The 57,671-nt window shown below is 54.3% G+C and carries 48 protein-coding genes and 1 pseudogene (1 of these 49 running past the window's edge); 25 read left to right on the top strand and 24 right to left on the bottom strand.

Annotated features, from left to right (window positions below):
- Together ACR0IU_RS18220 and ACR0IU_RS18215 are read right to left on the bottom strand one after the other, a co-directional pair.
- Positions 1 to 201, bottom strand: the start of a protein-coding gene (locus tag ACR0IU_RS18220; protein WP_480717240.1) for a carbon-nitrogen hydrolase family protein. The gene continues 594 nt to the left of window position 1, outside the view; only the first 201 of its 795 coding nucleotides appear in the window; it begins with the start codon at positions 199 to 201; its stop codon lies off the left edge, out of view.
- Positions 202 to 203: 2 nt separating this feature from the next.
- A complete protein-coding gene (locus ACR0IU_RS18215) occupies positions 204 to 1,361 on the bottom strand; it encodes a M24 family metallopeptidase (RefSeq protein ID WP_480717239.1) in 1,158 nt (385 codons plus the stop codon).
- Positions 1,362 to 1,500: 139 nt separating this feature from the next.
- Here ACR0IU_RS18215 and ACR0IU_RS18210 point away from each other — a divergent pair, with 139 nt between their 5' ends.
- Positions 1,501 to 2,184 (top strand): GntR family transcriptional regulator, encoded by a 684-nt coding sequence (locus tag ACR0IU_RS18210; protein WP_480717238.1) that lies wholly within the window; start codon positions 1,501 to 1,503, stop codon positions 2,182 to 2,184.
- A 250-nt stretch (positions 2,185 to 2,434) separates the two neighbouring features.
- Positions 2,435 to 3,916: a DUF1214 domain-containing protein gene (locus ACR0IU_RS18205; RefSeq protein WP_480717237.1), complete on the top strand. Its 1,482-nt coding sequence runs from the start codon at positions 2,435 to 2,437 to the stop codon at positions 3,914 to 3,916.
- A 331-nt stretch (positions 3,917 to 4,247) separates the two neighbouring features.
- Here ACR0IU_RS18205 and ACR0IU_RS18200 read toward each other — a convergent pair whose 3' ends face one another.
- Positions 4,248 to 4,775, bottom strand: coding sequence for a hypothetical protein (locus ACR0IU_RS18200; protein WP_480717236.1), 528 nt, complete (start codon positions 4,773 to 4,775; stop codon positions 4,248 to 4,250).
- A 953-nt stretch (positions 4,776 to 5,728) separates the two neighbouring features.
- Between ACR0IU_RS18200 and ACR0IU_RS18195 the strand changes: the two genes are divergently transcribed.
- The 3 genes from ACR0IU_RS18195 (at position 5,729) to ACR0IU_RS18185 (ending at position 9,066) form a co-directional block, all read left to right on the top strand.
- Positions 5,729 to 5,944, top strand: coding sequence for a hypothetical protein (locus tag ACR0IU_RS18195; protein ID WP_480717235.1), 216 nt, complete (start codon positions 5,729 to 5,731; stop codon positions 5,942 to 5,944).
- Between the two features lie 659 nt (positions 5,945 to 6,603).
- Positions 6,604 to 8,067, top strand: a complete 1,464-nt coding sequence (locus tag ACR0IU_RS18190; RefSeq protein ID WP_480717234.1) for a DUF6351 family protein — start codon at positions 6,604 to 6,606, stop codon at positions 8,065 to 8,067.
- 108 nt (positions 8,068 to 8,175) lie between these two features.
- A complete protein-coding gene (locus tag ACR0IU_RS18185) occupies positions 8,176 to 9,066 on the top strand; it encodes an efflux RND transporter periplasmic adaptor subunit (protein ID WP_480717233.1) in 891 nt (296 codons plus the stop codon).
- A 551-nt stretch (positions 9,067 to 9,617) separates the two neighbouring features.
- Here ACR0IU_RS18185 and ACR0IU_RS18180 read toward each other — a convergent pair.
- Positions 9,618 to 10,520: a LysR family transcriptional regulator gene (locus ACR0IU_RS18180; RefSeq protein WP_480717232.1), complete on the bottom strand. Its 903-nt coding sequence runs from the start codon at positions 10,518 to 10,520 to the stop codon at positions 9,618 to 9,620.
- A 138-nt stretch (positions 10,521 to 10,658) separates the two neighbouring features.
- On the opposite strand from ACR0IU_RS18180, the gene ACR0IU_RS18175 reads away from it, so the two are divergent.
- Together ACR0IU_RS18175 and ACR0IU_RS18170 are read left to right on the top strand one after the other, a co-directional pair.
- Complete coding sequence (locus tag ACR0IU_RS18175; RefSeq protein ID WP_480717231.1) at positions 10,659 to 12,356, top strand: thiamine pyrophosphate-binding protein; 1,698 nt, start codon at positions 10,659 to 10,661, stop codon at positions 12,354 to 12,356.
- Positions 12,357 to 12,825: 469 nt separating this feature from the next.
- On the top strand, positions 12,826 to 13,185 hold the full coding sequence (locus ACR0IU_RS18170; protein WP_480717230.1) for a hypothetical protein: 360 nt from the start codon (positions 12,826 to 12,828) through the stop codon (positions 13,183 to 13,185).
- A gap of 316 nt (positions 13,186 to 13,501) precedes the next feature.
- On the opposite strand, the gene ACR0IU_RS18165 is transcribed toward ACR0IU_RS18170, so the two are convergent.
- Both ACR0IU_RS18165 and ACR0IU_RS18160 read right to left on the bottom strand, forming a co-directional pair.
- A complete protein-coding gene (locus ACR0IU_RS18165) occupies positions 13,502 to 15,997 on the bottom strand; it encodes an arylsulfatase (protein WP_480717229.1) in 2,496 nt (831 codons plus the stop codon).
- 1,169 nt (positions 15,998 to 17,166) lie between these two features.
- On the bottom strand, positions 17,167 to 17,928 hold the full coding sequence (locus tag ACR0IU_RS18160; RefSeq protein WP_480717228.1) for a helix-turn-helix transcriptional regulator: 762 nt from the start codon (positions 17,926 to 17,928) through the stop codon (positions 17,167 to 17,169).
- A 129-nt stretch (positions 17,929 to 18,057) separates the two neighbouring features.
- Between ACR0IU_RS18160 and ACR0IU_RS18155 the strand changes: the two genes are divergently transcribed.
- The 11 genes from ACR0IU_RS18155 to ACR0IU_RS18105 all read left to right on the top strand — a co-directional run bounded on the left by ACR0IU_RS18155 (position 18,058) and on the right by ACR0IU_RS18105 (position 30,055).
- Positions 18,058 to 20,034: a CocE/NonD family hydrolase gene (locus ACR0IU_RS18155; protein WP_480717227.1), complete on the top strand. Its 1,977-nt coding sequence runs from the start codon at positions 18,058 to 18,060 to the stop codon at positions 20,032 to 20,034.
- A gap of 21 nt (positions 20,035 to 20,055) precedes the next feature.
- Positions 20,056 to 21,621, top strand: coding sequence for an ABC transporter substrate-binding protein (locus ACR0IU_RS18150; RefSeq protein WP_480717226.1), 1,566 nt, complete (start codon positions 20,056 to 20,058; stop codon positions 21,619 to 21,621).
- 86 nt (positions 21,622 to 21,707) lie between these two features.
- Positions 21,708 to 22,646, top strand: a complete 939-nt coding sequence (locus ACR0IU_RS18145) for an ABC transporter permease (RefSeq protein WP_480717225.1) — start codon at positions 21,708 to 21,710, stop codon at positions 22,644 to 22,646.
- Positions 22,647 to 22,659: 13 nt separating this feature from the next.
- Positions 22,660 to 23,517 carry an ABC transporter permease gene (locus ACR0IU_RS18140; protein ID WP_170362625.1) on the top strand — a complete coding sequence of 286 codons (858 nt, stop codon included), beginning with the start codon at positions 22,660 to 22,662 and terminating at the stop codon, positions 23,515 to 23,517.
- Complete coding sequence (locus tag ACR0IU_RS18135) at positions 23,514 to 24,494, top strand: ABC transporter ATP-binding protein (RefSeq protein ID WP_480717224.1); 981 nt, start codon at positions 23,514 to 23,516, stop codon at positions 24,492 to 24,494. The genes ACR0IU_RS18140 and ACR0IU_RS18135 overlap by 4 nt, the downstream gene beginning before the upstream one ends.
- A complete protein-coding gene (locus ACR0IU_RS18130; protein ID WP_480717223.1) occupies positions 24,491 to 25,417 on the top strand; it encodes an oligopeptide/dipeptide ABC transporter ATP-binding protein in 927 nt (308 codons plus the stop codon). The genes ACR0IU_RS18135 and ACR0IU_RS18130 overlap by 4 nt, the downstream gene beginning before the upstream one ends.
- Before the next feature lie 8 nt (positions 25,418 to 25,425).
- Positions 25,426 to 27,072, top strand: coding sequence for an amidohydrolase (locus ACR0IU_RS18125; RefSeq protein WP_480717222.1), 1,647 nt, complete (start codon positions 25,426 to 25,428; stop codon positions 27,070 to 27,072).
- Between the two features lie 2 nt (positions 27,073 to 27,074).
- A complete protein-coding gene (locus tag ACR0IU_RS18120) occupies positions 27,075 to 28,577 on the top strand; it encodes a M81 family metallopeptidase (RefSeq protein WP_480717221.1) in 1,503 nt (500 codons plus the stop codon).
- A gap of 218 nt (positions 28,578 to 28,795) precedes the next feature.
- Positions 28,796 to 28,987, top strand: a complete 192-nt coding sequence (locus tag ACR0IU_RS18115) for a hypothetical protein (protein WP_480717220.1) — start codon at positions 28,796 to 28,798, stop codon at positions 28,985 to 28,987.
- Positions 28,988 to 29,334: 347 nt separating this feature from the next.
- The gene (locus ACR0IU_RS18110) at positions 29,335 to 29,532 is read left to right on the top strand and encodes a hypothetical protein (protein WP_480717219.1); all 198 of its coding nucleotides are present in this window, start codon (positions 29,335 to 29,337) and stop codon (positions 29,530 to 29,532) included.
- A 172-nt stretch (positions 29,533 to 29,704) separates the two neighbouring features.
- Positions 29,705 to 30,055, top strand: coding sequence for a hypothetical protein (locus ACR0IU_RS18105; RefSeq protein ID WP_480717218.1), 351 nt, complete (start codon positions 29,705 to 29,707; stop codon positions 30,053 to 30,055).
- A 198-nt stretch (positions 30,056 to 30,253) separates the two neighbouring features.
- Here ACR0IU_RS18105 and ACR0IU_RS18100 read toward each other — a convergent pair whose 3' ends face one another.
- The 7 genes from ACR0IU_RS18100 to ACR0IU_RS18070 form a co-directional block, all read right to left on the bottom strand.
- Positions 30,254 to 31,648: an FGGY-family carbohydrate kinase gene (locus ACR0IU_RS18100; protein WP_480717217.1), complete on the bottom strand. Its 1,395-nt coding sequence runs from the start codon at positions 31,646 to 31,648 to the stop codon at positions 30,254 to 30,256.
- Positions 31,645 to 31,959 carry an L-rhamnose mutarotase gene (gene rhaM, locus ACR0IU_RS18095; protein ID WP_480717216.1) on the bottom strand — a complete coding sequence of 105 codons (315 nt, stop codon included), beginning with the start codon at positions 31,957 to 31,959 and terminating at the stop codon, positions 31,645 to 31,647. The genes ACR0IU_RS18100 and rhaM overlap by 4 nt, the downstream gene beginning before the upstream one ends.
- 1 nt (position 31,960) lies before the next feature.
- Positions 31,961 to 32,944: an ABC transporter permease gene (locus tag ACR0IU_RS18090; RefSeq protein ID WP_480717215.1), complete on the bottom strand. Its 984-nt coding sequence runs from the start codon at positions 32,942 to 32,944 to the stop codon at positions 31,961 to 31,963.
- The gene (locus tag ACR0IU_RS18085) at positions 32,941 to 33,921 is read right to left on the bottom strand and encodes an ABC transporter permease (protein WP_480717214.1); all 981 of its coding nucleotides are present in this window, start codon (positions 33,919 to 33,921) and stop codon (positions 32,941 to 32,943) included. Before ACR0IU_RS18085 ends, ACR0IU_RS18090 begins: the two co-directional genes overlap by 4 nt.
- Positions 33,918 to 35,456 carry a sugar ABC transporter ATP-binding protein gene (locus ACR0IU_RS18080; RefSeq protein WP_480717291.1) on the bottom strand — a complete coding sequence of 513 codons (1,539 nt, stop codon included), beginning with the start codon at positions 35,454 to 35,456 and terminating at the stop codon, positions 33,918 to 33,920. Before ACR0IU_RS18080 ends, ACR0IU_RS18085 begins: the two co-directional genes overlap by 4 nt.
- A 77-nt stretch (positions 35,457 to 35,533) precedes the next feature.
- Positions 35,534 to 36,532, bottom strand: coding sequence for a rhamnose ABC transporter substrate-binding protein (gene rhaS / locus ACR0IU_RS18075; RefSeq protein WP_058272419.1), 999 nt, complete (start codon positions 36,530 to 36,532; stop codon positions 35,534 to 35,536).
- Positions 36,533 to 36,581: 49 nt separating this feature from the next.
- Positions 36,582 to 37,385 carry a DeoR/GlpR family DNA-binding transcription regulator gene (locus tag ACR0IU_RS18070; RefSeq protein ID WP_480717213.1) on the bottom strand — a complete coding sequence of 268 codons (804 nt, stop codon included), beginning with the start codon at positions 37,383 to 37,385 and terminating at the stop codon, positions 36,582 to 36,584.
- Positions 37,386 to 37,531: 146 nt separating this feature from the next.
- Between ACR0IU_RS18070 and ACR0IU_RS18065 the strand changes: the two genes are divergently transcribed.
- From ACR0IU_RS18065 to ACR0IU_RS18040, 6 genes and pseudogenes are all read left to right on the top strand, one after another.
- The gene (locus tag ACR0IU_RS18065) at positions 37,532 to 39,673 is read left to right on the top strand and encodes a bifunctional rhamnulose-1-phosphate aldolase/short-chain dehydrogenase (protein ID WP_480717212.1); all 2,142 of its coding nucleotides are present in this window, start codon (positions 37,532 to 37,534) and stop codon (positions 39,671 to 39,673) included.
- Positions 39,674 to 39,684: 11 nt separating this feature from the next.
- Entirely contained in the window at positions 39,685 to 40,914 is a 1,230-nt protein-coding gene (locus ACR0IU_RS18060) for an L-rhamnose isomerase (protein ID WP_480717211.1), read from the top strand.
- A gap of 466 nt (positions 40,915 to 41,380) precedes the next feature.
- Positions 41,381 to 44,017 (top strand): AsmA family protein, encoded by a 2,637-nt coding sequence (locus tag ACR0IU_RS18055; protein WP_480717210.1) that lies wholly within the window; start codon positions 41,381 to 41,383, stop codon positions 44,015 to 44,017.
- 247 nt (positions 44,018 to 44,264) lie between these two features.
- Positions 44,265 to 45,500 carry a metallophosphoesterase family protein gene (locus tag ACR0IU_RS18050; RefSeq protein ID WP_480717209.1) on the top strand — a complete coding sequence of 412 codons (1,236 nt, stop codon included), beginning with the start codon at positions 44,265 to 44,267 and terminating at the stop codon, positions 45,498 to 45,500.
- A gap of 260 nt (positions 45,501 to 45,760) precedes the next feature.
- Positions 45,761 to 46,162 carry an adenylate/guanylate cyclase domain-containing protein gene (locus ACR0IU_RS18045; RefSeq protein ID WP_480717208.1) on the top strand — a complete coding sequence of 134 codons (402 nt, stop codon included), beginning with the start codon at positions 45,761 to 45,763 and terminating at the stop codon, positions 46,160 to 46,162.
- A gap of 57 nt (positions 46,163 to 46,219) precedes the next feature.
- Positions 46,220 to 46,417, top strand: a pseudogene (locus ACR0IU_RS18040) (transposase); the annotation flags it as partial.
- Between the two features lie 49 nt (positions 46,418 to 46,466).
- On the opposite strand, the gene ACR0IU_RS18035 reads toward ACR0IU_RS18040, so the two are convergent.
- From ACR0IU_RS18035 to ACR0IU_RS17985, 11 genes are all read right to left on the bottom strand, one after another.
- Complete coding sequence (locus ACR0IU_RS18035) at positions 46,467 to 47,408, bottom strand: YHYH protein (RefSeq protein WP_480717207.1); 942 nt, start codon at positions 47,406 to 47,408, stop codon at positions 46,467 to 46,469.
- 77 nt (positions 47,409 to 47,485) lie between these two features.
- The gene (gene kce / locus ACR0IU_RS18030) at positions 47,486 to 48,424 is read right to left on the bottom strand and encodes a 3,5-dioxohexanoate:acetyl-CoA acetone transferase (RefSeq protein WP_480717206.1); all 939 of its coding nucleotides are present in this window, start codon (positions 48,422 to 48,424) and stop codon (positions 47,486 to 47,488) included.
- 4 nt (positions 48,425 to 48,428) lie between these two features.
- Entirely contained in the window at positions 48,429 to 49,457 is a 1,029-nt protein-coding gene (locus ACR0IU_RS18025; RefSeq protein ID WP_480717205.1) for a branched-chain amino acid ABC transporter permease, read from the bottom strand.
- Positions 49,454 to 50,317, bottom strand: coding sequence for a branched-chain amino acid ABC transporter permease (locus ACR0IU_RS18020; protein WP_480717204.1), 864 nt, complete (start codon positions 50,315 to 50,317; stop codon positions 49,454 to 49,456). The genes ACR0IU_RS18025 and ACR0IU_RS18020 overlap by 4 nt, the downstream gene beginning before the upstream one ends.
- Position 50,318: 1 nt before the next feature.
- Positions 50,319 to 51,026, bottom strand: a complete 708-nt coding sequence (locus ACR0IU_RS18015; RefSeq protein ID WP_480717203.1) for an ABC transporter ATP-binding protein — start codon at positions 51,024 to 51,026, stop codon at positions 50,319 to 50,321.
- Complete coding sequence (locus ACR0IU_RS18010; protein ID WP_480717202.1) at positions 51,019 to 51,747, bottom strand: ABC transporter ATP-binding protein; 729 nt, start codon at positions 51,745 to 51,747, stop codon at positions 51,019 to 51,021. The genes ACR0IU_RS18015 and ACR0IU_RS18010 overlap by 8 nt, the downstream gene beginning before the upstream one ends.
- Before the next feature lie 50 nt (positions 51,748 to 51,797).
- A complete protein-coding gene (locus tag ACR0IU_RS18005; protein WP_480717201.1) occupies positions 51,798 to 53,078 on the bottom strand; it encodes an ABC transporter substrate-binding protein in 1,281 nt (426 codons plus the stop codon).
- Positions 53,079 to 53,121: 43 nt separating this feature from the next.
- Positions 53,122 to 54,045, bottom strand: coding sequence for a 3-hydroxyacyl-CoA dehydrogenase family protein (locus tag ACR0IU_RS18000; RefSeq protein WP_480717200.1), 924 nt, complete (start codon positions 54,043 to 54,045; stop codon positions 53,122 to 53,124).
- A gap of 3 nt (positions 54,046 to 54,048) precedes the next feature.
- Complete coding sequence (locus ACR0IU_RS17995; protein WP_480717199.1) at positions 54,049 to 54,834, bottom strand: SDR family NAD(P)-dependent oxidoreductase; 786 nt, start codon at positions 54,832 to 54,834, stop codon at positions 54,049 to 54,051.
- 11 nt (positions 54,835 to 54,845) lie between these two features.
- A complete protein-coding gene (locus ACR0IU_RS17990) occupies positions 54,846 to 55,190 on the bottom strand; it encodes a cupin domain-containing protein (RefSeq protein WP_480717198.1) in 345 nt (114 codons plus the stop codon).
- A gap of 61 nt (positions 55,191 to 55,251) precedes the next feature.
- On the bottom strand, positions 55,252 to 56,088 hold the full coding sequence (locus ACR0IU_RS17985; protein ID WP_155150267.1) for a cyclase family protein: 837 nt from the start codon (positions 56,086 to 56,088) through the stop codon (positions 55,252 to 55,254).
- 215 nt (positions 56,089 to 56,303) lie between these two features.
- Between ACR0IU_RS17985 and ACR0IU_RS17980 the strand changes: the two genes are divergently transcribed.
- Complete coding sequence (locus tag ACR0IU_RS17980) at positions 56,304 to 57,050, top strand: IclR family transcriptional regulator (RefSeq protein WP_480717197.1); 747 nt, start codon at positions 56,304 to 56,306, stop codon at positions 57,048 to 57,050.
- The last annotated feature ends 621 nt before the right edge of the window (positions 57,051 to 57,671 follow it).

The following is a 57,671-nucleotide window of genomic DNA, read 5'->3' as shown; positions in this document are numbered from 1 at the left end:
GGGACCGTTAGCGGGTTCGGCGCGCGCGACTACTTGCTCACCGATGTAGTAGCCACTGGCAAATAGCTCGGGCAGGACCAAAAGGTCGGCATCTTCGGCGGCGACCGCGGGCATCACACCCGACAACCAATCCAGACGATCCTTTACTGTGGCCAATTCTGCTGGCGATTGCCCAACAGCAAGTCGAAACGAGCGGCTCATTTTTAGCTGTCCGTGACCAGCAATGTGCGGGGGTATTCCGTGATGTAGTCAAATCCCGTCTCGGTCACCACGACGGAATCGCCGATGCGCCCGGCAGTCACCCCGTTAATAGAAATACCCCCATCCACCGCAAAGGTCATGCCGGGCTGCAAAATGGTGGTGTCGCCGGTTTTCAACTCTGGTGCCTCAAGATAGGCCACACCAATCGACCGCCCGGTGCGATAGCCGGTTTCATACCCACGTTCGGCGTAAACCTCGTTTGCGGCTGCGGCCACATCCTGTGCTTCGATTCCAGGGCGAATGGCCATGATTGCTGCCTGTTGGGCATCGATGGCGGCTTGTTGCACGCGGGCAGCATCGTCGCGCACTTCACCAATGTGGAACATCCGGTCAAAGCCCAATTTGTATTGCTTGAATTGCGCCATGTTGCAAAAGCAGAAATAAACCGGATCAGCCCGCTGATATTGGCGGACCGAGGCACGGCGGTGCACCATAGATGTATCTTTACCGCTTTGCAGGATTTGCAAGTTGTGAATCATCGGCGAGACGAACCTGTCCCAGCCCTTGTCCGTCAGAAATGTCGCCGCCTTGCGCGACCCTGCCTCGATCACGGCCAGTGCGCTTTCATACTCCTGAGCCCCCTCTTGTAGGCTGCGATGCGCGGCTTTCATCATTGCGCCCGCAATTTGACCTGCCTCTTTCATCACCTGAATTTCAAACGGGGTTTTGATCATCCGCATGACGCCCAGGACCGGCGAGATGTCGTTGACCGGCACACCGGGATAGGTTTCATCCAGGTGGTTGCGCACGATTGCTGGGATGCTGTTACGCTCTACCCAGATCTCTTCCGGCTTGTCGCCCAAAGCACCCGCAAGGGCTCGTCCCCAAGTGCGTTGCCCCATGTCTTCCCATGTGCGTACGTCTTCGACCCAGGTCATCGCAGCGACCATTTCGCTTTCCATCAGAGGCGTGATCACAATGGGCGCCTCATCTGCATTTACGACCAACATGGTTGGGCGGCCAAATTCGATGCCCAAATAACCCCAAAATCCTGAGAGATAAGCGATGGAACTTTCGTCCGTGAAAACCGCGCACTGGATACCCAAGTCCTTCATCTGGGCCTGAAGGGTGAAAGTGCGGGTTTTGGCCTCGTTGAGCATGTGTACTTCCTGGATTGGGGGCTGGAGAAACATCTCAAACGCTTAAGATGTACACAGGTAGTGAGTCAAATCCAATTTTTTACCAATTATTGCCCCTGAATCTGCACTGATGTATGCACCTTAAGTAAAGGAGATCTGCATGCCCCTCTCTCAGAAAGCCACCGCAACAGAAACCAAAAATACGGCCGAAGCCATCCAGACCGAAATCTTGCAGCGGATTTGTTTTCTAGACTACCCCCCAGGCAAACAACTAAAAGAGGCTGAATTGGCTGCCGAATTTGGTGTCAGCAGAACTCCGATACGCGATGCGATCAGCCGGATCAGCCATCTGGGACTGGTGGATACCCGTAATGGTGTGGGCACGGTCGTGGTCGCACTGTCAGCCGCGCAAATCCGTCATGTCTATGACATGCGGCTGGAGCTTGCGCCGCTGATTGGCACCATGTCCCCCCGCAGCATCACCGAGTCTGATTGCGAGATCGGACAGAAATTGCAGCAGGAGGCGAAAGCGTTGTGCAATGCTTTCGATTCCCGGAAATACATCGAGATCAATCATCGCCTGCATGTGCTGATCACCGGCTTGATCGGCAATGGTACATTAAGGTCATTTTGGTGGCAGACCTATTGTCAGGCAGCCAGCACTTGGTACTTAGTCAGCCACCAAAGAGGACCTGAAATGGCGCGGGCACTCGTGTCGGAGCTCAGCGAGATCAACGCCGCATTGTACCTCGGCGACGTCGCTGCCATAGGGTTTATTCAGCGAACCCATATCGGGTACGGTTATCAACGGATCAAAACCCGCCTATTGGTGAACGAAACATAGTGAGCCCCTGCTGCATAGCCGATGTCATGATCCAGCGATCAAAAGATGGTTTGGTCGCTTTCCAGCGCATTGCCGACATGGATCGCCGAGTTGCCCGCCGCTCTTGATTCGATGGATCGAATGACCTTTCTGAGCCCAGAGCTGCCAGGAAGACAACCTTCGAATGGACCGTTAACCTCGTGTTCCAACTTTGTTTCTGGGCAGATCGCATATAGGCTGCCTACGAATGACTAACCGCCGAGGTGTCAAAATGAAGCTTGGAATCAAATCTGTAGCGGTGGCTTCCGCAATCGTATTGGCTGGGCAACAAGCAGTCTCGCAATCTTTCAATGATACGGGCGATATCCTTGCTCGCTCGGCCGAGATCAAAGACATCGAATATACAATGATGGTACAGCGTGCGACGCAGGCTGCGATTTGGGGTATGCCAGCCGCAGGCATGGTCGATTTTCTCAAGGGTATTCGGCGGGATCTCGGAGGCGACTACAACGATATCGTCTACCTAAACAAACCCTTTGACTCGAAGCACGGCTTCCTGACAGCGAACGATGTAACAGCATATGCTTGGTCTTCGATGACGTCCGAACCCGGTCCTTTGGTGATCGAGGTTCCTGCGGCGACCGACAACGTCAGTTACTTCGGAACAATAGTTAACGCCTGGGACGTTCCCATTGTCGACGTTGGACCCGATGGCTTCGACAAGGGCAAAGGTGGCAAGTACCTGATGCTTCCGCCCGGATACGGAGAGCTGTCAGTTGATGACCTGACTGAGGCCGGCTACTTCCCATTCGAGACCGACACCTACGAGTATGGGTTCTCATTCCGCCCAAGGCTCTACAATGATGCGACGGATGCCGACGCGGCAGCATACGCGCAAACCATCAAAATCTATTACTTGACGGAAGCAGACAATCCGCCGCCGAACACATACCACGAAGCATCGGATGCACCTTACGATTCACTGCCCTATTACAATCACACTTATTTTCAGGACTTGAACGATTACGTTCAAAACAACCCGATCCGTCCCCAGGACAAGATCATGGTGAACTTTCTGAAGGATCTCGGCATCGAAAAGGGCAAACCATTCGAGCCAACGGATCGTCAAATCGAAGCCATGAATGAGGGCCTGATTTTGGCCTATGCGGCCATGCAACGATACTTCGTTGAGCCTGGGTTGGCGACCGTGCCGCTTTGGGTTGACGACAGCGGTGAGCTAAAAACCCAATGGCTTGTATGGGATTTTGCTGAAGGGCAAGCCGAGCTTGGCTTCCCGTATGAGACCGACACGGAAGTTCTGTTAGATGATCGGGCGGGCGGCAGCTATTTCTGGATCACTTACCTCCCCAAGAATCTGGGCGGCGGCACATTCTACCTTACAGGATTGCGGGACAGTAACGGTGAGATGTATGACCACACCCAGACCTATAAGCTGAACGTGCCAGCGGACACGCCTGCCGAGGATTTTTGGTCTGTGATCGTATACTCCATGGAGACCAAGAGCTTTATCCGCAACGTGAACCCGGTCGGCCTGTCGTCGCGGGATGCGGATACCATGAAGCCCAATGAAGATGGATCTTATGACATCTACTTTGGTCCCGAAGCGCCCGAAGGTCAGGAAAGCAATTGGATACCCACGACAGAACCCTACTTCTTGCTGTTCCGCCTTTACGGTCCTTCTGAAGGGTGGCTGGGTAGCGGTTGGGTATTGGGCGATCTTGAGAAGCTCTAATCGCTCAAAAGCCGGACGGTTCGTGGATCAATAGCTTAGATGAAGGTGGGTGTAATTCCCGTTATGTCCGCGTTGCTGGCATTTGATGCCGTCTGAACCGACCCGACGACCTATTGAAACCGTCAGATGACCGGTTTGAGCCCAAAGCGGACGTATTTTCGTGTTTCTACAAAGGTTGTTTTGGGAAAAAGGAAAAGCGGTCTAATTTATAAAAGGGTGTTGATCGAAATTGAAGTCTAAGCTCGATTAAGGGCCTCCTCGATACTCAGGCTTAGCGCAGCCACAAACAAAGCCGCCCACAAAGTGAACGGCCTTGAAGTATCAAAACAGATCAGTTGGTTAGAGAAGCATTGCACTCACGCGCTGCTTCAATCGCTTTCTTGGTGCCAGCAAGGCTTATTTCGAAGGCAAAATTAGATTCTGGCATTACAATCATGGTTTCGCGCTCCATCACGTCTGTGACGAAGTCAGGATTGTTGGCAAGGAGATAACCGCCCTTGTACCCGTCTGCCAGGTTGGGCGGCGCTGCTGTTGTATCGCCATAGTACAATTTGTTGTCCATGAGCAGCTCGACTTTATCATCCTTAAACTCGATGTCTGCCTTTGTAAAAACACCCATGTAGCCGAAATCTTTGTCCGGGGTCAGACCCATTTGAACAACGTTGGTATTCTCATCCACCCTTTCGATCAGGCAAGTATTTCGGCTTTTATCCACAAAAATATTCCAGCCGGATTCTTCGCCATAGTTTACGAACTCTGCGTTGTCTTTTGGCAGAATATTATTGTCCTTGGCATGTCCTACAGTTGCTCCGCACGCAAGAACAGCAGCAGCAACGAGGGTCTTAGTTGTCGTTTTCATAGAAACACTCCCATTATAATATTGCAGAATGAAGATATGAGGGTAATCCATTAACCTGAATCTTCAAACGAAAATGTATGGCTGTGTCCTTTCGAATGGTTTGAAAAGTAGGTGGTAAAGAGGCCAACTCATAAACCATCGACCGACCCAAAAGTAGAAGGTCCGGTCGGTCGCTCTGCAAAATGGAAACTCATTATACCCCCATCCCCAAAAAAACCCGCATCGTTCGGAGGGAAACCAAGTGAACAACGCGGGCTGTAGTTTTGGGGTGTTGTTGTTACGGCTCTGATCGAAGTATGGATCAAAGTTCCCCGCGTCACCTCTATCTGGGATGATGGGCAACGCGGGGATTTAGCCTGACAATGGGACTAGCCAGACTAAGTCGGAATGTGCGCTTGGCCGCCGTTAGTCAACCAAGTTGGCATGAGCGCAAATTCTGTTCGCTATAGTCCGAGTTCGTAACCTGCCGTTTGTACAGCACGGCCACATTTTCTGACGCGGACGGGTAAACTGGAATAAACAAGATTTTCTCAAGCACGCGAGAGAAAACTTTTTGGCGCGCGTAAAATTACTTGAAATGTTGTATTTTAGATTCAAGTATTCGAATGCGTGGCAAGTTTGTATTACCTCTGTTGCTCGCGCATTCGCCAGATCTGTCTGGTTAGCCTCCTGGAGACGTAAGTGAGTGGTGTCTCCAGGAGGTCATTATTTTCGGTTTAATGGGTCTAATAGAAAAAGCTCTAAACTCGACCTGCACAGCAAATCTATGACCCCCCCTCGCAAACGACGGTTACGTTCGCAGCACTGCCGTTCCGCCGATTTGAGTGAGTTTCCAGGTCGAAAGCGATCCAAAATCCGTGGAGTTCGTCACAGTGAAATTTTCAAAAATAAATCTATTTTTGTTGCGTCCGTGTGTGCTTTCTTCGCCCGTTAATGAAGTGGGGGATAGATAGATGAGACGAGCACTGAGAACTTTGACGATTTGGTCATTCCTCTGGTTCATTGCATTATTGAGTGTTTTCTTTGCAGGCGCGCAAGAAACTGAGGCCGGCCAAGAGGCGGTTGAAGTCGAGAATGACGATCTTTTAAATTCAGTCCTAGACGAGATGATTGCGGCCGATGACTTCGAGATCCTGCTTGTTCCCTTGACTGCGGAAGAGCTTTCCTAGGTCGCTGGTACTTGGCAGAATTACATCCGCTCACGGTTCGAAGAAGTCGCACAGGTTAACTTGCAGCTTAGATCGGCAAACGGAACTCTGGAAGACAGCCTGCGGTCTTCGTTGTCCTCTTTGAATGACGCTGGATCAGACATTCTCAATAACTATCGCCTAGTACTCGAAGCATGGACCCTGAGGCCCCGGTTCCAAAGGAGCCCAAGGCAGATGTTTCCACCTGACAATTTTGTCCGCGCCTTTGTCACAGTTATTGTCGACTAAGAGAACGCTCTGTGTATTCGCATTTCTACAAACGCAAGAAGCTTGAGACCGACCAAGTTCAGAACTGACCATAAGAATCCGTCTTTCTAAATCGAGTTTGTTCTCTGGAAAACGGTCCCGATAAGATTGTTTGCAATCATTTGTTCAAATGCAGGGACCTCGCTTCGGCGATAAGATTCTCTGGACAGCATGGTTTTCTGGACAGTACGTTCGAACATACTCAAAAAAATGAATACATGGGGGGGACCCGAATGTGCGTTTTTTCAACAATTTTGGAAGGTCTTCAAAGACCTGCCAAGCTGGTAGGCTTTACGATAGCTGCACTCGCAACGGGAGCGACTACTGTAGCCGCCGGCGAATGCAGTTTAAGCGGAGTTCCCAGCGTCCCCGATATGACTGTCTTAACTGTAGAAGCGCTGTCTGAACCGGCACCGCATTGTCGTGTTATCGGTGAAATTGGGACAGAGACCGGATTTGAACTGCTGCTTCCGGACGACTGGAACGGTAAGTTCGTCATGGGCGGTGGCGGAGGGTTCTCCGGCGATTTCAACAATGCCGCTATGGCTTTGGGTAATGTGCTTGCCGACGGATGGGCGACCGTCACGACGGATACAGGACACAAGGGCAACGCTATCGTCGCAACCTGGGCCCTAAACAATCTTGAACGCCAGGTCAGTTTTGGGTTCCAGGCCGTGCACAGAACGGCTGTGTCGTCCCAAGCGATCATAGCCGAGTATTATGGGTCGGAGATACAGCGTAACCTTTTCTATGGCTGCTCCCGTGGCGGTGGTCAGGCTTTGATGGTCGCGCAGCGATCACCGGGCGTTTTCGACGGCATCTATGCCGGGGCACCAGCCTACTCCTGGACAAAGGAGATGGCTGGCCGGTGGACTTATGACGCCATGAACATGTTCCCTGATCCAAACCAGATTTCGACACCAGTCATCGATACCGAGGCGCAAGCCCTTCTCGGGAATGCCATCATGGCACAATGCGACGCGATTGACGGGCTTGAGGACGGCATTCTGAATGATCCGCGCCAGTGCGACTTTGTGGTGTCGAGCCTGCTGTGTGGAGAAGGTGAAACCAATCAGTGCCTGAGCGCAGAACAGGTCCGGGTCGCAGAAGATCTCTATCGCGAGGTGGAATTCGGGGGCATGTCCTGGCCCGGCATACCGATGGGCGTGGAGCTACCAGGCAATCCGCTGGGTTGGTCGATGTGGAATACTGGAGGCTATGTCGAGGGCGCTGAAATCGACTTCCACCCCGGTGACGGCGATGAGGATGCGATGGTGTATGAAGCGCCTCCTATTCCCAATGCAACCTGGGGTTTCTCTACACAATTGATGAAGAACTTCTTCTACGGCGATCCAGACTGGACCTATGAAGATTATGACTTCTCCGACTTCGCCCATCACGCTGCGCGCTTGAGCCCGACGCTTGATGCGGAAAATCCCGACCTATCGGAATTCCGGGCCAATGGCGGCAAGCTTATAATTGACAATGGCTGGATGGATGGGTCGCTGTCTGCACACGGAACTATCACCTATTACGAACGGGTGCTTGAACACGACCCTTCTGCTCGCGATGATGTACGCTTGTTTATTCGCCCCGGCATCACCCACTGCCGGTTTGGACCTGGACCGGACGGCACAAACTATATCGAGGCGCTGGAAGAGTGGTTGGACACAGGGGTGGCACCTGACAAACTCGACGCGCCTTATGTCCATCCGCTGACCCGCGAGCCCACCGGACAAGGCGGGCGGATCATCTGCGCGCATCCGACCATTGTAACTTACGATGGGAGTGGCGATCCGGGTAAACCAGAGAGTTTCAGTTGCGTCGTTCCAAACTAGCGAGCCAGAAGAGTGTTGGGCGTGCTCGTTGAACGTTTCGACATGTTCCGCTTCGAATGTCACGATCTTTGTATGTGATACGCTTTTGTAATAAGGATCAAAAAGAAAATGGATTTCTTTCGCAGCAAGCGCTCCATAAATCGCTGTGAATTCTTCGGCACATTCGTCGTAGCCGTCTCCATGGCATTGCTTAGTTTTTCTCAGGTGATGGCGAGCGAACTTGATGAGCTTGATGAGGTTGTCGAATTCTTGGAACGACAGGTCTTCGAAGGCTTCGTTGAAGCTGGGGAACGCACACAGGTCTCGAACAGCATTAACGGAACGTTGGTTAGTGTGAACTTCATCAACGGGCAACGCGTCGAGAAAGGTGAGGTGCTTTTTGAACTTGCAAAGCAGACCATTGAACTGGACGTCGAACTGGCTGAGAATGAGGTGCGGCGACGAGAAGTGGAACTGGAAATCGCACGCGAAGCGGCAGAGCGTGCGTCCTCCCTGGCGGGCACCGGTGCTGCCACAGCGTTGAGGAAGCTGGAAACCAAACAGGCGCTTGCACTTGCTGAAGTTGCGTTGAGGGAAGCGCAGGCAAAGTTAAAGAAGGCGCAGGTTGTTCTGTCCGCAACCAAAATCAAAGCGCAGGCTTCCGGCTGGATTGTCGCCCCGAAGCATGATCTCGGAGCTTATTTGAAAACGCAGACACGCCGTCCACTTGCAGAGATTTTGGACCTGAACACGGTTCTGGTTTCGTATCTTCAGCCTTATGACACACTCATTGCACTTCAGAACGTCTCACCAGTGCCTATACCTCAGCTACTTAAGAAGCTGGATGTTTACGTGATCCTGCCCAATGGCATAGTATTCGAGGAGTCCGGAGAAATAATCTCGACCGACAATGAGTTGGATGAGCACGGCAATCTGCGCGTCTGGGCAAGGTTTAATAATCCGCAAACACTCCTGATCCCAGGCCTGAAAGTCCAGGCAAAGGTCGAACTCAAGAACTAATACCTCCTTATCTGGATGCCGGTTTTACGCAAAGTGCAATCCATTTCCATTTTGTCCTGTAGAGCACGCCTTAATCCAGGTAGAAAGAGCGACAGCGTTTATCATTTTGCTTCGGGTGCAAAACCTACATCGAATACCTGCCGCGCCCTGTACAGAGCGAATCCTACGCAGGTCTGATCACGCTCACCGGATACCAGCGTTTCCAGAACGTCCGGGACCAGCTGGAAAAAGACGGATTTTCACAGAGCCTTCCAACCGGGAACTGATGCGGACGATTAGGGCATCGCCATGCGATGCCTCGCCAAACCTGTTGAATGAGAAACGGAGTGCAAGTCACTCAACACCTGTTCAGAGATGCTCGCGGTTTGCTCTGGCGAAGCGTTTCAGTCAAGGATTGTGCTGAAAATCAATATTAGGACGATTTAAGTGGTTTACTACTGTCCGCAAAGCGTAATGAAGCAGTTGTTTGAAAGCTTGACTCGGATGGTTTGGAATTAATATGACTACCGTTTTTGATGAACAGTTTAGTCTCGGTTCGCTTTGACCAACGACTAGTGGCGGCGGATCAGAGATTTATTTAACTCGGCACGCAGTACTTTGATAAAGTCTCTTTCAAGACGTGATTGCAAACGATTGTCACGGTAGAGTATGGAAATCGGCATCGGTTGCTCTTGCCAGTCTTGAAGCAACTGGATCAGACAGCCTTTTTCCAGACTTCTGGCGGCAGCAATTGTCGTGGAAACTGCCACTCCGCGGCCAGCTAGGGCTTCGTTCGTGACATCACGAACATCATCAATTGCAAATTGGGGTTTAAACGATTGGGTCCAGTTTCTGCCGTCCCGATGACGCAAATTGAGTGGTACGTGAGGGCCAGGTGAAATCAAGATATGGTCGCGGAGCTGGTTAGGATGCACAATCTCGGGATGTGTCTCCAAATATTCTGGTGAAGCGACAAGAACACGACAGGTTTGTCCTACTCGAGCAGCGATCAGGTCACTGTCCGGTAGTCCACCTATAACCAAGGCCAAATGTGTATCGATGTCCAAACGTTGGATGGGTTGGTTGTTGAGAGCCAAATCAAATCGCGTGCTCGGATGCGCCTCCAAAAAGGCACTGATTGTTTGACGTACACCCATTTGCAGCAGGCTGGCGGGTACGTGCATTGTCAGGTGCCCTACGTAGTCTGAATGCCAGTCGTCAAGTTCACTCAAGGCCTGCACAACACTTTGCATTGCTGGCCGAAGGCGCGCATTCAACTCTTCACCACGTGGGGTTAGGGAAAGTCGATTTGCACCACGATCAAACAGCTTCTCTCCGACGGCCACTTCCAGATTGGCCATTCGGCGGCTGATGCTGGGCTTGGGTGTCCCGTCTGCACGCGCGGCTGCAGCGATAGAGCCATGATCCACTACGATCAGAAACAGGCGCAAATCTTCCAGTTCTGGTTGGGACATCGACTGGGGCTCCGCATAGGGATCAAAAATGACCCCTAAGAGGTCAAAAGTGTATCTGTATAGACTCAATCATGAACCCTAGTTCTCCGTCAAGGCGCAAGCATGATGCGGGCGCACTTACCCTCGGAGAAAAACCCAATGACTACTCAAGCAACAACAACCGTCTCAACTTACCTCTTCAACCGCATGGCCGAACTGGGCGCCAACCACGTGTTTGGTATCCCAGGAGATTATGCCCTGCCACTGTTTGACGAACTGATCGACGGCGACCACAACTCTAAGCACGTTCTGGTTTGTAACGAACTGAATGGGGCTTATGCCGCAGACGGCTACGCTAAGCTTTCCGGCTTTGGCGCGATGGCTGTAACGTTCGGGGTTGGATCCCTTAGCACGGCAAACGCTGTCGGTGGGGCCTATGCCGACGACACTCCCATGGTCGTCATTGCCGGTGCACCCAGTGTCGAAGTGATCACAACCCCATCGCGCCGGAAGCTGCACCACGTGATGGGTCAGGACTTCGACGCTTACCTCAAAGCCTTTGCGCCCATCACCGTTGCTGCGCACCGTCTGATGTCCGCAGAAACCGCCGCGCAGGAAATCGATGATATTCTGCGTCTGTCCTATCAATCGAAAAAACCTATCTATCTGGAAATCCCATACGACATCCAGACCGCGAAAATTCCGGTGGCCAACCAGGCACTGGACCTGATGATGCACCAGTCGTCGGATGACGGGTTAAAGGCAGCCGTTGACGCCGCTGTTGCCGTATTGAAAGAGTGCCGGTCCCGCACTGTCGTAACAGGCCATTTGCTGCAACGCGAAAAGCTGATCGAACCCGCAAAAGCCCTTGTCGAAGGATTGAATGCCGGAGTGGCAACGACTTTTGTCGGCAAAATCTCGGACTTTGAAGGCCATCCCAATGCCGTCGGTCTGTATATGGGTGCAATGTCGAATGACGCGACACTTAAAGCGGTGGAAAGTGCCGATGTGTCGATTGCACTGGGAATGTCCTTCAATGAGTTCGACACCGGCGTCTTTACCGGCAAGATGGGCACTGATCAGCATAACATCTGGGTCGACTTCGATCAGGTGACAGTTGATGGCACTGTGTTCGACAAGGTTTATCTGCGGGACTTCCTGCCGGCCCTGATCAGTGCGGTCCAATCCATCGAACCGGGTGACTTGATGGTGGGCAAGGACGACCGCCGCTTTTGCTTCCAACGCTCAGACGCCTTTGAGCCGACCGACGCACCTCTGACCATCGACCGGCTGTTCGTTCAGTTCTCAAACTACGCGAAAGAAGGCGATGTCTTTTATGGCGACACCGGTGGCTACATCAACGGCTCGCAGGCTGAATTCCCGATTGGCATGGACATCTACGGTGTCGGCAACTGGGGATCACTGGGTGCAGGTTTCGGAATGTTCACGGGCGGTGTATTTGCCAAGGTAGCCGAAGGTCGGCGTACTTACATGATCTCCGGTGACGGCGCATTCCATATGACCGCACAGGAAGTTTCCACCCTAATCAAATACGATATCGATACGGTAATCTTTGTCCTCGACAACAGCGGTTACGGGGCCGAGCGCCAGATCTATCCCGGCAAAGAACGAAGCTACAACAACACGCCAGTCTGGAACTACGAAAAACTCGGATCCGCGTTCGGAGGCTTCAAAGGTGTGAACACCAAGGGCTATGTTGCTCGTACCGAAAAAGAGATGGCCGATGTGCTTGAACAACTGAGTAAACCCAAGGGCGTGAACATCGTGCGCATCATGCTCGACCCCTGGGACAGTGCTTCATTCAATGTCAAATTCAGCGAAGCCCTGCGCCACTAAAATTCCCCAAACTAAAACATTAAAATGAGCCAATGGTTAACTCGCCCTTGGTTCATTGCCTTTTGAGTAGTTGGTAGAGCTTGTTTCAATGAGAACGAAGGAGATCCATTACTGAATTGCAATGCAATCCGCTTCTTCTGAACTGATCATCAACGTCAATAATGGGCTCGATGCAGTCAATCGCCAATTTGCGGCAGATGTCTGTTTTGCGGACAAAGCAGCCCTTTTTTGACAATCGCTTCAAAAAAAGAGAACTCTTCTCCACATAGTCCAACTTCGAATTTTAGCTTTGTTGACCCACGGCGCCAAACACCGACAAAGGAAGTGCCCAAAACACTGTGACGCGACAGCCTCACTGCCACCGACGAAAGCGAAACGCTACATCTCAATGATTGAATATTAAAGTAGACTGAAACTGTTTGTTTTTCTAACTTGATTAAGGGATGTCGCTAAATTGAATGGAAACAGCATGAAAATACTTTCGCCTTTAGTTTGGTTAATTGTACTGGCCTTTACCGTCGGAAGCGCCGATATGGCGTTGGCAAAAGAAAAGGGCGGAAAGTCCAAGGACCAGAAAGTGCATGTGGACACTAAGCCAGGCAAAGGCCAAAAGGCTGTTCCGCCGGGACAGATTAAGCGCTACACCCGCGGCGCAAAGCTTCCAAGCGACTTAAACTACACCGACATTAACGACCTTTCGAAGTGGAAAATGAAACCGCCAGGAAAAGGAAATCGTTACATTCGCGTCAATGATGAGATTTTGGAGGTTACCGACGACCTCTCGACTGTAGTTGATGCTGTTGGCATCGTTGGGGATTGGGCAAAATAGAACCTCTTCTACTTACGACTAAGGCTACTTGGGCGAGCAAACTACTTGGTCGATGGATCACAATCTCAGCGCTGCTGGTCTTGCTTTGGCGATCCTCATGAACGTGGCCAGCTTTGCCTGTTTTTAAAGTATGACAGGCAAAGTGGAGCAATTTGGAGTGGGGTGTCATGTTTACGCAAATGCGGTTTGGGCTCAGGGCAAACGTTCGCCAAATTTCCTTGAACGTTTGCTGAGCGGGACGAAGCGGGCAATCCAGCTATCCAATTTCCCACGGCCCACTTCCATCAGTTGGGTAACCAACTAGCTTCGGGAGCACCTAGTCGCTTGCCCTTTGCATCGCGTCTTCGAGTTTTTGAATATCCGCTTGGCTCAACTGAGGCCGGTCGATCTTGATCGTCAATTTTTCCAGTGTCGCCGTCAGCGGGAATGGTGGCTTGTAGTCGTCATCATTGACACCGGTCAACGTATCTATTCCGACATCAAATGCTTCGTCCCATTGTATCGTGGTCGGCAGGGTTGACTTCATTTTCTTGGTCGCCACGGTGTTGCCATCGACTTTCAGAGTACCCGTGCCGCCTTTGCCCAGACCGCTTTCGCTCCCGTAGGCCAGCGTTGCTGCACCTAGACCATCATACTGAAAGTCGAATTCAACGATATGCTTGCCAGGTGATAACGCGTCCCGGCCCTCCCACTTAATCCGTTCAAGATCAAGTAAGTTCCAGGTAAAAGTGGGTTTGCCGTCCAGCAGGTAGAACCCGAACCCTGAGAAGCGTCCGCCCGAAGTCACGATCATGCCCTCAGCGCCATTGTCCGGCACCTCGATTTCAGCAGTTATTGTGTAAGAGGTATTGAGCAGTGATGGTGCATCCCCCTGCGGCAAACCCGTCATAGTGCGCGTGTAGACAAATTCGCTTCGTCCAGCTGTGATGCTCGGTCGTTGCTCTGCAATGCGCGACACTCCTGACGTGTCCATCGGGAAAACCTGGTGCTTACGGGCTTCTTCGACGAAGATCGCTTTCAACTCCTTGACCTTCTCCGGATACTTCGATGCAACATCGTTCGTTTGGTTCATATCTGTGGTCAGGTCATAAAGTTGTAGCGTCTGACCATTAAGCGGATCCGGTATCGCTTTGTCCGACGAGTCCCACGGCATGGTGGTGACTTTGGTGCCCAAAAGCCAACCTTCGTGGTAGAGTGCCCACTGGCCGAACATTTCAAAGTACTGCGTCCTATGGCGGCTTGGAGCATCGGCATTTTCAGCATCGAAGGTGTAGGCAAAACTTGTGCCTTCCATTGGCGACTGGATGATGCCATCCACTTCTTCCGGCTCAGCTATTCCGGCAACTTCCAAAATCGTCGGCGCAACGTCGACCAAATGCATGAACTGATCGCGCCGTCCGCCTTTATCGTCGATCCCGTTTGGCCAGGATATCACCATATTTTGGCGGATTCCCCCAAGTCGGCTGGCGTTTTGCTTGAAGAAATCGAAAGGCGTGTCAAAGGCCCAGGACCATCCTGCAGACATGTGATTGTATGTCTGGTCGGTTCCCCAGACATCGTACCATTTCAGCTGTTCTTCGGCACTGAGTGACACCCCGTTGAACCATGCGACTTCGTTTGGGGTACCGGTTGGCCCGCCTTCAGCTGAGGTACCGTTGTCACCGTTGATATAGATGATCAAGGTGTTTTCTGTTTCTCCGATGTCTTCGATGGCTTGAACCACGCGCCCGATTTCATAATCAGCATAGGCGGCATAGGCAGCAAAAACCTCAACCTGTCGGATAAAGAGTTTCTTTTCGTCGTCTGACAACGTGTTCCATGACTTTATCTCGTCCGAGGGCCACGGCGTTAGAGATGCATCTTGCGGTACTAGCCCCAGTTTTTTCTGGTTCTCAAAGATTGTCTCCCGAAGCGCCTCGTAGCCATCGTCAAACAAATTCATTTGCTCAATCTTCTCAACCCATTCCTTGGTTGGGTGATGCGGAGCGTGAGTTGCTCCGGGGACGTATTTAACGAGGAATGGTTTGCTCGGGTCTATCTGATGCAACCGGGTAATCCAGTCGATGGCGTCATCGGCCATTCCGGTGACGAGGTTCCATTCTGGGTTATCTTTAAAAGGATAAATTTGTGTTGTGTTGCGGAAAAGGTTTGGTTGCCATTGGTTGGCGTCACCACCAACAAACCCGTAGAAGTATTCAAAACCCAACCCCGTCGGCCAATTGTCGAAAGGCCCGGACTGGCTGGCCTCGAAGTCAGGCGTGTTGTGATCTTTGCCAAACCAGGACGTGGCATAGCCGTTGTCCAAAAGAATACGCCCGATGGTCGCTTTGTTCTTTGGAATGATGCTGTTGTATCCGGGATACCCGGTGGACATTTCAGAGATCACGCCAAAACCAACCGAATGATGGTTTCTTCCTGTGAGCAGGGCGGCTCGCGTCGGTGAGCAGAGAGCCGTCGAATACACGTTGGTATAGCTCAAGCCAGTCTCTGCCAGTGCATCCATGGTATTTGTTGGGATAACGCCGCCAAAAGTACTGGGAACACCAAAGCCCGCATCATCTAGCATGATCAGAAGGATGTTAGGTGCATTTTCTGGTGGCACTATTCGTGGTGGCCACCAAGGGGTCGACTCGGATGCTTGTTCGTCGATCTTGCCGCCAAACGCCAAAGGTTTCGGGGGCAATTGCCGACCGTCGAGCGTTATGGTTCCGTCAGGAGAGCCTACTTGTGTCTGGGACTTAGCTAAGTCAACAGTGGAGACGAGTGAGATTATAGTGGTAACGGCAATTTTTATGCAGGCGATCTTATCCATTTCGGTTTTCCCCCCACGTTTATCGGGCCCACGCGATCGAACGATACTGTTCCTCGAATTGGCATACTAAATGGTGTCAGTCTAATATAAATAGCGACATTCATATTTATGAATTACCAAGATGTACCATGAAATGCATTTGACAAGGTTATTTGTTTGAACGGGCCAGCTAAGGGCTCTTTACGACCACTCTTTTGCTGCAGCGAGAAAGGCAGCTTTCAGTTATCTGCTTGTGTAGTGGACAGATTTTGTGTCGCTAATGGCAAAGTTCATCAATTTGAGAAAGTCCATCTGTTTCAAAATCAAAGACTTAGCCTTTGCTGAATGGCAAAACTATGTGTCGCCCTACACCTGTTGGACGTCAGACGAATTTGACCTTTGCGTCATAAACTGACCCAACACACCCTTGTAATACTCCCCCAGACTGTTTCATTTGATCTGACTTCCCTTCCGGAAATCAGGGCTGATTTGCAGATCAGACGGCGAAGCCGCCTGTTCCTGCTGATCTGCCATGTGGCGAACGCGGGAGGGGGCGAGGCAATGCTATTCGACAGGGGTGGCGCGGACCGAAGGCGCAGCCGAGGACACGGCCCTGTCTAATAGGGTTGCCCGAGGGGGAGGGCGGCGCCCTCACCCTGACGGCCGGGGGCGTTTGGCTTGTCCAAATCCCACTGGCCCAAATAAGTCGATGGCTGATAGCCCCACCACAACTAGTTATTACGGCCCTTTCCTGCCGTTGACCGACACCCGTCAATGTTGCGGTCGCAGCCCGCTTTCGGACTTTCGCCGCGTACGCGAATTCGCGATGCCTGTGGTTTAGTAGATTGCGACCTGGAGGCGCCTTTTGCTCACGCGGCTATTGCTGACGCAGTAATGGTTTGCAGGGGCAGCACGAATATCGTTGCGTTGCACCTAATGTCTTTAGACCGGTCATTCTCAACAACAGTGAGTTCCAGGTCTCAATTGGTCCGACTGCGTCCACAGAACCGTCTTGCAATGGTCGGAATTTTTGATCCCAGGCCTCAAATATTCCAGTCAAACATCAGTGATGAGGTTTCGTCATCAGCACGTTTGCGAAGTTGATTGCGCAATACCTGGATGAAAATGCGACCTTTGAACTGTACATCGCACCAAGGAAACCGCACCGCCGTTTATGTCGACCCGACGATTCAAGCCTCGGTCAGGTGCTTCCTGATAGTTGGATCGATCCTATTGCTTTGGGTTGGGTAGATGCCACAAGCGGCAATAGCCTCGCGCGCGGTCACACGCTCGTGCAACCGTTTCCAGATTGTTTTGGCAGCATAGGGATGCGGGTATGGGCGCCATGCGACGCCCATGGTCATCCCTCGTAAATACTTCAATTGCTGACGGTGTGCGGAATACAAGATGGTATTGGCAACGCTACCTTCGCGTACGAGCTCGTGTTCTGTCACGAATATCCTGTTTCCTCTCATTGTTACCAAGCCTGCGTAGCGTGAAATCTGGTGCGTGCTTTTATCCTGTGAAGTCGCAATTTCTCGGGAGCGAATGGAGAAAAGCCCATCAACTTCCTGAATGCGGATCAATGAACAGAAGATCTTTCCTTCCCAAGATGGCGTGCAGAAATATGAATGATAGAAACCCACGTAACGCCTTAGGTTTTTCTGTTGACCTCTAAAAGGATCCAGAAATGCGTCTGTCGGCGTTTTGCCAACTTGTGGCAGGACACCCTTTAGCATTCGTTCGAAGCTGGCAGATTCAGCGAACAGTTCCGTTTCTGTCAGATCGAAGTGACGCGCAATCCGGCGCATGTTGTGGGCCGAAGGCAGACTAGAGCCATTCAGATAGCGATTGAATTGCTGTCTGTTGACGCCAATATCACGACAAATCTGCGAAATGCTCCCGTGTTCTGCACATAACGACTTTAGGTTTGTGGAAAAATTCTCTGTCACAGGTAAAACCTTTCGCGTTTTGACGCTATATCACGACAGATAGCGTCAATTCGCACAAGATTGCACAATTTGATTTCCCTGCAAATTGATTTCTTCTTCGGCATCAGCTCGCAACAGACAAGCCTCCAGATGCCAATTCAAACCATCGAAAACACATGGATCACACTCTCGGATGGACGGAGGCTTGCTGCGCGACTCTGGTTACCCGAAACGGGCCCTGCACCAGCCATTCTGGAATACCTACCCTACCGAAAACGCGACGGAACAGCGCCTCGAGATGAAACGACACACACAGTATTTGCCGAAGCAGACTATGCCTGTATCCGGGTCGATATAGCTGGCACAGGGGACAGTGAAGGGCAATTCGACGACGAATACTCTGAGCGGGAACTGCGTGACGGCGAGGAAGTCATAGCCTGGATCGCTGCGCAGGATTGGTGTGACGGCCATGTCGGAATGATCGGAATATCGTGGGGCGGATTTAACGGCTTGCAACTGGCTTTTCGCCGACCACCGGCTTTGAAGGCTGTTATAAGCGTCGCCTCGACCGTGGATCGCTATGCGGATGACATCCATTTTATGGGCGGGTGCCTGCTGAGTGACAACGTGAACTGGGGTAGTCAGATGTTTGCATATCTGACGCGCCCTGCCGATCCGGACCTACGTGCAGATTGGCGAGAGGATTGGCTGGCTCGCCTGCAAAACGTACCGTTTTCCGCCGTAGATTGGTTGCGTCACCAAACTCGTGACTCCTATTGGAGGCATGGCTCTGTTTGCGAGGATTGGTCTGCCATTCAGGCTCCTGTTTTGGCGATCACAGGTTGGGCAGACGCTTATGTGAATGCTCCACCCGCTTTGGCTGCAAACCTGAGGACACCAAGCAAGGCCATCATCGGGCCGTGGGAACATCGGTATCCTCATATCTCGAAACTTGATCCTGCGGATTTCCATTCCGAAGTCATCGGCTGGTTCGATCGTTGGTTGAAAGGGCAAGAGAACGGTGCCGAAGATCTGCCTGCCTATCGGACATACATGCAGGAACATTTTAATCCGACACCGCAAAATGGCCCTCGGCAAGGTCGTTGGATTGCGGAAGCTAGCTGGCCGTCACCGCACGTGCAGGAACAGATTTGGTATTTGGCACCCGGCGGGTTTTCTCAGAGCCCAAGTAACGCTTCCTTTGCCATAGCATCGCCTTGCCATGTTGGTCTGCAAAGCGGGTATTTTTGTGCTGGCATGCGGATTGACAACGAGCTTCCCGGAGATCAGTCAAGCGATGACGGCTTGTCGCTCTGTTTTGACAGCGCACCATTGCGAGCGCCGCTGGAGTTACTGGGGCGCGCTAAACTGAAGTTTCAGTTTTCGGTGGATCAGCCTGTCGCCCAGCTTGTTGCTCGATTGTGCGATGTGTCGCCGGACGGTGTTTCACAACGTATCAGTTATCGGTCGCTGAACCTCTGCCACTACCGGAGTCACGAAACGCCAGAAATCTTGCAGTCGGGGAAGGTTTACGAGGCTGAGATTGCCTTGAATGAATGTGCGCATCGCTTGCGTGCGGGGCATGTATTGCGGCTGGCCGTGTCGACATCCTACTGGCCGATCATCTGGCCGACGCCGAATTCTGCAGAGGTGACACTACACTTGCAGAATTGCACCCTGCATCTGCCTGTGCGCGAAGTTACGCACGAAATACAAGCCTCTGAACCTGGTCCGGCGCAGGATTATCCGGTTCTTGCCGCGGAATTATTGCGTTCGACTGCGGCGCAATCCGAGCATTCAATGACCGAAGACGGCCGGATGGTGCTGGAGACCTTTGATGACTACGGAAAAACGCGGGATCCCTACCACGAACTGATTGTCGGCAGCGATGTGCGAATGCACTACGGTATCCATCCCAATGATCCGGCCACCGCACGTTTCGAGACCGCCTGGAATTTTACCTTTGAGCGGGCGGATTGGCAGGTCGCTATCTCGACCGAATGTCGCATGAGTTGCGACACGCAGAATTTCTATCTCTACCGCAGACTACGCGCCACGGAAGGCGCCGATGAAACCGAAGTTCTGACGAAGGAATGGTCCGAAACCGTTCCGCGAGGACTTCTCTGACTTAATCCAAGGGAGGAAACCATGAAGATCGAATGGACAAAGGCCAATGTTGGTCGCAGGAAGTTTTTGAAAGGCGCAACCGCGCTTGGGGCGGCCACAGCGCTTCCGATGGGATGGGCGAACCGCGCATTTGCGGCAGATGACGGTGTTCTGCGGGTGCGGGCTTATGGTGATGCGCAGAACATGGATCCGGCCCATTCCGTTGGTGTTGTCGAAGAAGAGGTACACGCCTCCATCTACAACAAGCTAATTCAGTACAAGCCCGGCGAGGAATGGGGATGGCAGTTGGATGCTGCAACGATGATCGAACAGGCTGATCCGACCCATATCAAGTTTGCGTTGCGTGACGATATCGGATTCACCAACGGGTTTGGCGCCATGACTGCCGAGGACGTCAAATTCAGCATGGAACGGATCGTGGATGACGCGACCGATAGTCCGAACAAGCCCGATCTTGGGCCATTCAGCCATGTCGATGTTACAGGTGAACGCGAAGGGACGATCGTTCTGAATAAACCATTCGCTCCAATTTGGTCGATTGCCCTGCCATACATTACTGGCAATATTGTCTCGAAAGCAGCGGTCGAAGCTGCAGGCGGCAGGATCGGAGCTGATCCGGTAGCGGAGTCTGGGCCGTACCTTCGCGACAGTTGGTCGCCCAAGGAAAAGACGGTTCTCAAGCGCAACCCCGATTGGAAAGGCGACGCCCCCACCTGGGATACCGTCGAGATATACCCGATCGATGATGAAAACACCGCCGAGATTGCCTTCGAGGCAGGTGAATTGGACGTAACCCGCGTATCGCTTGGCTCGGTCGAGCGGTATCGCGCGGGTGTTCCCAATGGTGGATCGCTGGTTGAGAAGCCCTCGCTCTACTACGTTTGGATGGGCATGAATGTTGAGCATCCTAAGCTTCAAAACCAAAAGCTGCGGCAGGCTATTCAGCACGCTGTGGATGTACCAAGCATTCTGGAGGCCGCATATTTTGGTGCTGCTGACCCTTCAACCGGCATCATCGCTCCAGGCTTGGCCGGCCATCGACCGTCTTCGCTTGTCCCACCAGAGGCGAACTTTGAAAAGGCGGCGCAGCTGCTCGCAGAATCCGGTGAAACCAATGTGACGCTGACTCTCGACACGCTGAACAAGACGACCTTCACAACAACCGCACAGATCATTCAGGCGACGTTGGCACAGATCGGGATTACGGTTGAAGTGAATGTTCTGGAATCCGGTGCGTTCTGGGCGTCTGGTGACAATGAAAACCTGCAGCTTGTTCTGAACCGTTATTCGATGACCCCTGATCCATATTATGCGACGTCGTGGTTCACGCCCGAACAGATCGGAAAATGGAATTGGGAACGCTTTAACAGCCCCGAATTCAACGAAATCCATGAATCTGCGGCTGCGGAAACGGATATCGCAAAACGGGCAGAAATGTATCAGCGCGCGCAAGATCTGATGGAAGAAAGTGGTGCTTACCGCTTTATCACCCACGAGGCGACACCGGTTATTCACAGCGCACGTGTCATTCCTGCGCTTCGGCCAGATGGCCTGTCCCTGCTTCGCTATTTCGGCAAGGCGACCTGACCTCCCCAGGTCGAATGGGTACGGCGGGCTGGAAATGTCCGTCGTACCAAAACTAACGCCATCAAGCCACAAGGAGCCAGTTGGCCATGCTGAACTTCGCAACCCGTCGATTCGGGCTGTCGCTGCTCATCCTGTTCGTGGCGGTCACCGTCATGTTCCTGATGATCCGCGCCGTGCCAGGCGATCCGGTCCAGATCATGCTCGGTCCGCGCGCCACGCCCGAGCTTCAGGCCCAACTCACCACGGCGCTGGGGCTTGATCAACCGATCTGGAAACAGCTTTTGATCTTCTATGGGAATCTTTTGCAGGGTGACCTTGGAACCGATGTTTTCTCCGGCCGGTCCGTGACGGACATCGTGTTCCAGCAATTGCCATTCACTCTGGAACTGATTTTTGCGTCAATCTTGTGGTCTGCAAGCCTGGGCATTGCACTTGGCGCTTATGCGGCGGCGCATCCAAACACTTTGATTGACCGGATCGCCGCCGCGGTATCTGTCAGCTTTGTCGCTGCTCCGGCCTTTGTTGTCGCGCTCTTGGCGCTTTTGATTTTCGCCGTTCATCTGCAATGGTTTCCAGCCATCGGGGCAGGAGAAGGCTTTTGGGATCGCCTAAACCATCTGGTTCTTCCAGCCTTTGCCATCGGGCTCAGCTGGGTCGGCTATATTGCCCGTCTGGTCCGCGCCTCGATGCTTGAGGTGATGGGCGAAAGTCACGTACGCACGGCCCGCGCCTTTGGGATCGCTGAACGCCGCGTGGTGATGGTTTATGCGTTACGTATCGCCATTCTGCCAGTGGTCACCGTGATCGGAGTCGGGATGGGTTTTCTTCTTAGCTCAGCCGTCTTTGCGGAAATCGTATTTGCCCGACCGGGTCTGGGCAAACTGGTCATCGATAGCATTACGACCCGAAACTACCCAATTGTGATGGGCTCAGTCCTCATATCCACCGCGTTGTTTGTGGTTTCGACCGCGTTGGCAGATTTGATCAACGCGTTGCTCGATCCACGTGCACGTACGGCTCATTAAGGGGGAGAAAGTGATGGAGAAATCTCGTTCCGAATTGGGTCAGATCATAGTCGGTGTCGCCCGCGACCCGCTTGGTCTAATGGGCTTGATCATCGTCGGCATCATCGTATTCTGCGCAATATTCGCGGCTTGGATCGTGCCCTACGACCCGATTGCCATGGATATTAAATCGCGCATGCAAGGACCATCCGCTGCGCACCTGTTGGGAACCGACCAACTGGGGCGCGATACATTTTCGCGAGTGATCGCGGGGGGTCAGGTCGCACTCAAGGTGGCGTTGCCCGCCGTGTTCGGCGCGATGGCGATTGGCCTGACACTGGGCATGATTGCCGGGTATGGGCCGAAATGGCTCGACAACCTACTGATGCTGTTTTTCGATACCATTCGCTCCTTTCCGACGGTGATGTTCGCGCTGGCAGTTGTTGCTCTGGTCGGGCCCAGCCTGCAGACGGTTGTGTTCGTAGTCATGGCGACCTCGATCCCAACCTATGGGCGCGTAGCGCGAACCCAGACGCTGACGCTGCGCAACTCCGAATTTATTTTGGCCGAGCGGTCGATGGGGGCCAGTATGGCGCGCATTCTGGGTGTGCATATGCTGCCCAACATCATCGGCGTACTTGCTGTGTTGGCCGCCATGGATATCCCTACGGTCATCGCGCTGGAGGCAGGTCTATCCTTTTTGGGTCTGGGCGTGAAACCTCCGACTCCCAGCTGGGGTGCCTTACTGAAGGATGGCTATTCACTGATCCGCCAGACGCCGTGGTTGGTGGTGGGCGGGGGCCTTCCGATCATTCTGGCAACACTTGGATTCACCTTCTTGGGTGAAAGCCTGCGCGACGTGGTTGATCCAAAACTGAGGAAACAGCGATGACCGATACACTTCTGGAAATCGACCACCTCAGCGTCGATTACGAAACTGGACGCGGCGACCTCCAGGCCCTGAGAGACATCACCTTCAACGTCAACAAAGGTGAGATCGTCGGCATTGTCGGGGAATCCGGTTGCGGCAAATCCACCCTGATCTCATCCATCCTGCGCCTGACCGCGCCCAATACGCGGTTCCGCGAGGGAGAGGTGCGGTTCAAAGGGCAGGACTTGTTGCAGGCTTCCGAGCGCCAGATGCGCGACCTGCGCGGGGTAGACATTTCCATTGTCTTTCAAGATCCGATGCAAACGCATAATCCGGTTCTCACTATCGGGCAGCAGATGCTGGACATTCAACACCGCTCCAAGCAGTCAAAAGCCGACAAGTTGGCCCACGCGGCCAAGATGCTGGGTGCAGTTGGCATTCCCGACCCCGAAGCGCGCCTGAAGCAATATCCGCATGAATTCTCAGGCGGAATGCGCCAACGGATCGCAATCGCGATGGCGTTGATGTCCGAACCCGATCTTTTGATTGCGGATGAACCGACCACTGCGCTGGATGCGACGCTTGAGGTGCAGATCATCGAGCGCCTGCAAGAGCTGCAGCGCGAGTTTCACTGTGCCATCCTGTTCATTTCGCACCATCTGGGCGTGATTGCAGAGCTCTGCGACCGGGTGGTGGTGATGTATGCCGGTGCGGTTGTCGAAAGCGGAGAGGTGCGTGAGATTTTCCACAATCCCAAACACCCCTACACGCGTCGACTGATCGAATGTGACCCCGGTCACATCAAAGAGCGCGCCCGCGTTTTGCCAACTATTCCAGGCGAAGTGCCCGATCTGGCCAACCTGCCGCAGGGCTGCATTTTCAGAGATCGATGTGATCAAACCATGGCACGTTGTGCCACCGAAGTGCCGCCTCTGGATCAATTGAAGAAAGGACATCACGCCGCATGCTGGCTGAACCACGAGGAGGTCACAACATGAGCTTGCTGAACGTCGTGGACCTTAAAACCAGCTATGGGCCGGTCAATGTTCTGGCAGGTGTCAGCTTTACCGTAGAACCCGGCGAGACCTACGCACTGGTTGGTGAAAGTGGCTCAGGCAAAACGACGGTTATTCGCGCGATTGCGGGACTTGCGCCAGCGCAAGACGGATCGGTCACTTTTGAGGGTCAGGAAATTCGTGGCGCCCCGGAAAATGTTATGCGTCCGTTGCGCAAAGACATGGCAATGATGTTTCAGGATCCGGTCGGAAGCCTCTCACCACGCCTGACGATCCGCAGCCTGATCACCGAACCCTATCGCATTCAGGGCATGAAAGACCGTGATCTGGATGCAGAGGCTAAGCGCCTGTTGGAAATGGTGAACCTGCCCAAGCATTTTGCTGATCGTTATCCATATCAGCTATCTGGCGGCCAGGCACGGCGCGTGGGTGTAGCTCGCGCGTTGGCGTTGGAACCCAAGCTGATCCTCGCGGATGAACCAACTGCTGGTCTTGATGTATCGGTACAGGGTGAGTTGCTGAACCTGCTCAACGATCTTCGTGAAAGGCTGGGCTTGGCGATGGTTATCATCACTCATAACCTCAGCGTCGTGCGCCACGTGGCCGACAGAATGGGCATCATGTATTTGGGCCGTTTGGTTGAAGAAGGCACAACCGAGACGATCTTCGACGACCCGCGCCATCCCTACACGCGCTGCCTTCTGAGTGCCAACCCAGAGCCCGACCCGGATGCGCGATTGGAACGGATTGCCCTCAAAGGGGAACCCCCCAGCTTGCTCAAGCGACCTTCTGGTTGTGAATTCCGCGAACGCTGTCCTTTTGTCCAGGACATCTGCACCCAGACACCGGAATGGGAAGTGGATGGCGGCCACGGGCTGCGTTGTCTGGCCCCGCTGTCGCAATAGGAAAACCGATGCCAAGTACACTCTATTTCAACGGCACAATCCTGACGATGGATGCACAAAACTCAGCGCCAGAGGCAGTTCTGACTGAAGGAAACAGAATTCAGGCAGTGGGCGCCGAGGCTGACCTTCGCGCACGCATGACGGCGGATTCCCAGGAGTACAATCTTCAGGGTCGTACTCTGATGCCCGCATTTATCGATCCACACGGGCATTTTCCAGATCCTGGGTTTATTCGGCTGTTCCGTGTCGACCTGTCTTCGCCTCCACTGGGGGATTGCAGGCAAATGGCACACGCGCTGGACAGACTTCGGGAGAAGGCCAACGCAACGCCCGAAGGTGATTGGGTCATGGGGGTGTCGTTTGATAATACATCCATTCTCGAAGGCCGTATGCCGACACGGGCTGAGTTGGACGAAGTTTCACAACGGCATCCAATCTGGGTGATTCACGCGTCGGGACACAATGGCTCGGCAAATTCTCTGGCGCTCGAGAGGCGCGGGGTAAATCGCCAAACACCTGACCCGGAAGGTGGTCGCTTTGGCCGTGACCCCGAAACCGGAGCCCTGACGGGATTGATCGAAGGGTTATCGGCCATGGGCGAGATGGGCGATACTGACTTCCTGATCGACCGCGAAAGGTTCTGGCAAGGCTTTGACGCCTGTCGTGACGAATACCTCGCCCATGGAGTGACATATGCCCAAAATGCCTGGGCGTCGGAAACCATGTTGGATCACTTTGCGAGCCTGTCCGCGGATGAGGACCCGGGAATTGACATAGAACTCTTACCCGTCGGAAGCCTGGAGCCTGAGTTGTCTGGCCACTGGATCGGCACGAATTGGCCGAGAAATCCGCATTTTACTCTGGGTCCACGCAAACTGTTCACTGATGGGGCATTTCAGTTGCAGACCGCGTATCTGTCTGCCCCGTATTTCAAACCGACCAATCCGGATCACCCTTGTGGGATGGTGTATACCTCGCAAGAACAGTTGGATGCCGACGTCAGCAAGCTTCATAGTCAAAGTTTCCAGATTCATTGCCACTGCAATGGTGATGCCGGCGCAGAGATGTTCATAGATGCGGTGGAAAAGATACTTGTAGAGCACCCACGCCAAGATCATCGTCACACTATTATCCATGGCCAGGCCCTTCGGGACGATCAACTGGAGCGTATGGCTCAGCTTGGACTTACTGTCAGCTTCTTTCCCGCTCATGTATATTTTTGGGGCGATCGCCATTACGACACCTTCTTGGGGCCTGAGCGGTCCGAGCGGATATCGCCAGCGGCGTCAGCCGAACGGTATGGCGTGCGATATACGATCCACAACGATGCCTCGGTCACTCCGACACGTCCGATCCACCTGGCCCATTGTGCGGTAAATCGAAAATCCGTTTCGGGTCGCGTGCTCGGCGAAAATCAGAAGATCAGCGTTCTCTCAGCTTTGCGCGCCCAGACCATTGACGCTGCTTGGCAAGTATTCAAGGAGGATCAGCGTGGATCTATCGAACCGGGTAAAGTTGCGGACTTTGCTGTACTTTCGCGCAATCCACTGCACGAACCGGACCGCCTGACGGATACACAGGTGCTCGAAACAATTCGCAACGGCCAAAGTGTTTTTGCCGCAACACGTACCGAACGGGAAATCGAGCGCACATAATGATGACAAAGCGTATCGTGATCGCCGGGTTTCAGCATGAAACCAATTGTTTTGGTGTGACAAAAGCCGGTCTGCACGAGTTTGAAATGGCGGATTCCTGGCCCGGTATGTTGCACGATGGACAGGTTATCTCGGAAACCGAAGGCATGAACCTTCCTATCGCTGGTTTTGCCGCAGCGGCAAAGGGGGTGGGGTTTGAGGTCATTCCGATACTGTGGTGCTCTGCCGAGCCATCCGCCCATGTAACGGATCATGCGTTCGAAACAATTTGTGAGATGATGTTGAGTAGAATTCGGGATGCGGGTCTCATCGACGGCGCTTACCTGGATCTCCATGGGGCAATGGTCACTGAAAGCCTTGCTGACGGTGAAGGAGAGCTTTTGCGTCGTGTGCGTGAAGCGGTGGGTCCAGAGCTTCCACTGGTCGCAAGTTTGGACCTGCATGCCAATATATCCGCTGAGATGATCGAACATGCGGACTATCTTTCGATCTTCAGAACGTATCCTCATTTGGACATGGCGGAAACGGGCGCACGATGTGTTCTTGTTTTGCAGCGTTTGTTGGCGGGTGAAAAACTTCACAAGTCGTTCCAACCGGTCCCTTACCTTATACCCTTGCATGCGCAACACACGGGTTCTGCACCGTTCGACGAAATCTATCAATTGCCAGAAAGATTTGAGCAACAAGAAGTCCTGGCCGAAATTGCTCTTGGTTTCACAGCGGCGGACTTCCCCGACACCGGCCCGTCCTGCGTTGTCTACGCATCCACAGCCGAGAAAGCCGCCGCTGTCGCTGAAGAGGTCGTCAACTTGTTTTTGTCCCGGGAAGCCGATCTCGATTGCTCGATGTTGTCTCTGGAGGAAGCCGTATCGACATGTCGTCAAGGGCGGGAAAAACCCGTTGTCCTTGCAGATGTCCAAGACAACGCTGGTGCGGGTGGGACTTCAGATACTACAGGGTTGCTGGCGGCACTGATTGAGGGCGGGACGAAAAATGCATTGATGGGATTGTTCCACGATCCGGAAAGTGCAAAACAAGCCCATGCGGCAGGAGAAGGGGCTCTGATTGAGTTGGCAATCGGCGCAAAGTCCGATTTGGCTGGCCAGATTCCAGTCATAGCAGAGTTTGAAGTTCTGGCTTTGGGTGACGGCACTTGCCGCTATACCGGAGAAATGTATGGGGGTGGTGTCGCAACGCTTGGCAAGACCGCGGCGCTGCGTTTGGTTGAGCAAGAGGCCGAAATCGATCTTGTTGTCACGAGCCTACGCAATCAATGTCTGGATCGTGCGCATTTTACTCATATCGGCCTAAGCCCTGAAAGTTATTCAGTAATTTGCGTTAAGAGTACCGCGCATTTCCGGGCAGATTTTGAACCTATAGCAGGAGATGTATTTGCGGTTTCTTCTCCAGGCGCTTTTCTCTGCGACCTCAAAAAAATCCCATACACTTGTGTCACCAGACGGCTGCCCAACACTTGCAGTGCTTCCACCAGCCGACACAAATGAAGGTCTATTGAATTCGGAACTACTCATTCTCCGGCTGACCAATGAGAACAGGCACGTGATCGGGAGGTTTCAATTCTGTCGCTTGATTGAGAGGGTAACTTGAAAGGAAGGTGCTGCTCGAAGCCGTGTTGAGGCGTTACGGCAAACTGCTTCTAATTCCAATGATCTGAATGTCAGCTTTTAACGTCGGATTTTAATTTTTTACGCGAGTGCAGCGAATGGCTGCTTCCCGCCCGCTAGGCTTCACCAAAGTTGCCATCATCATTGACTTTCAGGCCCCATGGGAGGCTTTGGAAAACTGGTATCAGCAGTACGCTCATCACCATAAAAGCGGTCACGAAGACAATGTCTCGGTATACGCTGGGCCCCTCGTGCACGACTGGGAACGCTCGGAAGGCCTGTTCGACTAAGAAAACAAGCGTGGCTGCTAAGAAAACCACATGCACTGCACCTTCGACAAATCGCCTTTCCGGAGAATAAATCTGGTTCCTGATGGTTTTGTACCTCGTGCGCAGGCGAGCCAGCTTCCAAGGAACAGTTCGGGGCGTATCGCACTCCTCCTTCGGCTGTCCCCGGTCAGAAAGGCGCTCATCAATGGCGATACGGCAAGCCGGAACTCACAATTCCTTCGCGGCGCAAAGTTGAGCGCGCACTTTCCGAGCTTGATCCGTATTTCACATGCGTCCAAAGGCACGGCGTAGACTACGCCAATCGCAAGTTCGCGCTCTATGAGGAAGGTGTAACAGCAAGCTATCCAATGGAGCGTGTTGAGATAGATGAATGGTGCGTCGATCTGATCACGATACTGGCCGAACGCGGCACTCTGGATCATTTGATGCCCGAAGAGCTCGCCAAGCTGGATCGTGGGCGTCGTTGGCTTTACCTCGCGATCGACTGTGCCACGCGATGTGTGGTGGGTACCCGAACGAGACACGAGATGTGGTTCGGGAACTGATGATTGGGGGGCAAAACTTCGATCCAAACAGACTGTCTCCACGACAGTTGGAACCAAGATAAGCAGGCGGCGGAGAAAGGTTGATGCTCCGCCACACATGCTCATCGGTAACAGTGGCGGTCTATCGATTGGGGCAACTACGTTGAACTGCTGTACTGCGAGGTAAAGAAACATGACTAGCAGTCGAAGAAATCTTACTGAACGGCTTCAACCGATATGGGAGGCCGTAGGCAAGCTGGGCGCGAATAGTCCCGAGCTTAATCTAAAGGCCTATCTCGATGAGATGTGGAGCGAAGACGAAACAACTACTGTTTCTTTGGGGACTGGAAAGGGTCTCGCTCGACGAGACGAAAAAATTGCGGAAGATCTTGAGGTCCAATTCAAGATGATTGCCGTTGCCTATGCCACTGGAGAATTGGATGAGATCGACCGCGTAGTTAATTACCTAGCGTTCATACGTCGCATGAAGAAGCAGGGCGTTTACGAGATTGGACACTGGAGTGATGAGGACTCAGATGGGTGACGATGTAACTAGAAGGTGGTTCACGTAACACCCGTTCAGCAATGTCCAATGGCTTTTATCTAAGGTCTTCCCTCCGAGAACTCAAAACCTGACATTCAGGCGGGACGCGACGAATCACTCGAAGGAGCCCATTCCGTTCAGTTTCACGCTAGTCCCCAATGTCTGCTATCGGAGTTCTGTGCAGGTTTTTAGGGTATTCTATGGGCGTGGTTCCAGGCCTGCTTTTGCGGCTCTGTGCCAACTGTTCGCGTAGCGTTGGTAGCTCACGTCGGTCTTGTGAAAATAGGTTTCGACGTCGAAGGCCGCGCGCTCGGGGAGTGCGCCTGTTGCCAAGAGGGCGGCTCCCTGGCTCGTCCCTGTTACGGTGACGGTCGCGTCGACCCTGCAGTTTGTCGCCGCGGCGAGCATACTGGCGAAGCCTTTGTTCCTGGCAAATGGACCTTCGACGATAATGGGGCCCTTGTGTCCGGTCAGCGACAGGCATTCCGCGGTCATCAATCCGAGGTAAAAACTCACCGCCGCCGCGCGTTCCTGGGTTCCGGGCAAGGGCTCTGACCCCATCCAGCTGTGTTTTTGCCCCTGAAACGGTCCGCTGTCCGGGACCATTGCGGGCAAGAGCATGGGGCCGTCTTTCGCGACCAGGTCAAGGAATTGCTCTGCAGATTGAGTGGTTTGACCGTTCATCGCCAACTCGAACTCGCGTCCCCCCATGAAACGGGCGGAGGGTACCGGGGCACCCAGTGCGTTGACGTTAAGAAGCGTGTCTCGCGAAGGTTCCAGAATTACTTCTTCGCCGCCGATGGTCATGGCAATGACCCAGGTCCCGGTCGAAATGACGGAAAACGGCCCGGTTCGGGTCAGTACATGAGGCAAAAGCGATGCGTTTGAATCGTGGATGCCGCAGTGCACCGGCGTGTCAAAGCGCATGCCGGTTTGCGATGCGACCTGCGGCAACACGGGTCCGAGAACCTCCGCAGATTTGCGCGCGGGCGCCATTTTTTCAGATATGCCCAACCGTTCGACCAACGAAGAATAGTGCGCCTTGGACGGATTCCACAGATCCGTGTGACAACCAAGGGACGACACGTCGCTGGCCGGCACTCCTGTCAGGCGATGCCCCCAGTACTGCGGATAGGTGACAATGGTGGCGGTGCGTTCGCGAAGCGCGGGGTCCTGCTCAAATTGCCAATGCAACTGCGCACCCAGGTTCAGACCCATCGGCAACCTTGGCGATCCGGTTTCCTCAAAGGGCGGGCGGATAGCGTCGTAAGCCGCGGCCAGATCATCAGGGCCTGCGTGCTCATAGTCGAGGATCGGGGCAGCGAGCGCGCCGTCTGGCGCGATCAGGGCGCAGGACGCCCCGTGGGTCGTGATGGAAATGGCATCTACGCCGTGCGCCTTCTGAAACTGCTCCAACCCGTCCAGAATGAAGCGCCAGATAGCCTCAACATCGAAGTGCGGATAGGGTGGAATGGCGAGAACCATGTTAGGCCGGGTCAGCACCTCCACTTCGGACATATCAGTCGCATCGACCAGCGCAAGCTTGGCGTTGGTCTTGCCGATGTCGATGACGGCGACGTGCCGGGGTGTCATGGCATGTGGAAGACGGGCGTCAGCGGCACCGCCACGGGTTCGTTGTCGGGCTTGGTTTCCATGATGTCCGCCATATGCGCCCACCATCGCTGCATGATCTCGTGGCGGGGCAAGGCATCCATTTTGTGGTCGTCGGTGCGCCAGAGGACGCCAAAAAGAATGTTCGTTTCTTCGTCCAAATGGATCGAATAGTCAGACACGCCCGCGTCTTTCAGCAGCGTGGCAAGCTCTGGCCAGATCTCATCGTGGCGCTTTTCGTATTCATCCCTGCAGCCCGGGTTGAGCGTCATCTTGAAGGCGTATTTTTCCATGTCATCCCCTCCACATCGACCAGAGCCGGGGCAGCGCGATGACCGAAATCAGCAACGCCCCGATAACAATCGACATCACGATACCGGGCACGTTCAGCAAGCCAAGTCCGAATGTCACAAGCCCCATGACAAAGGCCGCGATCACAACGCCGAGGATGGAGCCGGAGCCGCCGAGGATGTTGACCCCACCAAGGACGACCATAGTCACGATCTCAAGTTCCCACCCGAAGGCAATGGAGGGTCGGGTCGAGCCGAGGCGGGATGTCAGGCAGACGGCGGCGACCCCGGACATCAGGCCCGTCAGCAGGAACAAGGTGAACTTCACCCGGCCCACCCGAATGCCCGAAAACAGCGCCCCGGTGGCATTGTTTCCGATGGCATAGACCGCGCGGCCGAAATTGGTCATGTGCAGAATGACCGCGTAGATCACCGCAATGATGGCGAAGAGGACGAATTCGAAGGAAATCACCCACCAGACATAGCCCTGCCCGAAGAAGGCGAAATCGGCTGGATAGCCCTTGTAGACCTGATCGCCCAACACTATGAAACTGATCCCGCGGAAAAGGCTCATCGTGCCGATGGTGACGACGATGGATGGCAGACCAAGGCCGGTTACGAGGAAACCGTTTACCGCGCCACAGGCCAGACCTACGGCCAGACCGATCAGGACCAGCCCCTCTGTCCCGACACCCGCCTGCACGGCGGCGCCCATGGCGGTCGAAGCCAGTGCGATGATCGCGGCGACGCTGAGGTCGATTTCACCAGAGATGATAAGCAGGGCCATGGCAAAGGCAATCATCGCCTTTTCGGTGAAGTTGAAGGTCGCGTCGGAGAGGTTCCAGGCATTCAGGAAATAGGGTGAGGCGAAGCTGTTGGCGATGAAGATGCCGATTGCGACCAGCATCAGTAGGCTTTCCCAGCTTTTCAGGTTCCGCTCCAGCGGCGAGCGCAGGCGATCGGGGATCGCGCGTGTCGTCGTGGTCATGTCGCGTGCTCCGCGCGTTTGAGGATTATGCGGCCCTTCGTCCGGTTGGCCTGGGCATTCAGAACAACTGCGACGATGATCGCTCCGCCCGAGATGGCCATCTGCCAGAAGGGAGAGATGTTCACGACCGGCAGGGCATTGGCAATGATGCCGAGGAACAGCGCGCCCAGCAGCGCGCCGTGGACCGAACCGATGCCACCCATGATCGACACGCCGCCAATTACGCAGGCCGCCACGACGGTCAATTCAAACCCCCCTGCAACATCGACATAAGCAACCGCGAAGCGAGAGACCCAGAGGTAGCCGGTCAGACCGGCCAGCGCGCCAGAGATCGTGAAGGCCCAGAACTGGGTCCTGCCCACGTTGATCCCGGCATAGGTCGCCGCATGGGGGTTGCCCCCGGCAGCGTAGAAGGCGCGACCCAGGGTGGTGCGGGTCATGACGATGGTGAAAAGTATCACCACCGCGATGGCAAACCAGCTTAGCACCGGAAGACCAAGAAGCTCGGTGCGCGGGAATGCCTTGAAAGTGTCGCTCATCTCGTGGCTGTTGACCCATTTGCCCTCGGTCAGAAGGAAGATGGTTCCTCGGAAGATGGTCATCGTGCCAAGCGTCACCACGATAGGCGGGATGTCCAGTTTCCACACAAGGATACCGTTGAACATTCCAAGGCACGCCCCGAACCCGGTGGCCACGACCAGCGTTACGATAATCGGCAGACCGGGTGCCGAGATATTGATCAGGGACACGACCATGCCGGTCAGCGCGAGGTTGGCGGCGACCGAGAGGTCGATGCACTTTGTCAAGATCACGATCATCTGGCCGATGGCTAGCAGGATAAGCGGCGAGGTGTCGTTGAAGACGGAAGCCAGGTTCGACAGCGTGATGAACGCCGGGAAGCGGCTTGAGATGATGCCAAGCACCAATGCGATGGCGACCAGCAGCAAAAGTTCGCGGGAGGCGAGGATACGTTTCATTGCTCGGCCTCCCTGATTCCTGCGGCGTGGCTGACAAGCGTTTCGGGCGTGATCTGGTCGCGGGCCAGTTCCGCCACGATGCGCCCCTCACGCATGACGATCACTCGATCCGACATGCCCACGATCTCGGGGATTTCGGAACTGACCATGATGACGGCGAGCCCTTGCGCGGCAAGCTCCGCCATGAATTCATGCACGGAGGCCTTGGACCCGATGTCGATGCCCTTGGTGGGTTCGTCCAGGATGATGACCTTGGGCTGAGTGGCGAGCCATTTGGCGATCACGACCTTCTGCTGGTTGCCGCCCGACAGGTTGCCGACATCGGTGTCCAGCGAAGCGGCGCGCAGGTCGAGACGTTCGGTATATTCCCGTGCCAGCTTGAATTCCTCGGCCAGCTTGATGAACCCCTTGCGCGAGGTGCGAGCGAGTGACGGCAGCGTCACGTTCTGAAAAATCGGCAGCGCGCCGATTGTGCCTTGTTTGCCCCGGTCCTCCGGGACATAGACGATGCCACTTGCGACCGCGTCGGCGGGCGATGCAATAGAAATCGGTGCCCCATCGATCCTCACGGTTCCGCCTGAGGGACGGGTGATGCCGAAAAGGGCCTGCATGAATTCGGACCGACCTGCGCCGACCAGCCCGTAGAACCCGAGGATTTCGCCTCGCCTGAGCGTGAAACCGATGTCCGCGAATTCGGTCGGGTGGTCGTACCCCGCGACTTCGAGGATATCCTGGCCGACGTTGTGGTCGCGTTCGGGGAAAATCTGGCTGACGTCGCGGCCCACCATAAGCTTGACCAGTTCCGACTCGCTGACATCTACAATCGCCCCTTCGCCGACCATCTGGCCGTCGCGATAGACGGTGTAGAAGTCGGCCATGCGGAAGATCTCGTCAAACTTGTGGCTGATGAAGAGGATCGCCTTACCTTGCGCCTTCAGGCCTTCGACGAGTTCGTAAAGCTCTTCGATTTCCTTCTGGCTGAGGGCTGCGGTCGGTTCGTCCATGATCACAACGCGCGCGTCGATGGACAGCGCCCGGGAAATGGCAACCAGGTGCTTGTTCGCGGTTCCAAGGTCCTTGAGCGTAGCGCCCGGATCAATCTTGGCCCCGATTTCATCCAGAATCTCTCGCGCGCGGGTCGCCATGGCGGGTTTGTCGATCAGGCCAAATCGCCCCTTTGGCGCATGGCCGAGAAAGATGTTTTCCGCCACCGTCAGTTCGTCGAATAGGACGGTTTCCTGATGGATGGCGGTCACGCCAGCGGTTTCGGCGGATTGCGGTGTCGGGAAACTGAGAGCCTCGCCATCGATCCGGATGTCACCCTCGTCGGGTTGATAAATGCCCGTCAGAACCTTCACCACGGTGGACTTGCCAGCACCGTTTTCGCCCACCAATGCCGTGACCTTGCCCGGGTAGAGGTTCAGCGAAACATCTGACAGGGCCCGCACGCCGGGAAATGTCTTGGTCACGCCGGACAGGCTCAGAAGCGGTGTAGGGGCGGCGTTCGACACGTCTGGTCTCAATTCCAACTGCATGGACAGTGTTTCTGGATGTGGGAAGAGTAGGGTGTCGGGGCGTGGGTCATCGCCCACGCCCTGACACGTCGTTCAGATTAGAAGATCGACTTGAACTGTTCGATGTTCGAGCTGTCGTAGGTGAACGGATCAGCCATGGCTGCCGAGCCGGTGTCATCCAGCGTCACCGAGCCCATGCGGCCCATCGGGATTTCGGCACCGGCACCGGTTTCAGCACCGTTGGCGATTGCATGCGCCAGCATGGTGGCCGAGTAGCCAAGGTCAATCGGGTTCCAGATCGCGAAGCTCTTGGTTGCACCGCTATCAACACAGCCTGCCATCTCGGACGGGAGGCCCAGACCGGTCACGTTGATCTCACCGATCTTGCCCGCGTCGGTCACCGCCTGGCAGGACGCCAGGATGCCAACGGTCGTTGGCGCGATGATCGCCTTCAGGTTAGGGTAGGATGCCATGAGGCCCTGTGCTTCTCGGTAGGATTTGTCGCTGAGGTCGTCGCCATAGACGGTGGCCACCAGATCTACGCCGTCATAGTTCGGAAGAACCTCTTTCGCGGCCTCGATCCAGGCGTTCTGGTTGGTTGCCGTGGCCGATGCCGACAGGATCGCGACTTCACCACCATCCGGCATGTGATCCGCGGCAAGCTTGATGATCGTATTGCCGATCAGTGGTGTCGAGGATGGGTTCAGGTGCATCTGGCGCCCGCCTTCAGCCACACCCGAGTCCCAGGAAATCACGGTGATACCGCGGTCCATCGCGCGTTTCAGCGCTGGCACAAGTGCATCGGGGTCGTTTGCCGAAATCGCGATGGCGTCGACACCCTGCGCGATCAGGGAGTTAATGACCTCGATTTGACCTTCCGCAGTGGTGTCGGTCGGGCCGGTGTAGATGATCTCGACATTGCCAAGCTCTCCGGCAGCCTCTTCAGCGCCTTCGGCGGCCGCTTCAAAGAAGCCGATACCAAGCGCTTTTACGACCAGAGCGATGCGCATGTTGTCCTGCGCCATCGCCGTGGTGCCAAACATACCGGCGGCAAGGCTCATCCCTGCGACAAGTGATGTGAAAGTACGACGCTTCATGATAGTTCCTCCCAGAAAGTCATGTTTGGGTCTCGGGTTTCGGAGGCGGTCAAGAGGCCACCTCGTTTTCTTGAACGCTGCCCGACTGGGCAACGATCAGATTCACATCGGTAGCCTCTAGCATGGCCGCCGCCTTGTCAGGGATTCCTTCGTCGGTGATCACGGTCGTGATCCGGTCCAACTGGCAAAGCACCAGGCTGGAGCGCTGCGCGAATTTCGAACTGTCGACCAGAACGATAAGCTCATCCGCCTGTCCGATCAGTTTCTGTTCTGCCTGGATCAAAAGCGGATCGGCCTCCATCAGGCCGATGGGGCCCAGCCCCTGCGCCCCCATGAACATGCGCTTTGCATAGAAGTTGCGGGTCACGTCGTTGTCAAAGGGCGAAAGGATTATGTTCTGCTCCCGGTAGATCGCGCCGCCTGACAACATGATCGTGTTCTTCGAATGCTTCAGCAGGTGCTCGGCAATCGGGAACGAATTGGTAAAGACCTGCATCCTGCGGTTGGCCAGCGGATGCACCATCTGAAAGGTCGTTGTGCCCCCGTTGATGATGATGCTGTCACCTTCGCTACACATCTCAACCGCCGCGCGCGCAATCGCCTGCTTCGCTGCGATATTCATGGTTTCGTTGACGACGAACGGACGGCCCGCCAGCCCGGCGAACTGCGGTGGCGTTATCGCCTCAGCGCCGCCTCTGACACGGCGTACCTTCTGTTTCATGTGAAGTGTTGAAATGTCGCGCCGGATGGTGGCTTCGGACACGCCGGTCAAGGTGCACAGGTCCCCAACCGTCACGACGGGGCGGTCCTGCACCGCAGAAATGATGATCCTATGGCGTTCTTTTTCGTGCAAAGCCACCTCCCATTCACTCCACGCTGCGCAGATTCGCCGCAGCTGTCAATCATTTTCGATCACTTTCAATCATTCTGCATTGCAGAATGACTGTTTGTGATTGTTTTTGATTGACATAACGATGCACACTACTAAGCCTAAATGCGATGGTGCAGTACCGACCGCTGCATCGTGAGGAGGGCAGAACGTTGAAATCCATCGAAAATCAGCTTCTTGAGAACCGCTGGGATGACGCTGTGGCAGGTGGTATGTCCGAATCGGAACTGCTTCTCTATCGCTCCAACACGCTGGGATCGGATAAGCGCGTCACAAACTATGGCGGTGGCAATACCTCTGCGAAGGTTATTGAAACCGACCCACTGTCCGGCAAAGAGGTCGAGGTGCTCTGGGTCAAGGGTTCCGGCGGTGACATCGGGTCCATGAAACTTGACGGCTTCTCCACGCTATACATGGACAAGCTGAACGCGCTGAAGGGGCTTTATCGCGGGGTCGAGTTTGAAGATGAAATGGTCGGCTATCTGCCCCACTGCACCTTCAAACTGAACCCGCGCGCGGCCTCAATTGACACGCCCTTGCACGCCTATGTGCCGCGCAAACATGTCGATCACGTCCACGCCGACGCGATTATTGCGATAGCAGCGTCGAAGAATTCGAAGGAGCTGACCCAGGAAATTTTCGGTGACCGGATCGGTTGGCTGCCGTGGAAACGGCCAGGGTATGAACTGGGCCTGTGGCTTGAAAAGTTCTGCCTGGAAAACCCGGATGCCGATGGCGTTGTCCTTGAAAGTCACGGATTGTTCACATGGGCTGACACGGCGAAAGATTGCTATTACTGCACCATCGACGTGATCAACGTCGCGAGCAAGTGGTTGGCCGAAAAGACCGCCGATGTTCCGGCCTTTGGCGGAGCGCTCCACCAGAGCCTCGCCCGAGAAGGTAGGCGGGCCGTTGCCGCCCGGCTGATGCCCGCGATCCGTGGCTTTGTCAGTGGCAACCAGCACATGGTCGGGCATTTCAACGACAGCGACTCGGTGCTTGAGTTCGTGAATTCTAAGGACATGGAGGCGCTGGCGACCCTCGGCACGTCCTGCCCTGACCACTTCCTGCGCACTAAGATCCGCCCTTTGGTCGTCTGCTTCGACCCGGCCCAGAACAACATCGACGCAGTGCTTGAAGGCCTTCCCGGGCAAGTCGCCGCCTATCGTGAGGACTACACGGCCTACTACAACCGATGCAAACACGATGACTCGCCTGCACTTAGGGACCCCAACGCGGTTGTCTACCTGATCCCCGGGGTCGGCATGATCACCTTTGCCAAGGACAAGGGCACGGCCCGCATTTCCGGCGAATTCTACGTCAACGCGATCAATGTTATGCGCGGGGCAAGTGCCGTCAGCGAATACTGCGGCCTGCCAGAGCAGGAAGCTTTTGACATTGAATATTGGCTGTTGGAAGAAGCCAAGTTGCAGCGCATGCCGAAACCAAAATCGCTGGCTGGTCGCGTCGCGCTGATCACCGGCGGCGCCGGTGGCATAGGATCGGCAACGGCAAAACGTTACCTGTTTGAGGGCGCCTGTGTTATGCTGGCCGACATCAATCCCGAAAGCCTCACCGCAACGGAAGGGGCCCTGGCCCGGCAGTTCGGCAAGGACGTCGTGTGCTCCGTCCTGATGGACGTCACGGATGAAAATGCCGTGGCAAACGCGTTGGCTGAAACGTCCGTCGAATTTGGCGGCATCGACATCCTTGTCTCGAACGCCGGGGTCGCATCCTCTGCCCCGGTTGAGGAAACATCCCTCGACCTTTGGAACAAGAACATGGACATCTTGTCCACGGGGTATTTCCTCGTCAGCCGGGAAACTTTCAAGATCATGCGGGTGCAGGACATGGGCGGATCTATCGTTTTCGTGGCCTCGAAAAACGGGCTTGCCGCCTCGCCCAATGCCTCGGCCTATTGCACGGCGAAGGCCTCGGAAATCCACTTGGCCCGTTGCCTTGCGCTGGAAGGTGCTGAGGCCGGGATCAGGGTCAATGTTGTGAACCCGGATGCGGTGTTGCGGGGCTCCAAGATCTGGGAAGGCGATTGGCTGGATCAGCGGGCTTCGACCTACGGCACGGACAAGGAGGGGCTGGAAGAGATGTACCGCAACCGATCCATGCTGAAACGCTCAGTCCTGCCGGAAGATATTGCCGAGGCCTGTTATTTCTTCGCCGCCGAAACGTCGGCCAAATCCACTGGTAACATTCTGAACGTTGACGCGGGCAACGTTCAGGCCTTCACGCGATAGGGAGACGGTCTATGAGCTATGAGAGCGCCAAAGCGCAATTCGCTGACTGGGGCGTCGACACTGATGCTGCGATCAAGGGTCTGAACGACATCCCGATTTCCGTTCACTGTTGGCAAGGCGATGACGTGGTCGGGTTCGAAAACCAGACCGGCACCTCGGGCGGAGGCATTCAGCCAACCGGAAACCATCCGGGCCGGGCCCGCAACCCCGACGAACTGCGGGCGGATCTTGAGTTTGCCTATGCAAATATCCCGGGGTCACATCGGTTGAACCTGCACGCGATGTATATGGACACAGACGATACCCCGGACCGGGATGAGATCGAGTACCGCCATTTCGAGCCATGGGTTGACTGGGCCAAGGGCATCGGCATCGGGCTGGATTTCAACCCGACCTTTTTTGCCCATAAAAAGGCCGACGACAACCTGACGTTGGCGCACCCCGACAAGGGCATCAGGGACTTTTGGATCGAACATGGGAAACGCACTCGGGACATCGCGGCGCAGATGGGAGCCGCGCTTGGTTTACCTTGCATCAACAACATTTGGGTTCCGGATGGGTTCAAGGACCTTCCTATCGACCGTATGGCGGCACGGGCCCGGCTTGAGGCCTCGCTCGACACCATATTGGCCGAGGCGAAATCGGATATGCTGGATGCGGTCGAATCCAAGCTTTTCGGCATCGGGGTCGAGGCCTGCACGGTGGGCAGCCATGAGTTCTACATGGGCTATGCGATCCGCAACAAGACACTGCTGTGCCTCGACATGGGGCACTTCCACCCGACCGAGAATATCGCCGACAAACTAAGCGCCGTGGCCCTGTCTCTGGATGAGCTTCTGCTGCACGTGTCGCGCCCTATGCGTTGGGACAGCGACCATGTGATCATCCTGAACGATGACATCCTGGCGATGGCACATGAACTGGTCAGCGGCGACCTGTTGGGCAAGACCCATATCGGGCTTGATTTCTTCGACGCCACGATCAGCCGCACGGCCGCTTGGGTGATCGGCACGCGCAACATGCAAAAGGCGCTTCTGCAGGCGCTTCTGAAGCCCTGGGGTCGCTTGCGAGCAGCGGAGGACGCGCTGGATTTCACAAGCCGGTTTGTTGTGACAGAGGAACTGAAGGACCTGCCTTACGGAGCGGTGTGGTCTGAATTTTGCGCCAGAAACGGCGCGCCTACAGGTACTGAGCTGATCACTGAGCTTGACACCTATCAGGCCTCTGTAGCGGGGCGCTGAGGCACGGTCCAATTTTATGGAAAGTCTCCGTTTGGACAATCTATGTTGGAAAGAAGGCCAAGATTGCATTCGAAAGAAAGCGGTCATCGCGCCGGTGACCATTGAGCGGCCGCATTGTCCGCGAGGCAGCCTTTTGTACTCGTTCCACTGAATGGCCAATACTCAACCAGAGATCGCTTCACATAAAACCGCTTCAACGATGTTCGCGGTTTGTTATGACGCTGTCGATCATCCGATGGTTGCGCAAACCGGCCATTCGAAACTCGGTTCTGTGGCAGCCGCTAAGCGTGAATAGCGGGCACTTTATTGTTGCTGTCCCTCACTAGTTTCTGGCGAAGGACGCCACATGCCATAAATCGATTTCCGAAACGGCTCAAATTAGTTTCTTCATGCAAGGCTGTTCTGTACGCTTTGTGCAAAATTATTCAAGAACGTTCGCGATGTGCGACAAAGCTGGTGGGAGTCTATGGCGGCGATTTTTCGTACAACAGGACGCGCTGTCTTGCTCGTCGTTGTTCTCTTCGTGCTCCTTTGGTCTGCTTTGGCCTTGCCTGTTTTTTCAGGGCTTCGAACTCCGATGTTGGAGAAGATACTTTCAGAACAAATCGGTCAGACGGTGCATATTGAAGGGGATGTCAGCATCATTTTGGGTGCAACAAGTCACGTTCGTGCAACAAAAGTCGTGGTGCCTAGCGAGACCGTAGAGAACGTGAACCTGGCAGTCTTGGAGGTTCTGGAACTGGAATTTAACTTTCCAGCGTTGATTTCGGGCCAGATTGATTTCGACAACGTTATCATTGATGGCCTGAACGTTCAGATGCTGACCGACACAGACGGAACGCAAAGCTGGGTGGCGGACAATCGGCCTGAGCTCAGTACGACAGCGTCGGGGATACAGAATGACACGGATGGTATTCTGAATTTCCTGAGCGACAAAACTGTGGCTTTCACTTCGGTTGACCTGATTGTGGACAATGAAAAAACAGGTTTTGAATTCGATTTCAAATTAACAAGCCTGCACTTGGATCAACTGGGCGACAATTCTGGTGCAACTGTCACAAGCCACGGAACCATGAACGGGCAGAGCTTTCAGATTAAAGGTGATTATCCACGAGGCCAACCGTTCACGACAAATGCGAACTTCGGTGCGATGACTCTCGGTTTTAACGGAAGCCCCATCACCGCGCAGAACGGTGGCGGCTTCGAAGGCAAGCTGACTTTGGACTCTGGCGAAATTGGCGATCTACTCGAACTTCTCCGACTCGACCGCGATATTGAAGGTCGGGCAACTTTGGCGGCTGAAGTAAAGAACCAGAACCCAATATTGAAGGTCTCGGATTTCAGCACGGCTTTGAACCTCTCGAACGGTCAATTGCTGACGGCGAAGGGCTCTGTCGACGATCTGATCGGTTTTGAAGGCATCGATATTGCTATCGACGGGCGCTTTTATCCGCAGGGCGATCCGCCTGAAACGGCCACGGATCTGAAGGATTTAAAACTGACCGACCTTTCGACCCACATCGTCGGCACAGACGAAGCGTTGGAATTTCAGGACCTCACACTCACGACAAATGCGTTTGACAATGAATTGAAGCAGATCGGTCCCGTTCGATTTGGCCGCTTGTTTCGTGCTGACAATGGTAACCTGATGCTGGAAAATATCGCATTGCAGGCGGGACCGCAGGATCGGCCTTACTTTGTCGCCAAAGGCAACATCAAAGACCTGTTGCGTCTGAAAGAAATCGACTTTAGCGGCTCGATGTCGATCCCGTCATCGCTGTTTTTCCGAGACCTTAGTGCCAAGTCTCTGGGCAGCATCGAAGGCAGCTTTTCAGTGGATGACTTACAGGGGTTCCTCAGTCTCAACGAATTCGAGGCGCAGACAGTTGATACCGAAATTTGGGAACTGAGGACCAAGGCCAAACTCGGCAATGTAAATGACTTTGAAAACCTGTCCTTCGATTTCAATCTGGCTGTCAAAGACAGCGCCCAATTTCTGGCGGCCATCGGCCAGAAATCAGTCAACGCCGGACCGTTAAAGATCGGCCTGACCGCGAACGGAAAACAAGACGATTTCTCAAGTGTCATTGCTCTGACATCCGGCAAGTCTGAACTGAGCGCCAAACTTGAGACATCTACGGCTGGCGCGCGTCCTCTGACGCAAGGCGAGGTTTCGAGTCAGAGCATCGCACTCCAGGACGTGACAGCCGCCACTTCCGTTGTTTCTCGCATTGCGAAGAGCTTTCGCCAACCCGGCACCAGTGGTGCAAAACGCGCTACATCGAAAGGGAAACCTACCGATCTTATTGAGCTCGAAGATTTTCTGCTTGATCAGGATGTCGATGTGTCCATTGACATCAAGAAAATCGAGGGCGAACAGGCAGTAACCAGTTTGTCCAGCCATCTGAAAGCAAAGAACGGCCTTGCCCAGCTCGGGCCTGTCGATGTCGCCTATGATGGCGGTCATTTCTCCGCTACGGCGAAAATGAATATGGTGAAGAGCCCGCAGTTGCTTTCACTTCAGGGCGCAATAAAGGATTGGAATCTGGCAACCCTGTTTAGTGAGTTTAATACCAAATACTCGGCAGTCGGGCGACTTCATGGAAATTTTGAGCTTACTGGAAACAGGCGCTCGGCCAACGCCTATATTAACTCGATGAAAGGCTCTGCCTCTATCCTGATGTCAAATGGCGGTATTTCAACCAGTCTTCTCGAATTGTCTGGGCTGGGCATCTTTCCATGGTTGTTTTCCGAAGAGCTGAGAAAAGGGTACAGCAAAATTACCTGCCTTGCCGCGCCGATCAAAATCGATGCCGGTGACGTTTCATTCAGCTCGTTTGTTGCGGAAACCGAAAAGGTACAGCTTGTAGCCCACGGCGAGCTGGATTGGATAAAGAACACGATTTCAATTCAGGCCGAGGCCCGAAAACTCGGCAAGCCCTTGTCGCGGAGCGCCTGGCCATTCGAAGTCGTCGGGACGCTGACGCATCCGAAAATCAAGCTTCTGCACCACAACATTTTTCAAAGACGCGCAGATGGAGCCACGATGTTACCCGAAACCCGAGAATCCTGCGTTCCGGATATCAATCAGCTCAGGCAATAGATCATTGTCGCCAGTGATTTCGGAGGCAGCCTGTTTCGGCTTTCTTCGCAACCGGTATTTCGCCCGTGTCGGAGGCTATTGTCGATAAAACCCGCGAGACGCGTCAGATGGTGAAGCCCAAAGGCGCCTTTGCCGATGTTCTGATCTGGGTTCGTTTTGTTGCGTTTGCATCAGCAGGGCTTGATACTCACTGGACTTACGGGGCCTCGCCCCTAAGCTTGCCGCATCTTCCGAAGGAGGAGTCGGCATGTTGACCAGAACCGCTTTACTTATTCTCGCGGCATGGGTTTGTCTGTGTTTCACGGTTTTGTCTTCCAAGGCTGACGTGTTGCATCATTGGGTTCAACTCGGACCCGACGACGAAATCATAATAAGAGCAGTCTCCGCCTCGTCTGATTGCCCCATGTTGCAAATCGATGATCAGGCTGTTGCAATGAATAGGCGAGCGATGCCGCAGGACCAGTTTCCTCATCTGGTTTGTGAATACCGCGCGTCGAAAATAGCTCAGAAGATAATGCTTGAAGGAAACGCATTGCCAACGCTCAATCCAAGCGTACGACGGATTGCCGTGATCGGTGATACCGGGTGCCGAATTCGGGGCTCCAGAGTACAGAACTGCAATGACCCATCCGCTTGGCCGTTGAATGCGATCCTTGAGGAAATCGCATCCAGATCGCCGGATCTGGTTATCCATGTTGGCGACTACCTGTATCGGGCCTCGGAATGCCCGGACCCAGAAAAATGCGGCGGATCTCCTTTCGGCGACACCTTCGAATCCTGGTCCGCAGACTGGCTGGGTCCGGCGGAAAGTCTGTTCAGACGCGTCCCGTTTGTCTTTCTGAGGGGCAATCACGAAAACTGTGGACGCGGCGACAAAGGGTGGTTTCGGTATTTCGAAGCCGGGCTCGTTCCCACGAGTTGCCCCGTTGTAACCTTGCCGTGGGTCGCTTCTGTTGATGGACTTGATCTGATTTTGTTCGATTCATCCGCCGGCCCGGCACCGCAAAGCAACCCCGACTTGTCAAACGTCTACGGGCAAATGGCCAGAGACGTGTTTGCGAAAGCCAGCGGCGAAGCTTGGATTCTGACGCACCGGCCACTTTGGGTGAACATGCGAGCATTCGGAGAACTAATTGATGGCGACGACACGCAGCGGGCGGCGTTCGGTGGGGTCATTCCTGAAATAGTCAACCTTGTTTTGTCAGGCCACATCCACGCCTTTCAGGCGATCGATTTACTGAACGGGCCAGTGCAGGGGATAAGCGGCAATGGAGGAACGCAGCTTGATCCAATGCCTACCGATATTGCCACCAACGTTGATGTTGCTGGCAGCCTGGCAAGTATCGTAGTCAGCAATAGTGAATTCGGTTTCTTGATGTTGACCCAAAGAACAGATGACAACTGGTCGATGGGCGCGATCGATGCAGAAGGCAACACCCGGAATCAATGCCGTCTTATCGGGCGAACGCTTTCTTGCGAATGATACAAAGCCGAATATGGGTTGAACGGTACCGTATTTTGACCCGGTTCTGAAAGCGGCGTGCTCAAAGCTGAAAATGGCGATGCTTGCAAAAGGCAGTCGGCGTTACTGTTTAGGTTCGCTATCTGACTAGTGCTGACTTTGGAGTTCACCACAGAATGAAGCCTTTCGAGCTCGAAACAGATGTTCTCCGCACGCAGGACCAATGACTGCCAACCGGCGCATTGCCCATCCAACAACAAGGCGGAGACGTTCTCAAATTCATGGGGGACGGCATACTTGCTGTTTTCAACATTGATGACGACGCGGAAGCATCGTGCAGATCTGCGGTGCAGGCGGCAGAACAAGCCCTGGCCAACCTGCGCGACTATAACGAAACAGCCGTCGAAACGAAAAAAGAGCCAGTTGAATTCGTGGTCGGCATTGATTTCAGTCGCGTCACCTTTGGCAACATCGGCAGTCCGGACCGCTTGGATTTCACGGTCGTCGGTCAGGCTGTGAACGTGGCCAGTCGGGTTCAGTACCTGTGTAAGAAACTCGACGAAAAGATGTTGGTGACACAGAAAGTCGCCAAGCACATGGCGCATAGTATCCAGTCAACTGGCTATCATTCTGTTCGCGGTTTGCCCGAGGAAATCGAGGTGTTTAGGCGCTGGACTCATTAATTTGATTGCAGCCATCTCTGCTGCGTGATTCAAGCCCCTGAGTTTCAGGGGTATTTCATGAGCAATCTATTCTGGCTGACTGAAGAACAGATGGAGCGTCTTCAGCCTTACTTTCCGAAGAGCTATGGCAAGCCGAGAGTTGATGATCGACGTGTTCTAAGTGGGATGATCTTCATCAACCGCAATGGGTTGCGGTGGTCCGATCCTCCCCGTGAGTATGGGCCGCCAAAGACGCTGTATAAACGCGAGGCGCGTGGGTTACTCTAGGATAGGTCAAACTGCGTCTCTGAAGTCAGGGTGACGATCACCTTTTTTCAAATGATTGGTCAGGTTTGCCGACCAAACAGTTCAGCACCCATGGGTAGCTTGTCGTGACATAGTATCCGTACTGGCCATTCACAGTCATGCCATTGCACTTATCTAGATCGCCAGCCCCGGTGAACTTGTAGTCGTCGATATATGTCCCGTCCGGCGTACCACCCGGCCCTGTAGGTGGAGCAGGGCGTGGTGTAGTTTTGAGTTCATAGCCAGAGATCGCGGGTCTAATTTTGCCGTCGCTGTCTTTGAAAATCGTCCCGTAGATCGGAAAACCGTCAGCTGCGAAGCCAATAACAGGTGACGGTTTATCAAGGTCGTGATCCAAAAACAGAGCATTTGGATTGGAATGGTAGTGATACCTCCCATCGGGCTGGGCGTGAGCATTGTGAAGATCTACGCCAAAACACTGATCGTAAGACGGCGGATCGAGCAGCCAAGGATCAGTGTCTCGACACCCTGCCAACACATTGCCGTTCTTATCTGCTCGCGGGCAGCTCGGGCGATAACACTCAGCCGAAAGCAAATCGACCGGCACGCCATTCAACAAAATGGCATCGTAACTCCGTTGCGACAGCGCGGTTTGGTTGCGGGCCTTTTCCGGATTTCTGGGAACCCGAAAAGTGCCAGGCAATTCGCGTACATTGTTAGCGAAGTTGGCGGTAGGCCCGTTGAAATCATGATTGGGGATACCGTTGGTCTTGAGGGTGCAGTGCTGGCTATTTGCCGATGTTTCGATTTCAGAGTTAAACTGTTTTTGGCGCGTTACGTCCTCCACTGAAGCGGAATACACTCCCGCATAATCCGCACAGTCTCCGGACCGGTTGCTGAATAATAGATTGGTGATGTCTTGGGGCGCGTTTTGCGCATGAGCCTGTACGGCCGTAAGTCCTGTCAGAAGCGCGCTGAAGGTCAAAATCTCCACTCGCATGGCTCAATCTCCTCGGTGTTTCAAAATTTTCAAACTATCAAGTCGCTCGATATAAGTTGATGCCTGTCACCCTATCCTCAGAATGCGACGCGGTCTCCTCCTTTCAAATCCAGAATTTCTCTCGCTTCGTCGGGAGTTGCGACCTGACTGCCCAGATCTTCTACAATACGTCGAATTTTGGCGACTTGCTGAGCGTTGCTTTCGGCCAGTTTTCCACGAGAGATGAACAGGCTGTCCTCCAAGCCAACACGAAGGTTGCCGCCCATCTGGCTTGCCGTCGTGGCAAGCGACATTTGTGAGCCGCCCGCTCCCAGCACCGACCACCGGTAATCGTCACCGAACAGCCTATCGGCCGTCTGTTTCATGAAGATCAGGTTGTCGACTTCGGCCCCGATGCCGCCGAGGATGCCAAAGATGAACTGAATGAAAATGGGTGCCTTAAACAGCCCAATATCCATGCAGAATTTCAAGTTGTACAAATGACCGACATCATAGCATTCATGTTCGAATTTGATGTCATGTGGCGCGAGTGTTTCAGCCGCCTCGCGAATGTCCCGGAACGTATTGCGAAAGATGTTCTGATCGGAATTCGCGACATAGTCCCTCTCCCAATCAAACTTCCAGTCGTGGTCGCTATACCGGTTGGCCAATGGGTGAAAAGAGAAATTCATCGACCCCATATTCATCGAGCACATTTCGGGGCTAAAGGTTTTGGCCGGATTGATCCGGTCTTGAATGGACAGAGTCAGCGACCCTCCGGTCGAGAGGTTCACGACCGCATCCGTTGCCTGTTTGATGCGCGGCAGGAATGGCGTAAAATCATTCGGGTCGACCGATGGGGAGCCATTCTCGGAGTTGCGCGCATGTAAATGTAAGATCGATGCACCCGCTTCGGCAGCGTCGATCGCTTGCCGCGCGACGTCATCATAAGTGTAGGGCAGCGCATCCGACATAGTGGGTGTGTGGATCGCTCCTGTTACGGCGCAAGTGATGATCGTTTTTTTCTGACGGGCCATAGGTTCAGTTTTCCTTGGATTGTCCGATGTGCTTTACGCGATAGCCCAGCGGGAAAAGTTGCAGATCATAGCGGCTCCGGATCACGCCCCAGATGCCTTTAGGTGCTTTGAGCATCACGACAATCGCAACGACGCCGAGAACAATAAGGTAAGTTGTTCCGAGGTCGGCCAGCGTTTCGCGCAGCGCAAAGAAGACGAGAGTGCCGATAATTGGCCCCTCAATGGTTCCGATACCGCCAATTACGACGATGAAGATGACGAAGGCGGTCCAGTCATTGACGCTAAACGCCGCATCCGGCGATATGCGCAGCTTTTGCAAGAAGATGAGCGCGCCGATCATTGCGGTGAATGCCGATGTGACAACGTACACAATGAACTTCGTGCGCCAGATATCGATGCCGAGGCTTCCGGCGGCCAGTTCATTGTCGCGAATTGCCGTCAGCGCCAACCCTTGGCGCGAGCGCAGGAAGAGATAGACGGCTGTCACCACCAGCACAGCGGCACCGAGCGCCAGCCAATAGCTCAGCGCTTCTCGCATCGCACGACCGGACGCCAACGATTTCACGATGGCAACGGGAAGCGAGGATCCTGAGCCTCCGCCGAGCGCGGAAATTTGCGCGAAGCTCAGCCGAAAGACCTCTGCGATGACCCAGGTGCCAATGGCAAAATATGCGCCCCGAAGCCTGAAGATCAGAACAGCCACCGGGATCGAGATCAAAGCCCCCAGCACGCCTGCGGCTGCAATAGCAACCAATGGGTTCAGCCCACCCAACATCGTAAGTGCAAAGAGCATGTAGCCACCAAAGCCTACATAGGCCTGTTGACCAACAGAGACGAGACCGGCGTAACCCGCCATGAGGTTCCAGAGAGTGGCCAGGGACAGGTAAAGAAACAGCTCTCCCATCAGACGCATGTCGGCGCGGCCTGCCCACCAGGGCGCTGCAATCAGAACAAGCAAACCGATTGCGGCTAGGATCGCGGCAACCCGTGCTGCTTTTGACGATCGAGATACGGAATAGTCCTGCAGGTTCATCCGGAAATCCTCGGGAAGAGGCCGTTCGGACGAACGGCAAGAATGACAAGGAAAGCGATATGTCCGGCAAGCACCTGCCAGCCCGGGTCAATCTTGGCTCCGATGGTTTGCGCGACGCCAAGGATAACGCCGCCAACCAGCGTGCCCCAAAGGTTGCCGAGCCCGCCGATAATGACAGCCTCAAAGCCAAAGATCAGGCGGCCCCCGCCAATCGAAGGATCAAAGCTTGTCCGAATGCCAAGCAGGATACCGGCGATTGCTGTCACGCCCAGCGCCAGAGCCATAGCCAACCCAAAGATGTGCCGACGATTAAGGCCCATGAGCTGCGCGATGTCTTGATTGTCGGATACGGCCCGAAACGCGCGACCAAGCGCGGTGTGATAAAAGGTCCATTGCAGCCCCCAGATCACAGCGATGGCGATCCCGAAGGTCAGGAGCGGTAATATCCCGAGGGTCACACCGCCTACTGCGACGCTGGCTGTTTCCAGCGAACCAGCATTCAGTGTTTGTGGGTCGGCCGTGTAGACCTCCAACAACACGTTCTGGATAATCACACTTAGCCCGAAAGTCACAAGCAGCGGTGGAAGAATATCGTCGCCCAGAGTTTGGTTCAGTAGACCGCGTTGAAGGGTATACCCAATCAGTGCCATAGCGGGAACAACAATCACCAACGCGGCCATCGGGTGCATCCCAGTCGCGGTCGTCACGGTCAGCCCTAGGTACGCGGCCAGCACGATCAAATCGCCATGGGCAATATTGACGAGCCGCATGACGCCAAAGATCAACGACAGGCCAGCAGCAAACAGCGCGTAAAGCCCACCCAGTATAGTTCCCTGCACGATAGCGTTCAGCCATTCCATATTAATCGATCCCGAAGTACGCGCGCGAAATGTCTTCGCGCGAAACGGTGTCAGACGCACTTTCCAGCGAAACGCGCCCTTCCTGCAGGCAGTAGACCCGGCTTGAAACCGACAGTGCCTTGGTTATGTCCTGTTCGACGATGATCGCGCTCATGCCTTCGCCGATGATGCCCGGTAGCGCCTCGTAGATGTCTTTGATGATGATCGGTGCCAGCCCAAGGCTGATTTCGTCGAACAGGATTAGATCTGGATTGGCCATCAATGCACGTCCGATGGCGACCATCTGCTGCTGACCGCCCGACAGCGATGTAGAGGCCTGATCTTTGCGCTCCTTAAGGATCGGAAACAGATCATAGACAGCTTTCAGATCCCAAGGGCCTGAGCGATCAACTTGAGCCCCGATAATTAGGTTTTCTTTGACTGACAACGATGGGAATAACTGGCGACCTTCCGGAACCATGGCGAGGCCAAGTTCTGCAACCTCGTCTGCGCGAAGCCGGCTGATATCCTGACCCCGGTAGTGAATCTGATCCACTCCGTTCGTCAGTAACCCGGTGATTGATCGCATCAGGGTTGTCTTGCCTGCGCCGTTTGCACCAATGATGGCCAGAACTTCTCCCTCTCCGACGTCCAATTCGACATCATAGAGCGCTTGGAAATCGCCGTAGTATGAGTTCAAACCGCGTGTCTGAAGAATTGAGTCAGGCATCGGCTTCGATCCCCAGATAGATTTCCTTGACTTCAGCGCTTTCCATAATTGCCTGTGGCTCGCCTTCGGCGATTTTTTTGCCAAAGTCGATGACGATCAGACGATCCACGACGGCCAGCAGCGCATGCACAACATGTTCGATCCAGATGATGGTGACGCCAGCGGCGTGGATGTCCTTGATGGTCTGAACCAGGGATTTGCACTCGGCTTCGGTCAAACCACCGGCAATCTCGTCCAACAGCAGCAATTTAGGCTTAGCGCATAGCGCACGTGTCAGTTCCAGGCGTTTCCGTTCCAACAAAGTCAGTCTGCCCGCTAAGACGTTTGCCTTGGGAAGCAGTTCCGTTTGGCCCAGAACCTCCAGACAAAAGCGCTCGGCCTGGTGTCCATGCATATCGGCTGATTGCGTCGCGGCGATCATTGCGTTTTCGAAAACGGTCATGCCAGAAAATGGCTGCGGGACCTGAAAAGAACGCGCGATGCCCGCATGGCTGCGCTTTGCCGCGCTCCATTTGGTGACGTTCTGCCCACTGAATTCTATCACCCCGGAATTGGATTTGAGCGTCCCAGTGATCAAGTTGAACATCGAGGTTTTGCCAGCGCCGTTGGGGCCTATTACCCCGAGTGCCTCGCCTTGCTGGACTTCATAGCTCATGGCATCGGCGACAGTGACCGCGCCAAATGCCTTGCTCAGGTCTTGGAGTCTCAAGATTGTCGTCATGTTTCTCTCGGATGGAGGGCTCGGCGCCAAGATTGGCGCCGAATGTCTGGTCAGCCCAGCAGTTTAATGTCTGCCGTTATCGGAACTTCGGGCGCGGCGCTGTTCGCAACAATCTGCAGTTCATAGGCGTCTCCGGACTTCTGCCACTGGCCACCGACCAGCGGAGTTTTGGTGACGTTGTTCATCGGCCCATCACCCCAGTTCACCGGCCCGACAATTGTGTTCAGGTTGGAGGACGTGATTGCCGAAATGATCGAAGACGGGTCTTCCAGATCATCAGCCCGTTTGATGACATCCGCGACGACTTCGAACAGAGCGTGTTTAAAGCCAAGGGGTTGAGTCCAAGGTCGACCCGACTCTGCTGTATAACCTTCGGCAAGGTCTTTCGAGGAAATGCCGGTGAGTGAGGACGAGAAAGGATGATGCGGGGACCACCAGACCTCGGTCGACAACCCGTCACCACGGTCGCCCAGCGATTCAATTACAGAGGGGAACAGCAGTGCTTTACCAATTGTAACGACCTTGGGATTGAACCCTTGTTGGGCGGCTTGGCCCCAGAATGTTGCAAAGTCCGGTGGGATCATATTGCCTGTTACGATTTCGCAACCAGCTGCTTTGAAAGCTGCGATTTGATTTGAGAAATCGTCGGACAGAGGCTGATAGCGACCGGGATCGGTCAACGTGTAGCCAGCTGCGGCGAGCGGTTTGGGCAGGCCCAGTTCCGCATCGCCCCAAGCATTACCGTCGGCATCGTTGGGGAAAAGACCACCCACTGTCTTGGTCACGCCAGTTTTGTCCCACATATCAAGGAACGCTGCGATCACATCCTCCAAACCCCAGAAGAAGTGATAGGTCGTTTCAAACCCCTCGCCCGGAACGCCGTTGCGACCAAAGAAATATGGCTGCCAAGGACAGTCGGTCGTGATGCAGGGAACTTCGTTGATCTCTGCCTGATCAGCAACAGGGTTCACCGTGTCCGGCGTTGAAGCCGCAACGATAATATCGACCTCGTCACCTAGGATCAGGTCGGCGGCGACCTCCGCTGCGCGGTTGGGGTTGGACTGGCTGTCTTTTGAGATGATCTCGACATTCCAGGTCTTTCCGTTGTTATCCAAACCGGCAGAGAAAACCTGCTGAATGGCTTGAAGCACATATTCATCAGCCTCAGCGAAACCAGCCAATGGACCGGTGCGTGGGCTGACGTTGCCAATCCTTAGCGTCGGGTTTGCGGCATAGGCACGCGTTGCCCGGAGGATGGCCGGAGCAGCGATTGCTGCAGTGGCTCCGGCTAGGAAACTGCGCCTTGTGGCCGTCTTAAAAGTCCTTTTCATTGCGTCCTCCCTTCACCGGCCTCCCGCCAGTGTTTGATTGATCTTACAAAGTCTTCTCGAGATTTTTCAGATGTGTCGCGACGCGCTGGCGAACCTGATCCGCCTCGCCCTCGGCCCATTTTTTGAACCCTTCACCGGTTTTCATGCCCAGCTTACCCGCTTCGACAAGCGACTTCAGGTAGGATGAAGGGCCTTTTTGCGTCTCAAGGTCGTGCAGCACGTTTTCGTGGATATCGAGCGTCAGATCGGTGCCAACCAGATCCGCGTTTTCCAACGGACCGAGGACCGCCAATCGCCGCCCAAAGCTGGACTTGATCACAGTATCAACCGCTTCCGCGTCACATATCCCGTTTTCCACCAGACTGACCGCTTCGCGCCACAACGCGTGTTGGAGTCGATTGCCGATAAAGCCGGGCACGTCCTTTTCGACCAACACCGGAGTTTTCCCGGCATCCTTCAACAAATCGAACATCGTCTGCGCGATCTTGGGGTCGGTCCATTCTGTCTTGATGACTTCGACCAGAGGGATCATGTGCGGAGGGTTCCACCAATGCGTTCCCAACGCGCGGCTTTTCAGTCGCAATTCAGACATGATCTGAGTGATCGGCATCACCGAAGTATTTGATGCGAGAATGCAGGTCTCTGGTGCATGCGCTTCAATCTCAGCAAAAATCGCTTGCTTAAGCTCCAGTTTTTCGGGCGCGGCTTCGAATACAGCGTCAGCATTTCGAACCGCACCTTCAGTCGTCGCAAAGATCTCAATCATCTTGAGGGTCTTTGTGATTGTGACTTCGTCATCCCCCATCGCGGCCATGCTGGCTCGGATGCGGTCAGTCACGGTGGCTCGCGCCTCTTCAACGGGGTCTGTGATGGCGACATATTGACCTGCTTTTGCCAAGGTCAGGGCGATACCGTGCCCCATAAGCCCCGCGCCAATTACCGCTATCTGCTGTTTCTTGCGCACCATTCTTTAACCCGCCGTGTATCCGCCATCGGCATGAAGGATATGCCCGGTGTAAAAATCAGATGCCCGCGACGCGAGAAAAAGGAGCGGACCTGCAAGGTCTTCTGGCTCACCTAGTCGTCCTTTGGGAACCCGGGTCAGGAAGCCATCGCGCACCGCCTTCGCTTCGTCGGTTTCTTCGAACATCCAAGCGGTCAAAGGCGAACGGAATACCGTCGGCGCGATCGCGTTGACGGTAATCCCTGTTGGACCCAGCTCACAACCCAAGGCTTTGGTTATCCCGTTCACGGCAGCCTTTGACGCGCAATACGCCGTGTAGCCGGCTGGGTGGCCCAGGATACTACGAGCGGAACTGACGAAAATGATCTTGCCATATTCGCTCACCTTCATGTGCGCCGCCGCCGCGCGCGCCAAAAGCCAGCTCTGGTTCACGTTGGCATCCATCACTGCGTCAAAGGTTTCCGGCGCCATTTCGTTGATCGGCGCAACTTTGTTCATACCGGACGCGACAACGAGAATGTCGAGTTTACCAAAGTTGTTGATGGCTTCGTCGACCAATGCCTCGCATGACGCCTCGTCTGTCGGGCGCGTGTTTATTGCGACGACCGTTGCACCAAGTGCCTCGCACTCTTTGGCAATCTCATCGAGCGCATCTTGGTTGCCTGCAGCCAGTACCAGATTGCAACCAGCCCCGGCGAGGACACGCGCGGCCACCACCCCGAAGGCACCCGAGGCTCCGGTGATCAGCGCGACGTTTCCCTTAACGTCAAACATCTTGAGTGGATCAGACATTCTTTTCGTCCTCAGCTTTCTGGCGGATACGGAATGACCACCAGCATTTTGCAGATTTGGTTGGCGCGATTTTCAATTTTGCGCACTTCGCCCGGGGCGATCGTGCAGCTGTCCATCGGACCAAGCGTGGTTTCGGCGCCATCAACGATGACGGTCATCTCGCCTTCCAAGACCACGTAGACTTTCTCAAAAGGCGTAGAGTCCGGTCCTGCACCGCCGCCCGGCAGGAACTGACTGAAGCCGATCCACTGATTTGTCGGCCCGCCTTCCTCAAACCCCTGCAAGCGAAGCCCATGACACCCAAAATGGTTCGGTGCTTCGTAGGGTTGGGCGTCTTTAAAACGCTTCAAATGCATGTCCGTCTCCGCTCAAGGTTAAAGGCGGCCGCCGGCGAACCGGCGACCGGTCCGTGAGTGTTCAGAAATCTTCGCCAGCCTCGATGCGGTACGACTGGTTCTTATCGATCATCGCCACCAATCGGATGATACAGCCGTCGCCACGGTCCCAATTCCACGGGAAGAACGCGAAAGTGCAACGCTTGCCAGTCACCGCATCCAGATCCCCACCGACATTTTCAATTCCGAGAATACCCTTGGAGAACAGCATGTTGTGCACTGGCTCCCACTCGGGGAAATCAACCTCCCACGGTGTCCCGCCTGACCATTCAAGATACTCTTTTTCGAGATGAGGCATGATCGGACCGTTTCGCTGCGGACCGATGGCAGTTGCCAGCGGGTGATCGTTTGCCTGGGTGTCGTGCCCAACGACTTTTACACCTTTTTCGATCATCCACTCAGCAGCAGAAGGAACGAGACCCGGGCAATAAGCAAAGTAGTCGCCATCTTCATACTGCTTGTGCCAGCCGGTGTTGATGATCAGCACATCGCCTTTGCGGATTGCGTGACCACAAGCCTTCTCCAGATCATCTCCGGTGATTTGCTCCCACTTCTTTTTGGGTACAGAGACCACCAAACCCGAGCCAAAGAAATGGGGGAGCGGCACCTCGTCGATGAACGGCGTTCCCTGAACGACATGCGCCGGTGCATCAATATGCGTGGTCACGTGCATCGTCGTGGTAATCGTCTGAGACAACACGCCAGACTTGGCCATATAGTGCTTTCGGTCGATCTGGACGTCCTTGAAATAGGGCCAGTTGGGGCACTGAAACCCGTATCTGTGGCTCAGGTTATAAAACTCAAGCCCCATGTCATTGTCGGTGTTTGCCTGAAACTCAATGCCGCGGATTTCGACCATTGGGCATATCTCCTCTATTCGCCGGCAACGCGGCGGTGTTCGCTTCTCAATTGTCTGGGTGGCCTCCCCACCTGTCCCGCATAATGATGCATACGCACCGCATTGCGGTCAACTATAAACTCATTATACGGTTGACTTGCACCGCATTGTGATACAACACTAAAAATCGCTAGGTATCCAGTGCTACGATGCCAAGACGGGATGAGGTAGGTTAAATGTCTGAAAAAGCGGATAAAGGTGGCATTCAGGTCATTTCCAGAGCAGCCTCGATTTTGCGTGTTCTGAAAGAAAACCAATCTGGAATGAGCTTGGGAAAAATCGCCGAGCGTGTTGACCTGCCCCGCTCTACGGTACAGAGAATCACAAGTGCACTTGCTGAAGAAAAACTTGTCATAGCAGATGCAAATGGGGGTGGCTTGAGGCTCGGTCCCGAACTAAGCGCTCTCGCGGGCGCCGCGCAGTACAGCATCGTCGAACACTGCCGGCTGCTTTTGACGGAACTGACCCAAAAGACCGGGGAAACCACAGACCTCGCTGTGATGCGCGGCATCGGCATGGTTTTCTTAGATCAGGTCCCAGGCGTCTATCGATTGACGACCGTATCGCAAGTGGGTGAGGTTTTTCCGCTGACCACCACTGCAAATGGGAAAGCTTGTCTCGCTCAACTTGGTGGAGAAGCGGCGAATAAGCTCATCCAGAACGAATGGGAAAGGAATGGTATCCAAAGAAACTTGGATGAGTTCATTTCCGAACTTGATACAGTCCGCGAAAAGGGCCTTGCCTATGATTTGGACGAGCATTCTGCCGGCGTGTCAGCGATCGGATTTTCTTTCGTCGACTGGGTCGGAGACCTGCACGCGATCTCAATTCCAGTACCAACGACGCGATTTGCACGGCAAAAAGCAACCATCGAACAAGCGCTAATTGAGACGTCAACAAACATTCAGCAAACCTTCCAGTGAGCTTAAGAAGCTGACTTGAGACAGGTTGGGTCTCACGACCGATCTTGTCTGGCAGCCCGCGCTTCCAACAAATAAGTCCATGCATTGCACCCAACGGATTGCGGCTAGTTCCGCATGGTCGCGAAGGTTGACATTCGTGTTGAATCGCAAGTTTTGCAATCATTGGATTTTTGTCGACCTCGTAACGAACCGCGAACATCGCAGTAGGGGGGTTATGTGAAGCGATCTCTGGTTGAGCGATCGCCGTATCAATAAGCCAAACAACACAACTCGTACGCCTGCCTGAAAGCAGACTTTGCAAAGTCTAGTTAACGGCACACTCCGGTCGTCTAGGCTGCGAGCGGTCAATTGTGAGTACCGCAGTGAACAGCGGCTCGGAGCCCAAACCGGAAATTTCTATCTAGGAAGAGGTGGTTTTTGGCTTTCAATTAGCCAGCTTCGGAAACGTACTCAACACTCTCAATTTTGTAGAACCAGCTTTCGCAAATAGAATGCGTCCAGTTCATTAAACGGTCTTGTCAGAAGAACTTGCCTTAAGGCGGGCAGGGGGCTTTCGTAGCTTTTGCCCATAACCAGACCTGCCTCTTTTAAGTACTTCAAAACCAGCCCAGAGATCATCCG

This window comes from Ruegeria sp. CL5, from assembly GCF_056536485.1.
This window is presented reverse-complemented; position numbering and strand designations above follow the sequence as displayed.

Coding starts and splice junctions, on each gene's coding strand:
- ACR0IU_RS18215 (WP_480717239.1), bottom strand. CDS start 1,361: ATGCTCAACGAGGCCAAAACCCGCACTTTCACCCTTCAGGCCCAGATG.
- ACR0IU_RS18210 (WP_480717238.1), top strand. CDS start 1,501: ATGCCCCTCTCTCAGAAAGCCACCGCAACAGAAACCAAAAATACGGCC.
- ACR0IU_RS18205 (WP_480717237.1), top strand. CDS start 2,435: ATGAAGCTTGGAATCAAATCTGTAGCGGTGGCTTCCGCAATCGTATTG.
- ACR0IU_RS18200 (WP_480717236.1), bottom strand. CDS start 4,775: ATGAAAACGACAACTAAGACCCTCGTTGCTGCTGCTGTTCTTGCGTGC.
- ACR0IU_RS18195 (WP_480717235.1), top strand. CDS start 5,729: ATGAGACGAGCACTGAGAACTTTGACGATTTGGTCATTCCTCTGGTTC.
- ACR0IU_RS18190 (WP_480717234.1), top strand. CDS start 6,604: ATGACTGTCTTAACTGTAGAAGCGCTGTCTGAACCGGCACCGCATTGT.
- ACR0IU_RS18185 (WP_480717233.1), top strand. CDS start 8,176: ATGGATTTCTTTCGCAGCAAGCGCTCCATAAATCGCTGTGAATTCTTC.
- ACR0IU_RS18180 (WP_480717232.1), bottom strand. CDS start 10,520: ATGTCCCAACCAGAACTGGAAGATTTGCGCCTGTTTCTGATCGTAGTG.
- ACR0IU_RS18175 (WP_480717231.1), top strand. CDS start 10,659: ATGACTACTCAAGCAACAACAACCGTCTCAACTTACCTCTTCAACCGC.
- ACR0IU_RS18170 (WP_480717230.1), top strand. CDS start 12,826: ATGAAAATACTTTCGCCTTTAGTTTGGTTAATTGTACTGGCCTTTACC.
- ACR0IU_RS18165 (WP_480717229.1), bottom strand. CDS start 15,997: ATGGATAAGATCGCCTGCATAAAAATTGCCGTTACCACTATAATCTCA.
- ACR0IU_RS18155 (WP_480717227.1), top strand. CDS start 18,058: ATGCCAATTCAAACCATCGAAAACACATGGATCACACTCTCGGATGGA.
- ACR0IU_RS18150 (WP_480717226.1), top strand. CDS start 20,056: ATGAAGATCGAATGGACAAAGGCCAATGTTGGTCGCAGGAAGTTTTTG.
- ACR0IU_RS18145 (WP_480717225.1), top strand. CDS start 21,708: ATGCTGAACTTCGCAACCCGTCGATTCGGGCTGTCGCTGCTCATCCTG.
- ACR0IU_RS18140 (WP_170362625.1), top strand. CDS start 22,660: ATGGAGAAATCTCGTTCCGAATTGGGTCAGATCATAGTCGGTGTCGCC.
- ACR0IU_RS18135 (WP_480717224.1), top strand. CDS start 23,514: ATGACCGATACACTTCTGGAAATCGACCACCTCAGCGTCGATTACGAA.
- ACR0IU_RS18130 (WP_480717223.1), top strand. CDS start 24,491: ATGAGCTTGCTGAACGTCGTGGACCTTAAAACCAGCTATGGGCCGGTC.
- ACR0IU_RS18125 (WP_480717222.1), top strand. CDS start 25,426: ATGCCAAGTACACTCTATTTCAACGGCACAATCCTGACGATGGATGCA.
- ACR0IU_RS18120 (WP_480717221.1), top strand. CDS start 27,075: ATGACAAAGCGTATCGTGATCGCCGGGTTTCAGCATGAAACCAATTGT.
- ACR0IU_RS18115 (WP_480717220.1), top strand. CDS start 28,796: ATGGCTGCTTCCCGCCCGCTAGGCTTCACCAAAGTTGCCATCATCATT.
- ACR0IU_RS18110 (WP_480717219.1), top strand. CDS start 29,335: ATGGAGCGTGTTGAGATAGATGAATGGTGCGTCGATCTGATCACGATA.
- ACR0IU_RS18105 (WP_480717218.1), top strand. CDS start 29,705: ATGACTAGCAGTCGAAGAAATCTTACTGAACGGCTTCAACCGATATGG.
- ACR0IU_RS18100 (WP_480717217.1), bottom strand. CDS start 31,648: ATGACACCCCGGCACGTCGCCGTCATCGACATCGGCAAGACCAACGCC.
- rhaM (WP_480717216.1), bottom strand. CDS start 31,959: ATGGAAAAATACGCCTTCAAGATGACGCTCAACCCGGGCTGCAGGGAT.
- ACR0IU_RS18090 (WP_480717215.1), bottom strand. CDS start 32,944: ATGACCACGACGACACGCGCGATCCCCGATCGCCTGCGCTCGCCGCTG.
- ACR0IU_RS18085 (WP_480717214.1), bottom strand. CDS start 33,921: ATGAAACGTATCCTCGCCTCCCGCGAACTTTTGCTGCTGGTCGCCATC.
- ACR0IU_RS18080 (WP_480717291.1), bottom strand. CDS start 35,456: ATGCAGTTGGAATTGAGACCAGACGTGTCGAACGCCGCCCCTACACCG.
- rhaS (WP_058272419.1), bottom strand. CDS start 36,532: ATGAAGCGTCGTACTTTCACATCACTTGTCGCAGGGATGAGCCTTGCC.
- ACR0IU_RS18065 (WP_480717212.1), top strand. CDS start 37,532: ATGGTGCAGTACCGACCGCTGCATCGTGAGGAGGGCAGAACGTTGAAA.
- ACR0IU_RS18060 (WP_480717211.1), top strand. CDS start 39,685: ATGAGCTATGAGAGCGCCAAAGCGCAATTCGCTGACTGGGGCGTCGAC.
- ACR0IU_RS18055 (WP_480717210.1), top strand. CDS start 41,381: ATGGCGGCGATTTTTCGTACAACAGGACGCGCTGTCTTGCTCGTCGTT.
- ACR0IU_RS18050 (WP_480717209.1), top strand. CDS start 44,265: ATGTTGACCAGAACCGCTTTACTTATTCTCGCGGCATGGGTTTGTCTG.
- ACR0IU_RS18045 (WP_480717208.1), top strand. CDS start 45,761: ATGGGGGACGGCATACTTGCTGTTTTCAACATTGATGACGACGCGGAA.
- ACR0IU_RS18035 (WP_480717207.1), bottom strand. CDS start 47,408: ATGCGAGTGGAGATTTTGACCTTCAGCGCGCTTCTGACAGGACTTACG.
- kce (WP_480717206.1), bottom strand. CDS start 48,424: ATGGCCCGTCAGAAAAAAACGATCATCACTTGCGCCGTAACAGGAGCG.
- ACR0IU_RS18025 (WP_480717205.1), bottom strand. CDS start 49,457: ATGAACCTGCAGGACTATTCCGTATCTCGATCGTCAAAAGCAGCACGG.
- ACR0IU_RS18020 (WP_480717204.1), bottom strand. CDS start 50,317: ATGGAATGGCTGAACGCTATCGTGCAGGGAACTATACTGGGTGGGCTT.
- ACR0IU_RS18015 (WP_480717203.1), bottom strand. CDS start 51,026: ATGCCTGACTCAATTCTTCAGACACGCGGTTTGAACTCATACTACGGC.
- ACR0IU_RS18010 (WP_480717202.1), bottom strand. CDS start 51,747: ATGACGACAATCTTGAGACTCCAAGACCTGAGCAAGGCATTTGGCGCG.
- ACR0IU_RS18005 (WP_480717201.1), bottom strand. CDS start 53,078: ATGAAAAGGACTTTTAAGACGGCCACAAGGCGCAGTTTCCTAGCCGGA.
- ACR0IU_RS18000 (WP_480717200.1), bottom strand. CDS start 54,045: ATGGTGCGCAAGAAACAGCAGATAGCGGTAATTGGCGCGGGGCTTATG.
- ACR0IU_RS17995 (WP_480717199.1), bottom strand. CDS start 54,834: ATGTCTGATCCACTCAAGATGTTTGACGTTAAGGGAAACGTCGCGCTG.
- ACR0IU_RS17990 (WP_480717198.1), bottom strand. CDS start 55,190: ATGCATTTGAAGCGTTTTAAAGACGCCCAACCCTACGAAGCACCGAAC.
- ACR0IU_RS17985 (WP_155150267.1), bottom strand. CDS start 56,088: ATGGTCGAAATCCGCGGCATTGAGTTTCAGGCAAACACCGACAATGAC.
- ACR0IU_RS17980 (WP_480717197.1), top strand. CDS start 56,304: ATGTCTGAAAAAGCGGATAAAGGTGGCATTCAGGTCATTTCCAGAGCA.